General features: G+C 34.9%; 58 protein-coding genes, 1 pseudogene and 3 riboswitches. Of the genes and pseudogenes, 13 read left to right on the forward strand and 46 right to left on the reverse strand.

All coding sequences use genetic code 11. The features are described 5' to 3' along the window. Nucleotides 1–169: 169 nt before the first annotated feature. The 13 genes from H9636_RS13360 to H9636_RS13420 form a co-directional block, all read right to left on the reverse strand. Nucleotides 170–595, reverse strand: a complete 426-nt coding sequence (locus H9636_RS13360) for a Ger(x)C family spore germination C-terminal domain-containing protein (RefSeq protein ID WP_191708076.1) — start codon at nt 593–595, stop codon at nt 170–172. A gap of 23 nt (nt 596–618) precedes the next feature. Further along, entirely contained in the window at nt 619–2253 is a 1635-nt protein-coding gene (gene abc-f / locus H9636_RS13365; protein ID WP_191708077.1) for a ribosomal protection-like ABC-F family protein, read from the reverse strand. A gap of 351 nt (nt 2254–2604) precedes the next feature. Then, nucleotides 2605–3045, reverse strand: a complete 441-nt coding sequence (locus tag H9636_RS13370) for a VOC family protein (RefSeq protein ID WP_191708078.1) — start codon at nt 3043–3045, stop codon at nt 2605–2607. After that, nucleotides 3042–3470: a VOC family protein gene (locus tag H9636_RS13375; RefSeq protein ID WP_191708079.1), complete on the reverse strand. Its 429-nt coding sequence runs from the start codon at nt 3468–3470 to the stop codon at nt 3042–3044. Before H9636_RS13375 ends, H9636_RS13370 begins: the two co-directional genes overlap by 4 nt. A gap of 67 nt (nt 3471–3537) precedes the next feature. Next, on the reverse strand, nt 3538–4056 hold the full coding sequence (locus H9636_RS13380; protein WP_191708080.1) for a YfiT family bacillithiol transferase: 519 nt from the start codon (nt 4054–4056) through the stop codon (nt 3538–3540). Nucleotides 4057–4230: 174 nt separating this feature from the next. Then, a complete protein-coding gene (locus H9636_RS13385; RefSeq protein ID WP_191708081.1) occupies nt 4231–4701 on the reverse strand; it encodes a DinB family protein in 471 nt (156 codons plus the stop codon). Nucleotides 4702–4766: 65 nt separating this feature from the next. Then, on the reverse strand, nt 4767–5201 hold the full coding sequence (locus H9636_RS13390) for a hypothetical protein (protein WP_191708082.1): 435 nt from the start codon (nt 5199–5201) through the stop codon (nt 4767–4769). A gap of 111 nt (nt 5202–5312) precedes the next feature. Further along, nucleotides 5313–6569, reverse strand: coding sequence for a cytochrome P450 (locus H9636_RS13395; protein WP_225230225.1), 1257 nt, complete (start codon nt 6567–6569; stop codon nt 5313–5315). 155 nt (nt 6570–6724) lie between these two features. After that, on the reverse strand, nt 6725–7285 hold the full coding sequence (locus tag H9636_RS13400; protein ID WP_191708084.1) for a hypothetical protein: 561 nt from the start codon (nt 7283–7285) through the stop codon (nt 6725–6727). Nucleotides 7286–7529: 244 nt separating this feature from the next. Continuing rightward, on the reverse strand, nt 7530–9803 hold the full coding sequence (locus tag H9636_RS13405; RefSeq protein ID WP_191708085.1) for a carbohydrate-binding domain-containing protein: 2274 nt from the start codon (nt 9801–9803) through the stop codon (nt 7530–7532). A 78-nt stretch (nt 9804–9881) separates the two neighbouring features. Next, nucleotides 9882–10565, reverse strand: coding sequence for a DUF4956 domain-containing protein (locus tag H9636_RS13410; protein WP_191708086.1), 684 nt, complete (start codon nt 10563–10565; stop codon nt 9882–9884). A gap of 25 nt (nt 10566–10590) precedes the next feature. Further along, on the reverse strand, nt 10591–11292 hold the full coding sequence (locus tag H9636_RS13415) for a polyphosphate polymerase domain-containing protein (protein ID WP_191708087.1): 702 nt from the start codon (nt 11290–11292) through the stop codon (nt 10591–10593). A 509-nt stretch (nt 11293–11801) separates the two neighbouring features. Beyond that, nucleotides 11802–11954, reverse strand: a complete 153-nt coding sequence (locus tag H9636_RS13420; RefSeq protein WP_191708088.1) for a YpzG family protein — start codon at nt 11952–11954, stop codon at nt 11802–11804. 173 nt (nt 11955–12127) lie between these two features. Between H9636_RS13420 and H9636_RS13425 the strand changes: the two genes are divergently transcribed. After that, nucleotides 12128–12430, forward strand: a complete 303-nt coding sequence (locus tag H9636_RS13425; RefSeq protein WP_191708089.1) for a YunC family protein — start codon at nt 12128–12130, stop codon at nt 12428–12430. A gap of 31 nt (nt 12431–12461) precedes the next feature. On the opposite strand, the gene H9636_RS13430 is transcribed toward H9636_RS13425, so the two are convergent. Together H9636_RS13430 and H9636_RS13435 are read right to left on the reverse strand one after the other, a co-directional pair. Then, entirely contained in the window at nt 12462–13706 is a 1245-nt protein-coding gene (locus tag H9636_RS13430) for an MDR family MFS transporter (protein ID WP_191708090.1), read from the reverse strand. 229 nt (nt 13707–13935) lie between these two features. Further along, entirely contained in the window at nt 13936–14376 is a 441-nt protein-coding gene (locus tag H9636_RS13435; protein WP_191708091.1) for a pyridoxamine 5'-phosphate oxidase family protein, read from the reverse strand. Between the two features lie 159 nt (nt 14377–14535). On the opposite strand from H9636_RS13435, the gene H9636_RS13440 reads away from it, so the two are divergent. Together H9636_RS13440 and H9636_RS13445 are read left to right on the forward strand one after the other, a co-directional pair. Continuing rightward, nucleotides 14536–14760 (forward strand): phosphate-starvation-inducible protein PsiE, encoded by a 225-nt coding sequence (locus H9636_RS13440; protein WP_191708092.1) that lies wholly within the window; start codon nt 14536–14538, stop codon nt 14758–14760. A gap of 109 nt (nt 14761–14869) precedes the next feature. Next, nucleotides 14870–15133, forward strand: a complete 264-nt coding sequence (locus H9636_RS13445) for a YqhV family protein (protein ID WP_404817756.1) — start codon at nt 14870–14872, stop codon at nt 15131–15133. Nucleotides 15134–15151: 18 nt separating this feature from the next. Here the strand turns inward: H9636_RS13445 and corA are convergent, their stop codons facing one another. The 3 genes from corA to H9636_RS13460 all read right to left on the reverse strand — a co-directional run bounded on the left by corA (nt 15152) and on the right by H9636_RS13460 (nt 18322). After that, nucleotides 15152–16114 (reverse strand): magnesium/cobalt transporter CorA, encoded by a 963-nt coding sequence (corA, locus tag H9636_RS13450; protein ID WP_191708093.1) that lies wholly within the window; start codon nt 16112–16114, stop codon nt 15152–15154. Between the two features lie 80 nt (nt 16115–16194). Beyond that, complete coding sequence (locus H9636_RS13455; RefSeq protein ID WP_318241026.1) at nt 16195–16875, reverse strand: alpha/beta fold hydrolase; 681 nt, start codon at nt 16873–16875, stop codon at nt 16195–16197. Nucleotides 16876–16978: 103 nt separating this feature from the next. Continuing rightward, a complete protein-coding gene (locus tag H9636_RS13460; protein ID WP_191708094.1) occupies nt 16979–18322 on the reverse strand; it encodes a hydroxysqualene dehydroxylase in 1344 nt (447 codons plus the stop codon). A gap of 183 nt (nt 18323–18505) precedes the next feature. Here H9636_RS13460 and H9636_RS13465 point away from each other — a divergent pair, with 183 nt between their 5' ends. Beyond that, nucleotides 18506–19360, forward strand: coding sequence for a manganese catalase family protein (locus H9636_RS13465; protein WP_191708095.1), 855 nt, complete (start codon nt 18506–18508; stop codon nt 19358–19360). Nucleotides 19361–19417: 57 nt separating this feature from the next. On the opposite strand, the gene H9636_RS13470 is transcribed toward H9636_RS13465, so the two are convergent. The 5 genes from H9636_RS13470 to H9636_RS13490 all read right to left on the reverse strand — a co-directional run bounded on the left by H9636_RS13470 (nt 19418) and on the right by H9636_RS13490 (nt 24029). Further along, the gene (locus tag H9636_RS13470) at nt 19418–20107 is read right to left on the reverse strand and encodes an ABC transporter permease (RefSeq protein ID WP_404817757.1); all 690 of its coding nucleotides are present in this window, start codon (nt 20105–20107) and stop codon (nt 19418–19420) included. Then, nucleotides 20107–21021: an osmoprotectant ABC transporter substrate-binding protein gene (locus H9636_RS13475; RefSeq protein ID WP_191708096.1), complete on the reverse strand. Its 915-nt coding sequence runs from the start codon at nt 21019–21021 to the stop codon at nt 20107–20109. Before H9636_RS13475 ends, H9636_RS13470 begins: the two co-directional genes overlap by 1 nt. Next, nucleotides 21018–21665 carry an ABC transporter permease gene (locus H9636_RS13480; protein WP_191708097.1) on the reverse strand — a complete coding sequence of 216 codons (648 nt, stop codon included), beginning with the start codon at nt 21663–21665 and terminating at the stop codon, nt 21018–21020. The genes H9636_RS13475 and H9636_RS13480 overlap by 4 nt, the downstream gene beginning before the upstream one ends. Continuing rightward, nucleotides 21662–22819, reverse strand: a complete 1158-nt coding sequence (locus H9636_RS13485; protein WP_191708098.1) for a betaine/proline/choline family ABC transporter ATP-binding protein — start codon at nt 22817–22819, stop codon at nt 21662–21664. The genes H9636_RS13480 and H9636_RS13485 overlap by 4 nt, the downstream gene beginning before the upstream one ends. A 373-nt stretch (nt 22820–23192) precedes the next feature. Then, nucleotides 23193–24029 carry a DUF2268 domain-containing protein gene (locus tag H9636_RS13490; RefSeq protein ID WP_191708099.1) on the reverse strand — a complete coding sequence of 279 codons (837 nt, stop codon included), beginning with the start codon at nt 24027–24029 and terminating at the stop codon, nt 23193–23195. 107 nt (nt 24030–24136) lie between these two features. On the opposite strand from H9636_RS13490, the gene H9636_RS13495 reads away from it, so the two are divergent. Further along, on the forward strand, nt 24137–24388 hold the full coding sequence (locus tag H9636_RS13495; protein ID WP_191708100.1) for a hypothetical protein: 252 nt from the start codon (nt 24137–24139) through the stop codon (nt 24386–24388). Between the two features lie 109 nt (nt 24389–24497). Here H9636_RS13495 and H9636_RS13500 read toward each other — a convergent pair whose 3' ends face one another. From H9636_RS13500 to H9636_RS13560, 13 genes and pseudogenes are all read right to left on the reverse strand, one after another. Next, nucleotides 24498–24821, reverse strand: coding sequence for an ArsR/SmtB family transcription factor (locus H9636_RS13500; RefSeq protein ID WP_191708101.1), 324 nt, complete (start codon nt 24819–24821; stop codon nt 24498–24500). Beyond that, nucleotides 24821–25240 carry an SRPBCC family protein gene (locus H9636_RS13505; protein ID WP_191708102.1) on the reverse strand — a complete coding sequence of 140 codons (420 nt, stop codon included), beginning with the start codon at nt 25238–25240 and terminating at the stop codon, nt 24821–24823. The genes H9636_RS13500 and H9636_RS13505 overlap by 1 nt, the downstream gene beginning before the upstream one ends. Before the next feature lie 81 nt (nt 25241–25321). Further along, the gene (locus H9636_RS13510) at nt 25322–25555 is read right to left on the reverse strand and encodes a hypothetical protein (protein WP_191708103.1); all 234 of its coding nucleotides are present in this window, start codon (nt 25553–25555) and stop codon (nt 25322–25324) included. 155 nt (nt 25556–25710) lie between these two features. After that, a complete protein-coding gene (locus H9636_RS13515) occupies nt 25711–26235 on the reverse strand; it encodes a YfiT family bacillithiol transferase (RefSeq protein ID WP_191708104.1) in 525 nt (174 codons plus the stop codon). 24 nt (nt 26236–26259) lie between these two features. After that, nucleotides 26260–27432 carry an MDR family MFS transporter gene (locus H9636_RS13520; RefSeq protein ID WP_225230226.1) on the reverse strand — a complete coding sequence of 391 codons (1173 nt, stop codon included), beginning with the start codon at nt 27430–27432 and terminating at the stop codon, nt 26260–26262. Nucleotides 27433–27542: 110 nt separating this feature from the next. Beyond that, nucleotides 27543–28000: pseudogene (locus tag H9636_RS13525) on the reverse strand (GNAT family N-acetyltransferase). 31 nt (nt 28001–28031) lie between these two features. Then, nucleotides 28032–28985 (reverse strand): bile acid:sodium symporter family protein, encoded by a 954-nt coding sequence (locus H9636_RS13530; protein WP_191708106.1) that lies wholly within the window; start codon nt 28983–28985, stop codon nt 28032–28034. Between the two features lie 88 nt (nt 28986–29073). Then, nucleotides 29074–30039 (reverse strand): quinone oxidoreductase family protein, encoded by a 966-nt coding sequence (locus H9636_RS13535; RefSeq protein ID WP_191708107.1) that lies wholly within the window; start codon nt 30037–30039, stop codon nt 29074–29076. A 334-nt stretch (nt 30040–30373) separates the two neighbouring features. Further along, nucleotides 30374–30667: a VOC family protein gene (locus H9636_RS13540; protein ID WP_225230227.1), complete on the reverse strand. Its 294-nt coding sequence runs from the start codon at nt 30665–30667 to the stop codon at nt 30374–30376. A gap of 97 nt (nt 30668–30764) precedes the next feature. After that, nucleotides 30765–31739 carry a class 1b ribonucleoside-diphosphate reductase subunit beta gene (gene nrdF / locus H9636_RS13545; protein ID WP_191708108.1) on the reverse strand — a complete coding sequence of 325 codons (975 nt, stop codon included), beginning with the start codon at nt 31737–31739 and terminating at the stop codon, nt 30765–30767. Next, a complete protein-coding gene (nrdE, locus tag H9636_RS13550) occupies nt 31727–33820 on the reverse strand; it encodes a class 1b ribonucleoside-diphosphate reductase subunit alpha (protein ID WP_191708109.1) in 2094 nt (697 codons plus the stop codon). The genes nrdF and nrdE overlap by 13 nt, the downstream gene beginning before the upstream one ends. Continuing rightward, on the reverse strand, nt 33817–34176 hold the full coding sequence (gene nrdI / locus H9636_RS13555; RefSeq protein ID WP_191708110.1) for a class Ib ribonucleoside-diphosphate reductase assembly flavoprotein NrdI: 360 nt from the start codon (nt 34174–34176) through the stop codon (nt 33817–33819). Before nrdI ends, nrdE begins: the two co-directional genes overlap by 4 nt. Continuing rightward, on the reverse strand, nt 34173–34400 hold the full coding sequence (locus H9636_RS13560) for a glutaredoxin family protein (RefSeq protein ID WP_225230228.1): 228 nt from the start codon (nt 34398–34400) through the stop codon (nt 34173–34175). Before H9636_RS13560 ends, nrdI begins: the two co-directional genes overlap by 4 nt. 206 nt (nt 34401–34606) lie before the next feature. Then, nucleotides 34607–34789, reverse strand: a riboswitch (cobalamin riboswitch). Between the two features lie 186 nt (nt 34790–34975). Here H9636_RS13560 and H9636_RS13565 point away from each other — a divergent pair. After that, on the forward strand, nt 34976–36415 hold the full coding sequence (locus tag H9636_RS13565) for a bifunctional metallophosphatase/5'-nucleotidase (protein ID WP_191708111.1): 1440 nt from the start codon (nt 34976–34978) through the stop codon (nt 36413–36415). 41 nt (nt 36416–36456) lie between these two features. Here the strand turns inward: H9636_RS13565 and H9636_RS13570 are convergent, their stop codons facing one another. Further along, a complete protein-coding gene (locus H9636_RS13570) occupies nt 36457–36600 on the reverse strand; it encodes a YjcZ family sporulation protein (RefSeq protein WP_191708112.1) in 144 nt (47 codons plus the stop codon). 589 nt (nt 36601–37189) lie between these two features. Between H9636_RS13570 and H9636_RS13575 the strand changes: the two genes are divergently transcribed. Then, on the forward strand, nt 37190–39181 hold the full coding sequence (locus H9636_RS13575) for a catalase (RefSeq protein ID WP_404817758.1): 1992 nt from the start codon (nt 37190–37192) through the stop codon (nt 39179–39181). A gap of 290 nt (nt 39182–39471) precedes the next feature. On the opposite strand, the gene H9636_RS13580 is transcribed toward H9636_RS13575, so the two are convergent. The 5 genes from H9636_RS13580 to H9636_RS13600 form a co-directional block, all read right to left on the reverse strand. After that, complete coding sequence (locus tag H9636_RS13580; RefSeq protein WP_191708114.1) at nt 39472–40785, reverse strand: M14 family zinc carboxypeptidase; 1314 nt, start codon at nt 40783–40785, stop codon at nt 39472–39474. Nucleotides 40786–41099: 314 nt separating this feature from the next. After that, a complete protein-coding gene (locus tag H9636_RS13585) occupies nt 41100–42143 on the reverse strand; it encodes a M14 family zinc carboxypeptidase (RefSeq protein WP_191708115.1) in 1044 nt (347 codons plus the stop codon). A 148-nt stretch (nt 42144–42291) separates the two neighbouring features. After that, a complete protein-coding gene (locus H9636_RS13590; RefSeq protein ID WP_191708116.1) occupies nt 42292–42492 on the reverse strand; it encodes a hypothetical protein in 201 nt (66 codons plus the stop codon). A 247-nt stretch (nt 42493–42739) separates the two neighbouring features. Continuing rightward, a complete protein-coding gene (gene metE, locus H9636_RS13595; RefSeq protein WP_191708117.1) occupies nt 42740–45037 on the reverse strand; it encodes a 5-methyltetrahydropteroyltriglutamate--homocysteine S-methyltransferase in 2298 nt (765 codons plus the stop codon). Between the two features lie 161 nt (nt 45038–45198). Further along, nucleotides 45199–45378, reverse strand: a riboswitch (cobalamin riboswitch). 178 nt (nt 45379–45556) lie between these two features. Then, nucleotides 45557–46075 (reverse strand): FIVAR domain-containing protein, encoded by a 519-nt coding sequence (locus H9636_RS13600; RefSeq protein WP_191708118.1) that lies wholly within the window; start codon nt 46073–46075, stop codon nt 45557–45559. 432 nt (nt 46076–46507) lie between these two features. Here H9636_RS13600 and H9636_RS13605 point away from each other — a divergent pair, with 432 nt between their 5' ends. Further along, nucleotides 46508–46831, forward strand: coding sequence for a MazG nucleotide pyrophosphohydrolase domain-containing protein (locus tag H9636_RS13605; protein WP_191708119.1), 324 nt, complete (start codon nt 46508–46510; stop codon nt 46829–46831). Nucleotides 46832–46945: 114 nt separating this feature from the next. Here the strand turns inward: H9636_RS13605 and H9636_RS13610 are convergent, their stop codons facing one another. After that, nucleotides 46946–47407, reverse strand: coding sequence for a DUF523 domain-containing protein (locus H9636_RS13610; protein ID WP_191708120.1), 462 nt, complete (start codon nt 47405–47407; stop codon nt 46946–46948). A gap of 261 nt (nt 47408–47668) precedes the next feature. Between H9636_RS13610 and H9636_RS13615 the strand changes: the two genes are divergently transcribed. From H9636_RS13615 to H9636_RS13635, 5 genes are all read left to right on the forward strand, one after another. Then, nucleotides 47669–48172: a DinB family protein gene (locus H9636_RS13615; RefSeq protein WP_191708121.1), complete on the forward strand. Its 504-nt coding sequence runs from the start codon at nt 47669–47671 to the stop codon at nt 48170–48172. Nucleotides 48173–48623: 451 nt separating this feature from the next. After that, nucleotides 48624–48710: riboswitch (cyclic di-GMP riboswitch) on the forward strand. A 128-nt stretch (nt 48711–48838) separates the two neighbouring features. Beyond that, nucleotides 48839–49207: a hypothetical protein gene (locus H9636_RS13620; protein ID WP_191708122.1), complete on the forward strand. Its 369-nt coding sequence runs from the start codon at nt 48839–48841 to the stop codon at nt 49205–49207. A 54-nt stretch (nt 49208–49261) separates the two neighbouring features. Beyond that, the gene (locus H9636_RS13625) at nt 49262–49972 is read left to right on the forward strand and encodes a hypothetical protein (protein ID WP_191708123.1); all 711 of its coding nucleotides are present in this window, start codon (nt 49262–49264) and stop codon (nt 49970–49972) included. 45 nt (nt 49973–50017) lie between these two features. After that, nucleotides 50018–51184, forward strand: coding sequence for a methyl-accepting chemotaxis protein (locus tag H9636_RS13630; RefSeq protein WP_191708124.1), 1167 nt, complete (start codon nt 50018–50020; stop codon nt 51182–51184). Nucleotides 51185–51403: 219 nt separating this feature from the next. Further along, nucleotides 51404–53047 carry a pyridoxal phosphate-dependent decarboxylase family protein gene (locus H9636_RS13635; protein WP_191708125.1) on the forward strand — a complete coding sequence of 548 codons (1644 nt, stop codon included), beginning with the start codon at nt 51404–51406 and terminating at the stop codon, nt 53045–53047. Nucleotides 53048–53153: 106 nt separating this feature from the next. Here the strand turns inward: H9636_RS13635 and H9636_RS13640 are convergent, their stop codons facing one another. The 3 genes from H9636_RS13640 to H9636_RS13650 all read right to left on the reverse strand — a co-directional run bounded on the left by H9636_RS13640 (nt 53154) and on the right by H9636_RS13650 (nt 55232). Beyond that, a complete protein-coding gene (locus H9636_RS13640; protein ID WP_174232716.1) occupies nt 53154–53330 on the reverse strand; it encodes a hypothetical protein in 177 nt (58 codons plus the stop codon). A gap of 175 nt (nt 53331–53505) precedes the next feature. Next, complete coding sequence (locus tag H9636_RS13645) at nt 53506–54222, reverse strand: class I SAM-dependent methyltransferase (RefSeq protein WP_122973537.1); 717 nt, start codon at nt 54220–54222, stop codon at nt 53506–53508. Between the two features lie 374 nt (nt 54223–54596). Next, nucleotides 54597–55232 carry an ABC transporter ATP-binding protein gene (locus H9636_RS13650; RefSeq protein WP_191708126.1) on the reverse strand — a complete coding sequence of 212 codons (636 nt, stop codon included), beginning with the start codon at nt 55230–55232 and terminating at the stop codon, nt 54597–54599. Nucleotides 55233–55822: the final 590 nt, after the last annotated feature.

Below are 55822 nucleotides of genomic sequence, written 5' to 3' on the forward strand. Positions count from 1 at the left end.
CAGAAACTATTACTTTTATTTTAAAAGAAAAAAGACTGTAGGCAAACTCGAAATTTCGAGTTTGTCTACAGTCTGAATCGAGATGCCCTAAAGCAATCTCGATTTTTTAATTTTTCCCTTTTCGCTAAAAGACGAACAGTTTACTTGTTCGTAAATACTCCTCATATGGTTATTTCCATTGCATCCCTGTATGTTTAATATGATATTGGACATTCACTTTAATGGTCATTTCTTTATAAAGTTCTGCCCATTTCTCATCTGTTTTCACATTTTCATCCCAATACTTAGGATAAAAAGCTCTTACCCTTGCACCTAAACCAAGAATGTCCGATTCCTTTTCTTGCCACTTCTCAACAGTTTCTTTGAATTTTTCATTGGCAATTCGTGAAGCTTCCTTTTCAAGCTCTTTAATTTTCTGTTCACCTAAATCTTTCGTGTTGACTTCCTCATCAATATTAGAGTCAATGTCGACTTCGATTAAGGCTGTTGGATATCCATTTTTTACATTGACTTTAATTTTCGAATCCCTTTTTAATGACTCTATTAAATAAAAGCCACCATCCTCAGACGATACTGCAATTGGGGTGCAGTTCACTTTCGCTTTAGGACTTTCTTTAATTAGTTCCGTTTCAATTCGTTAATTTGTTTCGTAAGTTCATTAAATTTTCGATCCAGTTCAGCATAATCGCTGTCTTTTGACGTCATAAAACTGAGTCTACCAAGAACTTCTTGCCGTTCGGTTTCCAATTTCAGCAGCAATTCCTTTTTTGTATCTTTTTTACTCGGTAATTCTTTTTCCTCTTTAAAAATCCCACCTTCCCTAATCACTAATTGTTGGTCAGTAATTTTCTCAAGAAAATAGCGGTCATGGGAGACGACTAAAAGCGTTCCATCGTATTTTTGTAGAGTATCTTCGAGCTGTTCCCTAGACGGAAGATCTAAATGATTAGTTGGTTCATCCAAAATAAGTACATCTTTATTTTCTAATATATATTTCATCAACTTACATTTTACCCGTTCCCCCATACTCATATGTTGAATAGGCTCTTTCCATGATGCTGCCATGAATCCTAAATGTTTCATTAAATTTTGCACTTTACCTCTTTCCTCAAAGGATTCTTGATGGAATAATTGTTCAGGCGTTTTGTCCAAAGGCAAATCGAATACTTCTTGGGTTAGGTAACCGATATTTGCAGAAGGAGAAATCCAAATGTCTCCTTCTGCTTGTTCCTCCCCCATTATCATCTTTATTAAAGTTGATTTCCCACTTCCATTAGGACCAATTAAAGCTATTTTTTCTCCATGTAGAATTGTAAAATGAACATTTTGAAATAAAACTCTATCGTTAAATGTCTTTTTTAAATGGTTTACTTCTAAAAAACGTTTCCCATTTTTCCCTTGTGCCTTTAAGGAGAACTTCACTTCATACTCAGGTTTAACTTTTTCTACATTCGATTTTTCCAATTCCTTTTCAAGTCTTTTCCGTTTGGATTTTACTTGAGCATCTGTTCGTTTAGCTTTAACTCGGTGATACTCTTTAAATCCTTCTTGTTTTGTCGATTGGGCATGGGCCTTTTGTGACCATGAGGATAGTTCATTTAATTGACCTTCGATTTTCCGAATCATTTGTTGCTGTTTTTCATACTCGCGCTGCTGAGAAGCCCTTCTTTTTTTCCGTTCTTCTGTATAACTCGTATAGTTCCCCTTATGCTCGATTAATCGATTGTCTTCAATAGCCCATATTTTCGTTGTCACTTTATCTAAAAAATAACGATCGTGGGAAACTAAAATAATCGTTCCTTTAAATTGCTTTATTTGATCAATGAGTAGTTGAGTGCTCTCTTCATCTAGATGATTGGTTGGCTCATCTAACAGTAATAGTTGGGCATTTTTTGAAAAGCCTTTAGCAAGTCTTGCCTTCAACCTTTCCCCGCCACTCAGGTAATGATAATCATTAGACGGTACATTCCACTTGGATAATAATAATGCTTCCTCTTTTTCAAAAAGGTTTGATGTAAATGATGCTGTTTCTTGTTCTACCGACTCAATCGTTAAATTTTGTAATTGATCAACCTCACCACTACTAGGTGTTATATCACCAGATATTATGCGAAGTAGCGTTGATTTCCCTGCTCCATTTTTCCCTATAATCCCTATAATATCTCCTTGATGAACCGTAGCACTTACTGTCTCAAAAATAACCATATCCATTATTTCATATTGGATATTTTGTAATTTTAAAATCTCTTGCATAAAAACTCATCCCTTCTGCAAGGGAGGACTCTATCTGACATTATCAAACAACTTACCTACTTAGGAATTCGTTCCAAGATATAAGCCAAATAATAAAGAAAAAATCCTCCCAAATAATGTTGGAAGGATTAGTCGCATTTTTACAATGTTAAATAAACTATTGATATCAATAGCTAATACACGTATTTTAGAAAAATGGGCAGACTAATCCTATTTTAATTTCTTGAAATATAAAATGTACTTCAAAAATAAAAATAAGATTATTGAATCATCGGCCACCCATCTTCCCTTCTTTTTCAATTTAATTTATTATATCATAAATCAAATCATTTCATGAATTCCATCTCTAATTTATTCAACAATTAGCATATCATTGGAATCAAACTTCCACATTTCTCCGTATGCCACTTCCCAGTAATAACCGTTAGGATCTTGAAAATAGCCACTATATCCACCCCAAAAGACTGTTTCTGGTTTTTTAACAATTTTAGCTCCTGCTTTTTCAGCTAATTGAAAGACTTCATCAACTTCGTTTTTTGATTTCCCATTATAAGCTAAAGTCATTCCACCGAATCCTTGTCCAATAGTTGGCGGATTATCTTCATTAATATCTTTTGCTAAATTTTCGAGAGGGAATAATGAAATTTTTGTCCCATTATTATTAAAGAAAATAACTTCAGGATTCGATTCGTCTCCATAGATTTTAACTTCAAAGCCTAAACCATCACGATAAAAATGAAGAGATTCATTCATGTCCTTTACACCTAATGTAATTAAATTTAAACGGTTCATTGTTTATCCCTCCAATTTTCCCCAAAAGTTTCTTTAAATTTTGCACTCAGTTCACTCCATACATCAAACTTGTTCCCGTCTATGTCAGCAAATACAAAGTTTTTTCCTGCATGGCCCCGATCTTCAATGTCCCCAACTTGAATATCATTGTTTTTAAAATCACTATGTAGATTATGAAGAGCATTTAATCCGTCGACTTCAAAAGTAATAGAAAAGCGTTCAATCCCATTACTATCTACAAAGTTTGCACTCTCGTCTTTAGATTTCACTAAAAAGAAACTTAGATTGGCAAAGTTAATAATCGCTTTATCCGAATCGATATAAGATACTACAGCACCTATCTTTTCCTTATACCACTTAGCAGCAACTTCAACTTTTTTTACCGGAATGTAAATTGTCCCAACCCTTACTAACCCTGTTAACAATGTTTTCCCTCCTAAAAAAACCTCATTTTTTTATACTTTAGAAAAGTATTCAAAATGAGGTTTTATATTAATTATTCTTCGTTGCTAATGCATTTTCAATATGGGCAAGATGATGATTTACATGCCATACACAAAATTCTAAAGTCCCTTGTACTGTTTGATTGCCCGTTTCAGGATGCTGATACGTTCTTTTAAATTGCTCATCTGATAAATTTTCCAATAAATAAGCTAATCGATTATGTAACCCTTCAATAAGTTGTAAGGATGATGATAACGGAAGATTCACATCAGCTAACTGTGCCCATTCATTTTCTTCAAAAGGTTTAATCGTTGGATGATCCTCTGTTAATGCTAATTTAATGCGTGTATAAACGTTCACTTGTGCATCTGCAATATGGTGGACAAGTTGTTTAACTGTCCATGACCCATGGCGATACGTAAGCGATTGATCTTCTTCATTTAACGATGCAACGATTTCTTTTAACCGAGTTGGATATGAAGAAATGTCTGTAATCCATTCATGTATTAATTCCTTAGTAATTTCACGAGTACTTGTAAATTTTCCAATTGGATATCGCTCATCCATTAACCTTCTCCTCCAATTTCTATTAAAATTTAATGTTATTTAAAAGCTGAATATGTTGTTATAGAATATTTGCATGTTGTATTGGTGGAGTATTGCTAATATTCCAAGTAATGATAAGGGGGACATGTTGAATAACATATGTAGTCAATCTAATATTCCCTTAAAAAACAGCCATTACTTTAAAGTAGTTCGTAATGCTTCAACATGTTTAAAATGATGCAAATCATGTTTTATAAAACCATGGAAATAATCCGAAATGGTTAGGGATGTTTCTCCAACTTGTATTTGCTGATCCCACAATTCGTCTTCAATATTATTAATAGCAATAACCAACCTTCTTCTTTCAGCTACAAATGCTGCAATCACTTCTTCTTTTGTCATTTCTTTACTCTCTTTAGATGACTGATCGTTTAATTGATTTTCGTTTGGAGCTTTCGGTAATTCTTGATGTGTAAAAAAATAAGGAATGCGCTTTTTTAAAACAAACTGATCCCACGCTGGAAAATGACCAATAATTTCTGCAATTGTCCATTTGTCCTTTGCAATAGGTGTTCTCCATTCCGTATCAGTTAATTGAAGTAATGTTTTTGCCCACTCAATCGAATTTTCATAATGCATTAATAATTGTTCTTTATTTTTATGCAAGAATTTCAGCTCCTACAATGTTCTCTATTTCATTTAATGTTCTAGAGAATATTTGAAAGTCCTTCTTATTGATTAAAAAATAATTGTTTCACTAGAACAGCGATCCAATATAAAAGGAAAATCGTATAAACAGCTTTGATTGATAATTTTGTATTGCTTAGAAATGACTGTTTACTATAATTGACCATTACTTTATTATCGAATCCTAAATAGTCTTCAATAATATCTCCAGTTTGTTCTAAATCTTTGTAATATAAAGTAATTCTCGTCTCAATTGTCCAAAATACATACGTCACTAACAATCCACACATTGGCATAATATATTCTGCAAATAATAGAACATCCGACGATTTTTTTACAGCAAGCTGTACTAATCCGAACTGAACGACAAAGTATACCGGAAAGAGGGCAAATCTTAAATTACTATAATGTCTACGGGATGCTTTAATTTCTTTGTATTGTTCTAGTGCCAATGCTTTTTTATAGTCTAACTCATTCATACAATTACTCCTTCAAAAATCTGTGATGTAAATTTCATTTTAGCGAACAACAACCGAATAATAAATACAATTCTTTTTCCAAACTTACATAAATAAAAAAGTCGAAATCACTTAGTGACTTCGACTTCTAACTATTTTTTCGAGGATAATTTTACTCTCTGGAATACTCGGTATGTCATCTAAATTAAAGTTTAAATTTTGTTCGGGTAATTCATATTCCATTCGATTTACTAAAAAGTCTAAACTAATTTTCATCAGTTCAATCGTAATTTGTTCCCCTGCACAACGGTGCCCTAAGTAGTAATCTCCACCACCTTGAGGAATAAAACTAAAGGGACTTCCTTGCCACTGGGCAAATCGTTCAGGGTAAAATTCTCCTGGTTTTTCCCATTTATTTGGATCATGGTTTGTACCATACAAATCTAATAAGGTTAACGTTCCTTCTTTAAACTGATAACCATTCCATGTGAAATCTTGTTTTACTTTTGCTGCCACAAACGGGAAGAATGGATAATATCTTCTTACTTCTTGCACGAACATTTTAGGATAGTCTTTAAAGGCTTTTAATTTTTCCTTTTGTTTAGGAAATTGATGAAGTGCTAAAAGGGAAAAATTAATATAGATTGAAATGGCAACAATTGGCCTTAACATATTTAATACTTCGACCGTTACTGTTTCTACATCTAATAAATTTCCTTCCTTATCTTTATGGAAAGCAAATTGATGCAAAACTGTATTGATTGGAAATTTCACTTTATGCTCTCTCATGTTTTGTATCAATTCTTGAATCTTTTTTTCAGCCAAGTTGCGATAAGTTCTTCCTATCCAATGAGAAGGTCCAATGGCAGCAGGTGTTTCAAACATGGATGCTAATTCTTTTGTCATTTTCTTAACATCATTTTCATGTAAAGGATAGCCAACCCACTTAAATGCCACTTTACAAAGCAACTCTTTTACTTCTTCATAAAACACAATGTTATCCATTTGTGACCATTTATCGAGAGATTGTTCCCATTGCAGTTTTGTCATCTCCATCAATGAATCTAACTGTTCAGGTGTCATGACAGACATAATCATTTCTTTTCTTTGTTTATGGTCATCATCATCTAATGTTTGAACACTATTTTTCCCAAATAAAGTTTGGACGATTCGATTAGGTGCTGCACCTTGTCTTTGAAATTTAGCTGGATCATAAAAAACGGCTGCCGCCTCTTCGCCAATCATACATATCGCTTTTTTACCTAAAATTCGCGTCTCAAAAATGTTCGATTGAAATTTTCTACTTCTGTTTAATATAAAATGATAACCTTCTTTTAATAAACTAATACTATGATCAATACCTTCTTCTCGGGGCATTTGGTTTTCCAACTTTATCACCTCTTTTAATTTCACTAGCATTAGTCTTTCTTAACAAAAATAGTTTATACTTCATCCGTTCCCTTTCAGACGGTCTTTTAAACAAAATAAAACACCATCAACTGTTCTGTATTTAAAACAATTGTGGTGTATAGTGATAAATAATTTTAATAAATAATCGGATACGCATTTTTTACCATATCCTTTGCAAGTAAATGTTCCAGCTGACCTTCAAATTCTAATTGTATATTTTCAATTGATTGCAAATCATGTGGAGAAACAAGGGAAATCGGTTTATTAAAATGAATAATTTCACCTTCATTTAAAGCCTTTGCAACAAATTCGGAACAAAAATACGCTCTCTTTCTTTGATATGGTTTGTTAATAATAAAAGTAATTAATCCTAAAAGGTTATATCTATATAAATGTTTTTCCATTTCTATATTTTTAATAAAATTACGCATTTTTTGAATTTGCGCATCCGTTGCATCAAAACTATAAATGGCACATCTTGCATTTTTAAATAATCCTTGCCTGACGTCTTCATTTACAAACCCACCAATGAAAGGATTACGAGGTCTTTTACGGCCGAAACTATATACTTCTTTAAAGTCATCATCAAATACAATCGATGCATGATTATATGGCTTTTTTGTATAAAGCTTAATCATTCTCGTGAACATTGTTCCTGTATCAGTCAATAATAAGTAAATTTTCTTCCTTTCCATTAATGTACCCCTTCATGTGTTTTATTACTACTATAATAGTTGATTCCCTATCTATTGTGAACCGACTGTAGAAATATTTCAGTATCAGACTTAAGACGTAGATGATTTTCTTTATTCATATTTTGGTTATTGTAGGATATATGCTAAAAATATTTTTTTATGAATAAGAAATTGGAATATATTACTATACCTATTAAAAATAGGCTAGCACGGATGGCTAGCCTACTTCAATTACTATTTTTCTTTAATTATCGACGTCTGTATTATTTCCGAATTGTTTGCCCCCACCAAAACCACCCATCATACCGCTAGATGCTTCTGTAACTCCGGATTCGTTTAAATAGGTCATGACCGTTGAAAGGGAAAAGTCAACCGAAAGTTCCCCCTCTTTATAAATCGCTTCTTCATATACCCCATCTAACCTTTCACCAGTTATTACACCACCAGAACGGAGTTTGTATGTTTTATCTGTTTTTAATTCCGGCGAACTAATAACAACAGTTTGGAATTCTTTCTCTGGTTCCAATGCGATAATTTGTTGCCCGTCACTATTTTCAACATAAACTGTTGTACCAGCTTCTTTCATTTCATCGAACGTCATCATAATGGCATTTTGTAAGGAGCTATCTGAAATACCTTGTGCCATACCACTACTTCCTACAGCAATTAACATACCACCTTCGATATTAAAGGAATTTGCATAATCTAATGCACCGTTGCCCGAGTTTGTCGGACCATAAACGATTACTGTACCATCTGTCATTCGCATCGTATTATTGGAATCTAAACCATCTCCATCGGCATTAACATAAAGATAACCGCCTTCAATTAATAAATTCCCCTCTTCTTCTGTTGTCGTTTCAATGGATTCGGCTGTTTCATCTGTTGTAGCATCTTCTGTTGAATTTCCGCGCATCATACCAAACCCTACTTCTTCACTATTAATGTTTACGCCATCATCTGCCGCAACGATGTGAATCATACCGTCGGAAATCGTGACATTTTTGCCTTCTAAACCTTCCCGACTTTTCTCAATAGTAATGTTGCCTCCCGAAATGACTGCCTCAGTATCGGCATGAATCCCATCATCACCACTATTGACAGTAACTTCGCCTCCGGAAATCATTACGCTTCCATCACTATGAACGGCATCTTCTAACGAATCGATATGAACTGTACCACCTACTACGATTAGTTCAGTACCAGCCTTTATACCTTTTGTACTAACTGTATTAGCGTCTGTTGTCGCTTCTTCACCTTCAACCGTTTGATTCTTTGAATTTTCTTCTTGATCATTATTCATTTCAGGTGCATCTTCAGGAGGTTGAATGCCAGCTGGTCGTTCTTGAGGCATTGTTTCGGTACCGTCCGTTGATTCTGCAGCATCTCCTGTTGTACTACCTGACATCGGACCCCCTTGCCCCATATTTTGAAGTCCATCCATCCTTGATTTCATCAGTTGTTGCTGAATTTCTGGATAATCTTCTAAAATTGCTTGTAAATCTTCCATGCTTTCTACGCTCTCTAACTGCTCTTTTACCTCATCCGAAACATCAACGCCTTCTAACATAGAGTCAATCATTGTCGACAAATCTAGTTCGTTCATATTACCTGGGCGGTCCATACCTCCACCCATTCCAAACTCATCAGTATTTTCAATCGTTTCAGGACTTCCGCCTCCCGTTACAATGTCATAGTTACCATCTGCAACGACTACTGTTTTTTCAGCCTGAATGCCATCTTCCTCCGATTGAATAGTGACTGAACCACTTTCTAAAACAATATTCCCTTTCTTCTCATCTTCCGCATTCGTCGATTTTAAGCCATCTCCTGCTGACTCTACTGTAATGTTTGCTTCTTTCACAGCTAAAAGATCTTTGCCTACAATGCCTTCGTCAGCAGAGATGACATTTATTTGACCGCCTGTAAACAGTATACTATCGTCACTTTTTATACCGTCTTCATAATTTGCTTGAACGGTTAATGAACCCGACCCGTTAATCGTTAAATCATCATTACTAAAGATAGCTGCGTCGGGCTCCGTTTCTTGTCCTTCGTAAAGATACTCTTTAGCATCCGTTAACGTATTCACCGTATTTTCCTCTAGTGAAATGACCGCCTTATCAGCCTGCTTAATATAAATAGGTGCACTCGTCGAAGAGTTGATTGTCACTCCATTTAAAATGAGGCGAACAGTACCTGCATCTTCTGCATCAACGACAATTTGTCCGTCGTCTAATGTTCCTTCAAATACATATGTACCTGTTGTACGAATGAGTATTTGATTTCCTTCTAATATAACTCCACCGTTACCGCTAAAGTCTATTGAAGTGCCGTTTAAATTTACTAATGTAACACTTTCCTCTTCCCAATCAGAATACTCGTCTTCACTTTCGTAGGAAACATATTCACTGGTGATTTTTTGGATAGAGGCATTTGGAGTAGATTCATTACATCCACTAATAAATAAAGCGGATCCTAATAGAATGGGAAAGAGTGCTTTGAATGTTCTTCTCATATCATCATCCCTTTTATTGTATGAAAGGGGATCCCCTTTTCAGATCCCCTCCCTTTTTATTCATTTTCAATTCCTTTATTAAGCTGTAAAATTACCATCGTAACTTAACATAACGGCCGAGCGTACCCCGGGAATATTAGAAACTTCGGAAACGATTTTTGCATCATTCTCTTTTACACGTACTTCATATGTCGCTTCTATTTCATAATCTTGAACAATCGATTTAGATTTTAAAGCAAATTTTTTCGTTTTTGATTTTATTAATTTTTCTACTTCTTCACCCGCAAATTCTTCTTCCCATTTCACAACTAATAAATAAGGATTCTCGACAACAATTTTGTTGGCAAATAAGACAATTACAGCCCCAATGACAACAGAACCAATCACAACTAATGGAATGAAACCTGCTCCACATAAAATTCCCGCTACAATAGACCAAAATAAATACATTAAATCCATTGGATCTTTGATAGGTGTTCTGAATCGAACGATGGATAATGCTCCGACCATACCTAACGATAACAATACGTTTTGACTAATCCCCATAATGACAAGGGCAGTTGCTAGCGTCATAATCATTAATGAAATATTAAATGAGTGAGAATAAATAACCCCATTAAATGTTTTTTTATAAATATAGTAAATAAATAAACCTATTAAAAAAGCTATGCCTAATCCGATTAATGAATCAGTTAATGAGAACGAAGATGTCTTTTCTATAAAACTTGATTTAAAAATATCTGAAAAATTTGTTGTATCCAATTTTCTTTCCTCCTAATCATATGAATTAAATATACATTCGACTTAATTGATATTTTGAATAACTTTCAGCTTGTGTATCAGATAGTTGAAGTAAATGTTTAATGACTTCCGGTAAATAATCATCATATTTCACTTCCAAAATAACTAAATTTGGCTCGAGTACATCTACCATTGGCAAATACTGATTGAACATATCTGTATTTCGTATACTCGATTGAACTTTCATATCGAAAGTAATACGCACATTTCCATAAGGATACATCCAAGCTTCCCGTTCATAATCAACTACTACCATCGGTTTTAGTTGGTGGTATTTCATGTTGAAAAATAAATCCCGTATTAATTCCCGTTCATCTGTTTCCATCCATTCAATTTCACCTACACGTATTTGTTCGAATTCCTTTTGAGTTAGTTTACATTTTGATTTGAACGTTAAATAATTGCGTTTACTTTTGCGTTCAAGATGAATGACGGAAGAACTTTTCCCATATATACGTACACGGTATTTGTCCCTGTTTATATAACCTTCCTTTTTTTCATTCAGCACTTTGTTGTCAAAATTATCGAAGTAAGTGGAACGAATAAGGTATGTGCCATTTGGTCCAGCATTTGGATCAAGCTTCAAAAAATGTTGAAGTTTACGACGCAACACATAATATTCAGCTTTCGAAATGGCATGTTTCAATTCTTTCCGACCATTCGGATTGAATGAAGTTTGAATAGGCATCTCTTTTTCTCCTTTCTTAAATATAGAGCTTTGTTTATTTGTGAACCATTACTACTCTTTTAACATTTCCTATATTAAATCCCGAATGTGTCGGCAATATGTCAAAGTAAAATTTTTATGAAGAATGTTAACTTTTCAATTGGCAGCATTAGGAGCTTTCGTTAAAGGCAATAAAAAAACCCGGAAAAATTAATTTCCGGGCATAATTTCACTGATCCACATGATATAACATCTTAAGGTAACATTGAATTTCAATATTCAGTTGTGAAAAACTAAATAGAGAAGATATGCTTTTCCTTAATGAGTTTCGGCGGATTATTAGACGTTGAGTTGTCTTCTGCGTTAATCATAACGGAAATCCCTCCTGTAAATCATGTCGGATTGTTTAGTGAAATCATTTATAGTATTGTTCATTTCATTTAATTTATACGCTTTGATATTTATATTTTAAAAAGAAAAAAACCCGGATTTTCTCCGGGCTTTCGTTTCACAAAACCTTACATGATGATCTAAAACTGTCTAGCTTTTGCTTCAGTTCTCAATATTTGGTTGTGGAGAGAAATCTCCGTTTGACCATTCATTTGAGATTTTTGAATCTTCGGCTTTTCCCAGTTTCGGTGATTCTTCTGAGAATTAGGATTTAGTAATCCCTTCTTATCCATCGGTCACACCCCTGTTCACCATGTTAGATTTCTTATGTGAAATCGTAATTAGTATGCTTTTCTTTTTCAATGTTATCCGTATTTTTTTAAAATAAAATCCTTTTTTCCAAAGATAATAAATTTGAACACTTTTTTACCTTTCCCATATTTTATAAAGGAAAGGGGCGATAAATATGGTTTCGATTGAACCAATTGAATTAAACGGACACATGTTTACTGCTGTTACTGTACGGTTACCAAAAACCACTTTATTAACTGTTTCCAACGAGAACGGTTATATCATGTGTGGTGCATTAGATGTAGGGTTATTAAATAGTAAATTAGCTGATCGTAAAATTATTGCTGGTCGGGCTGTCGGTGTAAAAACAATAGATGAATTGTTAAGAGCACCACTAGAATCCGTTACGTATGAAGCGGAAAAACTCGGCATTGTAAAAGGAACAATTGGCGAGGATGCCTTAATGATGATGATTTAATTTTAACAAAGCCCAAAATAGCTGGGTTCCATTAAAAAGAGGAATTCATTTTAACCTTTACTGTTTTCCTCCTATATATTCCGGTGTAAATGAAAATAATACCAAGCATAATTATTATTCCTATATAAACGGACATCATAGATGGTATTAAAAACGTTCCTACAATAATACTTGAGCGGGAAATTAAATCCGCACCGGAATATCCTACAATGGCAAAAGCTGCATAAGACCCCCTCTTATCAGCTGGCATCATATTTGCTTGTTCTGCATTGAAAATTGGTGAATAAATTAATTCTCCAATCGTTGCAATAAACGCAAAGAGAATTAATACATACCAAATATTTGCTGACATCACAACGGAATATCCTATTCCATAAATAATTAACCCAATAACGATCACTTTTGGCTTACTAAACCGATCCGTAAAACGACTAATAAAAAATGTAAGCAATACGACAAGTAACATATTCTCTATATTAAGAATACTAAGCATTCGGATTCCACTAATCTCAAATCCACCTATATAAAGGGAATCAAAGGACTCGGCCAATCGCACAGCAATATAACTATTTAACGATAATTCCGCTGCGATAATAAACATGGAGCCGACAACTACTTTTACAAACGGTCGGTCTTGTAAGGCTACCTTATAACTATGGAGTACATCCATGACTAAATTCGTATGTTTTTGCTCCAGTAACTCTCTTTTCGTGTCTTCTAGCCAAATTCCGTAAACGATTGTAATACAAATGGCTACGAAAGTTAAAATACTAAATAATTCAATTTGATGTTTTACATATAGTAATCCACCTAATGCTGTACCAATGGCCATCGACAAATTGGATAACCAGTAATCCGCTGTGTATATTGCTTTCCGATTTTCAGAAGTCGTTGAATCAATAATGAGCGCATCCATCGTCGGATATTCCATACTACTGGAAATCGTAAACAATACAAAAGCAATGGCAAATAGGGTAATGATATTTTGTTCAGGTAAAAGGCTGATCGTCATAAGTAATAACATACTCGCACTGACAGCTGAACTAATGATTAATATTTTCTTTCGTTGAAATCGATCTGATACATAGCCTCCAACTAAATTCGATAAAAACCCTACAATAACCGCTATTACTAGAAAGACTCCTGCCCATAATTTATTCATTTCTTGGGCAAAAAATAAAGCCATAAACGGTAATACCGCTGAAGAAAGGGCTCGAATAAAGAAGGAAGTTAATAATCGAACCTTTACATTTTGGGGATAATCTCTCCATTTCATGATGCTTCCCTCCTATCTATTCCATTTATAGCAAACTACTTCAGGAAAAGATAGAAAAATTGGATAATTTTGTTTAATCAATAATAAAACGGCATTGAAAGTATTTAACAATGCCGTTTTATTATTTACCTCTACTGATGATTTCTAAAGAGAATTTATTTCAGTCGCTTTAATGACTTAATGCCTCACTATACTTCCCTGTTATTTTTTCAATCTCCACTTCAAACAATTATGTTTTTGGTAATGCTGGATAACCGCCCTTTTCGAAAGTCCAATCCGGATCCCCATATTTTTTCCATAAACGGTCATAAAACCATTCTTTTTTTGTATCATTGTCAATATGTTTAATCGTTCCAAATAACACGACACTTGTATATCCTAAAGCAGATTGACATGCGTATTTTTTTCCTGGAACGATTTCTCCCATTTCGCATACTTCAACACTTACTTTTGAGTTCACCTTTACATTTTCCCAAAAATGACTCTCTCGTAAGTTCCCTATATGTAAATAAAGTTTTTTCCCTTCCTCATAAACATAAACAAAAGGAATCACATATGGATACCCATCTTCCCCCACTGTCGCCACATGAGCCACTTGCGCATGTTTTAAAAAGTGATAGGCCATATCTTCAGTAACTTCTCTTTTTTTATTATGGATTGTTCCCCTCAAGATTTCTCTCTCCCTTCTATTAATATATATTCTAAATACATCTTTTAATTCCTTTTCATACTTAAAAATATTTCAACTTGCCAACTAATTTTCTACGATATTTATAAATCGACGATAGTATGATAAAATCAAAACGATAAATACTAGGGGGGAAATATCATGGGTAAATCATTAAAAACAGATGCTAAAATTACTCCAGAGCGTGTTGATGAAGCATTAGCTATTCGTAATAATTTAATTATTGAGTTATTAGTTAACGTATTAGATGAGAAACTAGTAATTGAGCGCCATATTTTACGTGAACGTCTAGCAAACCTTATCGAACTAGCAAATTATGATGATGAATTAACTGAAACTCTTCACGGAGTAATTAATAAACTTTAATTTCTTTAAAAAAGTCGTCCATGTGACGACTTTTTTTACGTTTAACCTGTTTAATATTTTATAACGGACAAGCATACATTCTTTTAACATTATATAAAGGAATGATTAAGTGGAATCAGCACTCATTTATATGGTTTTACTCCGAATAATCTCTGGAAGTATTGAAGTTACCGCTGCCGGATTCATGTATAAGTCCCATGATATCGAAAAAGCTCTCGCTATTAATTCCATGCTCGCTTTAGTTGGCCCTACAATCCTTATCATCACTACTGGACTTGGTATTGCGGGAATAGGGGATAAAATTTCTTATCAAAAAATGATTTGTCTATTTGCTGGTGTTTTACTCATTTTATTTAGTTTAAGAATGAAATAATCAGTTAAATAAAGAGTACTATTTAAACCACCCTTTCCTTCGAAACCAAAGCAGCATAAACAAACCGATTAAAGCCATTAATATTAAAGAAAAAAAGTACCCATATTTCCAAGTTAATTCTGGAATATAACTGAAATTCATACCGTAAATTCCTGCAATAAACGTTAAAGGCGCAAAAATGGACGTAATAATCGTTAATAATTTCATCACATTATTTGTTTGGTGTGAATTTAACGATAAATAGCTATCCCTTATATCTGCCGTGACTTCCCGATTTGTCATGACCATATCAGATAGTTTAAGCAAATGGTCATAAATATCGGAGAAATATTCTTTTCTTTCCCCTATACGATTTAAATTTAAATGGTGGGAGTTCAACATTCGGTATAATAAATCCCGCATCGGATTTACTGAATGCAACAAATTTAATAACATATTTCTCGTTTCAAATAGTTCATTCATAAGGTGGTTCATCGATTTTTTATTGATGCTATCATTCATTTTTTCTAATTCATCTTCAATTTTATAAATAAGAGGGAAATAATTATCGACGATTTTATCTAATATTTCATAAAAAATATAGTACGGGTCCCAACCAGCTAACGACTCTTGCGCTAATAAACGGTTCCAAACAATTAGTACCTCATCTGAAGGTACTTTATGAAAAGTAACAATACAACTTTCCCCAACAAAAAAGTCCAATTGGTCTTTTATAATCACTTCATCTTCTTCCTTGAGCAAGTGGGTAACGAAAAAAGTATAATTTTTATAATAGTCTAATTTTGGTCGTTGAAATTCCTGTACACAGTCTTCAATGGCAAGAGGATGAAAATGAAATGTGTCGGAAAGATGTTTCACCTCTTCATCTGTCGGTTCACTAAAATCCACCCAAAACCATTTGTAGTCAGATAAAACGGCGTTATCAATCGAAATATTTTTCTCTAAATGATTATCATTTGTTATTCCTATGAAGTTGATCATCGCATATGCCCTTTCATAATCAAACATTAGATTATAATTGCTTTTCCCTTTTATAAGTTTGAATAAACCCATGTATTGCATCATGTAACTTTTTCGGTTCTTTCGTTGGAATTTGAATGTTTTGCCTTGTCAATAAAAACTAATTTGTTGTGGGGCAAATTCTCATGAAGTATTTGTGCATATTGGTGAAATGTTTTATTTTTAGCACCATACAATAGTAAAACAGGGTGCTGAATTTGTTGTAAGTAATTTGTACAATTGTATTTTCTACTATAAAGGTAATATTGCTTTATGTTTATGACATGACCTTCCTTCGCACCCTTTTGGAGACTTTTGAAGGTATGAGATGAATTGGCATTTCCCTTTGTCACCATATAGGTGAGAAAGGGTATTGTTTTTTCATTGGAGAGATTTATGGCTGCACTTAAACGAAATTTTAAGTACCTATCTTTCACTTCCGACAACCCACTTATAACGATTCCGCCAAAAGCCCGTTCTGGATGCTTCAATAAAAACTCTAATACGATAGATCCTCCTGTAGAATAGCCACAGATAAATGCCTTTTTAATTTTTAATTCGTCTAAAAGAGCAATCATATCTTCCACAATTAGTGGATAAGTAACCGGCTCTTCGAAGTAACTACTTTTTCCATGTCCCCGAATATCAAAAGTAATAATCTTATACTTTTTCGAAAAATGCTCAAGTTGGAATTTAAATGTAGTACTTGTTAATAGAGGTGGATGAATAAATATAATGGGGATTCCATCACTTTTATGTCATAATGAATATTTATTTCTTTCGTAGTTAATATCGGCAAAATCAGGACCTCCACTTTTGTACATAAATAGAAACGGAAAATACTCATTATTTTTTAACGTTATTTAAAATTAGACTAGCTGCCTTTAATCCTGAAACAACTGCTCCTTCCATCGTTGCGTAATAAGGTTGCTTTGTATAGTCGCCGGCTAAAATCAAGCCGTCAATATCTGTTTTTTGATTTGGTCTTAATCGATCATGATTCGGCTCTAAACTATAAAAATCCTCTGGTCTGCTTACAATACGATATTTCGTTAAATTCGTTTCTAGATCCAGACCTAATTCCCTTGCTTCCTTTTGCACTTGCTTTAAAATTTCTTCTTTCTCCATTGCTAAAAACTTTTCAGGTGGTGTCAAGATAATCGAAAGCCTACCAGGGACATGGGTAAAGGTTGAACGGGATTGTTCTGCAAAGCTAGCTAACGATGTTAAAGGTCCAAAAGTAGTACGATCATAAGGTAAAACAGGCTTTAAAAACTCCATTTGAATCGTGACTGCGGGCATTGTTGGTAATTGAAAAAGCGATTTCAATGAAGGATGATTCAAAAAATTTTCTTTTAAAATTTTCTTTGCTCCACCTAAATCCGTAGCTAGTATGACATGTTTTGCATGGAAACGGGAGCCATCCTCTAACTCAACTCCTTGAACATTTCCCTCATCTACAATTAAGTTTTGCACTTTTGCATTCGTTTGAATTGTCCCTTTTTTCCCTTCAATGTAGTTAGCTATAGGTTGAGCTAAAAGTTCTGTCATTCCTCCTAAATAAGCACCTATCCTCATCCGATAAAACCTTGGAATTGCTGGGAAAAACAATCCAAAAAAGACTTTTGCAGAATATCTTTCAGGTGGTAAAAAGAAAATTCCAGCGCTAAGGGGAATGACAGCATAATGTAGAGCATCTTCATTCACTTGATGTTTTTTAGCATAATCTCTTACATTCCATCGATCGAGTGAATCAGGATTTCGTAAATAATCAATAAAACCATTTATAAAAAAGCCCATTAATGAGAACTTATCTTTTAACGAAAGAATATCATTATTCCCCAATATCCCCTTTAACAAATCGATTGGCCCAAAAATGGGTGAGACCCCGAAGGTTGCCACATCCTTTTTCCCTTTAATACGAACATCTACGTTTTCTTCCCATTGAACAATGGAGTCGACATTAACTCCTACTTTTTTTAATATGTAGGGCAATGCTTTATAGTACCCTATATGACGGTGAAAACCCGATTCAACAAGCATTCCGTCTTCATCCCACGATGACGTCCTTCCCCCAATTACCTTTTCCTTCTCAAGGACCAACACCTTCGCACCTTGATCACATAACTCGACAGCAGACGTTAATCCAGCCAATCCAGAGCCTACAATAATTACATCGTATTGTTCCATTTATCATCATTCCTACCTATTTAAATTAACTTTATCTTTATGAAGTTTTCTCATTTCCCTTCTTTTTTAAGCAATGATTCATGAAGTCATGCATCCAACAAAACTAAAATCATCGATTAATTGAATAAAAAAATTAGTCAAACCAATACTTCTATTGAAAACTTACTAAAGGGAGGAAATTTCATGTATTTTTATAAGGAAGATTTGATCAACATTATTGTTCCGGATAAACCAGATCCATCAGCGGCTAAAGTACTGCAAGAAACATTAGGTGGACGCTTTGGAGAAATGCGTACAATGATGCAATTTATGTTTCAAAGTGCCAATTTTCGTGGAAAAGCCAAACAATATCGTGATTTGATTCGTGGAATCTTTTTAGAAGAAATTAGTCACGTGGAGCTTGTACAAACGACGATTAACCAATTATTAAACGGAGCTGGGGATTCTGGAGTAGGTAATGCGGGAGTTGACCAAGCACCGTTAGATGAAGCAATTAAACATGCAAATCCCCACCACTTTATTATGGGTGCACAAAGTTCATTGCCAGTAGATGCGGCAGGAAACCCTTGGATGGGGAACTACGTTTATTCCCACGGAAATTTAGTTGCTGACTTACTTGATAACCTCGTACTAGAGTCCACAGGTGTACTCCAAAAAACTAGGATTTATGAAATGAGCTCGAACAAAACTTTCAGAGAAACATTAGCATTTTTAATCGTTCGAGATAACGCACATCAAAATGCATTTGCTAAAGCGCTCGAAACCCTTGGAGTTGATTGGGCAAAATTATTCCCTGTTCCGAACTACGACATTACAAAATATCCTGAATGTCAAAAATATGTTGATATGGGCTTCCATAATGCATTCTTTAACTTTAGGTTAGATGATCATCGAGCGGGCGAAATCTTTAAAGGTGAATCTCCAAGCCGTAATAGCGGTGAATTACTTGTTGTGGACCCTCCAACACCTTATCCTGTACCAGAATTACCGGACATGCCAAATGAACATAGCCCAGGTTTATGGGATTTAAATAATTAAAAAAAGAAAAGTGCTAGCCTCTTTTACGAAAGAGACGAGCACTTTTTTGATTAACGATTAAATGACTTGATTGATTCGTTTTTGTTGACGTTTTACTGGGTCTAGTTTTCGTTCGATTAAACCTAATAAAACATCGGATAAAATGGCCATTAAAGCAGTTGGTAAGGCGCCCGCAATTATAATTGCCGTTCCATCTGTTGCGTTCGTTCCACGGATAATGATATCACCTAAACCGCCAGCGCCAATAAATGCACCAATTGCCGTAATTCCAATTGCAACTACAAGGGCAATCCGAATACCTGTAATGATAACGGATAAAGATAATGGCAACTCCACCATGTATAAAACTTGAGCCTTTGTCATCCCCATTCCTCGTCCTGCATCAGTAATACTTTTATTAATATTTTTAATGCCAACATAGGTATTTTTAATAATTGGAAGTAAGGAATAGAAGAAAACTGTAACGATAACCGTTGTTTTACCTAAGCCTAGTACTAGCATTAAAATGGCCATTAAAGCTAATGCTGGTATTGTTTGAATAATATTGGCAAGAGTAATAACAACACCAGACAATTTACTATATTTTGAAATGAGAATACCGAGTGGAATACCGATGAGCGCTGCAAGTAATACCCCATAAATCGAAATGAGAAAATGATCTAAAAATTGACTAAATACATATAACCCGTTTTCTTGCATGTAATAGAAAAATTGTTCGGTTGTAGACATTTGTGACATATCTTGCATTACTCATCACCCCCTTCAAAATAGTTATGTTCGATTAAGAACTCTTCTGCTACAACAGCAGGTTCCATCAAATTATTGTCCGCCTGGTAATTGAGCTTTTGCATCGTTTCTGTATAGATTTTCCCTACTAAACGTTCAACAGCCTTTTTGACTTCAGGTTTTTCTTTTAATAGTTCCGTATCTGCAAAAGGACTTGCATCGTAAGGAGGGAAGAAATTCAAGTCGTCCTCTAAAACGACTAAGTCATAAGACGCTATACGGCCGTCAGTCGTATAACCTAACACAACATCCAACTCACCTGTATCAACGGCGTCATAAACTAAACCAATTTGCATTGGGTATGTTCGAGCAAAATCGAAACCATATGTTTCAACGAAAGCTTTATAGCCATCCCCTTCTCGGTTCATCCAAGACGTATCAACACCCGCCTGTAAGTTACTCGCAACAGAAGCTAAATCACTTACCGTTTTTAAGTTATATTTTTCTGCTGTTTCCTTTGTAACCATGAAGGCATACGTATTTTCAAACCCATAGGAATCAAAGAATGTTTGATTAAACTGTTCTGCAAATTCCTTTTGTACAAAATCCAAAGCTCTTTCAGGATCTTTAATCGGTTCTCCTTGTAAAGCACCCGTTAAATCCGTACCAGTATAACGAACAGATGACATATTCGCATCCCCGTTTACCATCGCTTGGTGCAATACAGTACTTGAACCTAAATTATTAATAAGTTCCACTTCTTCATCCGTATAATGCTCAATCATATATTTCATCATATATGCTAATATTTGCCCTTCCGTTGTGACAACAGAAGCGATTTTAATTGAATCATCCTTTTTATTGCTCGACAATGAGCAACCACTAATAATTAAAGTTAAAACTAAAATCATTGTCAGTAGGAGTCTATTTCTCATGAAGTACGACCCCCTTCAATTTTTAACCCTTTTGGTGTTACCCATTTCTCTAACTTACCTAACAAGAAATCTGCAAGCAGCGCTAATAGCGTTACAATAATTGCGCCTCCTACAATTAACTCCGTTTGGTAAAGATTCAATCCATTAAAGATAAAGTCACCTAGACCGCCTGCACCGATATAAGATGCTAATGTTGCCCAAGAGATTACATATACTGCTGATAGACGTATTCCGGACATAATGACTGGAATAGCTAATGGTAATTCGACAAGTATGATGGACTGCATCGTTGTCATCCCCATGGCAATTCCTGCACCTTTTGTATTTTCATTCACCGAATTCATCCCAATAAAAGTATTATTTAAAATTGGTAATAATGAATAAATACATAGTGCAACGATTGCTGGTACTTTCCCAACTCCTAATAGAGGAATCATAATAGCTAATAAGGCAAGGGATGGTACCGTTTGAAGAACACTTGTAATACTTAAAACAACCTTTGCGACATATTTTGTTTTTGATAATAAAATGCCGATGGGAACTGCAATAAGTACTCCTAATAACAGAGCAATCATTGATATATAAAAATGCTCCCAAGTTTTTAGTAAAATATCAGAGCTGTTTTCAGTGAAGAAGGTAATCATTCACTCATCAACTCCTTTTTATTTTGAACCGTTTCCTCTTCCTCTCCCCAAATTGTGTCATAAACGATATCAACGATGTTAGCCCGTGTAACTAAACCGACTAAACGGTGCTCCTCATCGACAACAGGGATATTTTTTAAGTTACGCTTTAAAATTCTACGAACAGAATCTTGTAGTTTTGAACCAGTTTTTACGTAAAAGATGTCTTTTTCATAACATTCCGAAACACTTTTCTTCGTCTTACGTGCACCTGTAAAGCTTTCTACATCTAAATATCCTTGCAGTCGATTGTCGCCATCTGTTACAAATAGTGTGTCTACCCGTTTCTCCACCATTAAACGAATTGCTTCATCGAGACTTTTTTCAATTGTAATAGAAATTGGTTTTATCATTACTTCGTCAACCGTTTTAATGTTTGGCTTTTGCTGAATGAGGCGATGGGAACCGATAAACTCTTTTACAAAGTCATTTGCTGGGTTTGCTAAAATATTATCGGGTGTATCAAATTGAATTAGTTTTCCTTCATGCATAATCGCAATGCGGTCAGCAAGTTTTATCGCTTCATCCATATCATGGGTAACGAAAATAACTGTTTTATTTAAACGTTGCTGAATATCTTTGATAAGATCTTGAAGTGTATCACGTGTAATTGGGTCAAGGGCTCCAAATGGTTCATCCATTAAAATAATGTCTTGATTTGCAGCGAGAGCACGCAAAACACCAATTCGTTGTTGTTGACCCCCAGATAATTGTGCTGGGTAGTAGTCTAAATAGGAAGGTGGTAAATTCACAAGTTCGATTAATCGTCGAGCTGTTTCATCTTTTTTCTCTTTTGACCATTTTAATAAGTGGGGAACAAGCGTTATATTATCACGGATTGTCATATGTGGCATTAAACCGATTTGTTGAATTACATAACCGATGCTCCTCCTTAACGTAACGGGATTCATTTTCGTAATGTCCTTATCATTTAAGGTCATTTTGCCACTTGTAGGTTCTACCATTCTATTAATCATTCTGAGGGCGGTTGTCTTCCCACTTCCACTTGTACCAATGAAGGCGATAAATTCACCTTGGTTAATATCAAGGTTTAATTGATCGACAGCGACCTTGCCACCTCGATACACTTTTGTTAAGTTTTCAATTTTTAACATGTCTATAAAACTCCTCCTCTCAACTATATGTTACATGGAATCCAATAAAAAATTAAGGAAATACCTATAATGCAATAGCTAATTGTGACAATTTTATGAACTTTTTATATATTTTGTGTGACAGTAAATAGGCATTATTTTCAGAAAAATTATGGATTTATCCCTTTTATATCAAGGTTTTTCGTAGGATTTAAAAATTTAGGATACAAGTAAGTTAAAGGTAAAATATCTGAATATTAAAACTTATGACAGGTTGACAGAAAAAAACGTATTTTTATAGAGAAATTCGACACAAATTGAACATATAGCAGGGACATAAAAGAACAAAAAAACAACCTCAACCGTTTTGCGAAGGGATGAGATTGTTTACATCTTATATTTTAAAATCCGATCTTTGGATAATTTCGGTTGAAGGGATTTGGTAGAGCAAAAATTGTTGAATTGGACCGTTATTTTTTAAGTACGATTCAACGATTCGGTAACCAACACAATAACCAATCCATCTTGGTAACCCTAAACTATCATCCCCATATAAAAAAGGGTGGTGTAGTTGTACTCCCTTTAAATTTAAAAAAGGAACAAAGTTTTTTTTCCACAACTTTCTCACATCATTAGGAACATACCTTTTTGTCCAGGGGGAGAGCCACTTTTCCCCATACAATTCTTCCACAGCCGCTTCTGCCATACCTTCAATGATTAATGAATCGATTAATTCTATTTCTTCCGATTGTTTATTCAAAAAGGCAAGCCTACAACTATGATGATATTCATGGGCAAGTAATGTCTTTAATTCTTCTTCTTCCATCTCGGTTGAGACAAACAAAAATAAAACACCATTATATGTGACACCATTCTTTTTCGCTTCTTCTCCATCAATGATTGGTCGATGTTTTGTTAAAGGGAAAATATAGATAGGTACATCTGGACCTTTCCATACATTTTTTAACCTTTCAAATTCCTTTTGAAGTATTTGCCATACGTTTTGTTCTTTCAATCTTTTCACTGTTTTATCTATTTCTAACCCTTCCATAGGATCAAATATTCCATTTCTTAGAAGTTCAAATTGAATTTCCTCTACTGTTCTTAAAGGAAAGAAGGATTGGAGTGGTTCGCATAGTAATCTACGATGAATTTCTACTATTTTTTCTTCATTTTTCCTAGACATTTCACACAGATTATAGAGCTCGGGCAGCAAGTTTACTACTGACATCTATTCCCTCCTTTTGAAATTAGTATATGTTTTAGACTATTAACTCGTGTCGACTATTAAAAAAAACATATATTAGTTAGCAGTCTATATTAAAAGGAGGGTTAAAGATGCATCCTAGACAAATCTACGAACTATGTTGTCGTCACAAGGGCAAAAAAGTTTGTATTATTGAAAAAAGTGGTCGAAGACATGTAGGAAGAATTACTCGAGTAGAACGGGATATGGTATGGATTATGCCCGAAGGTGGTTTCGGTGGCTATGGTATTGGTTATTGGGGCTGGGGCGGAAGTGGATTAGGTGTCGGTATTGCTATTGGTGCAATTGCGGGCATCGTTCTTGCTAATGCTTTTTGGTGGTAATTTAAGACTCTATATCTAAACAGAAAGAATCTATTTTGAGAAGTTTCTTTTCAAAATAGATTCTTTTTAAATTTAAAAATAAAAAAGCTACCTTAAAGGTAGCAAATTTTTACTGATCATTTTCCACTACAAACTTCAGCTTTGTTAATTTGTTATGCCAGAATTGCTCGTAGTAAGCTAACCAATCTTTTAATTCTTTTAATGGTTCAAACTGCAAATAATATATTTTTTCTCGACCATTTTTTTCCCCTCGAACTAACCCTGCCTCAGTTAAAACATTTAAATGCTTTACAACCGCTGTACGACTAATATCGAAGTGGGAAGAGATTTCAGCAATCGATTGATTTCTTTCTGATAATAGGTGAAGCACGTCTCTCCTCGTCGGATCAGCTATTGCCTGAAATACATCAACTTTTTGGACTGCTTGGCTCATTAAACTTCCACCAGCTGTTTTAATTTTTGAACAATGCCTTCCCAACCTTTGTTCATCGTATCGCGAATGACCGATTGAGGACGTTGTGCTTTTGCAACGATTGCATCTTTTTCTTTCCAGCCACCATGGACGACCGTAAATTCGGTATCATTTCCAATTTCTTTTAATAAAAAAGTTAATACCCATCCATCTGTATCCCATTGAATCGAAATTTTCTTTCGCTCTTCAATTTCAAGTACTTTACATGGAGATGGACCAAAGGGAGACTGAATGGTAAATTCAAATCCTTCTTCCAATTTAAAATCACTTGGCATAAACCATTTTGAAATCCCTTCAGCAGTAGAAACATAGCTCCACACTTTTTCAATTGGTGCCTGAATTAAAACCTTTTGTGTAATATCTGGTAAATATTCCGTCATGGCATGATACTCCTTCTTCTAATATAAAACCTATAGGTGTTATTTAGATTATATATAACCAGAAGGTGTTATGTCAAAAGATTATATAATAAAAATGACAATGGCATATAGTAATGGCATTAATGTTAATATAAAGCCAATTTTCGTTAATTTCTTAATAAATAGGAAGATAACTCCTAAAATCCAAAGCAAGACAAATAAAGCATCCACATAAACCGCCTTTTCTAAGCTTCCATTTTCCAAGATTGGAATCGAAACGTAAAAAGCAAAAATTGCTGTCCATATAATATGTACGATTCTATAAACCTTAAACATTATCGCAACCTCCTTTTCCCATTTTAATAATGACGTTCTATTACAAGAAAAAGATTCGTCCCTTTTAGTATAAACTATTATCAAAAGGAAAAAGCTCTCATACACAAAGTTCCCTTTGCCAAATATAGGTGTTATAAGAAAAAAACGTCGACCCTTTAAACGGATCGACTTTCTTCTTTTAATGCCAGTTGGATATGAGCTAAATGATGATTTCCATGCCAAGCATAGACACCAATGTTCTCTTTTAACGGAATCGCACCTGAGTCTGGATGTATAAATGTTCTGTTTAACTGTTCTTCCGTTAAACTTTCTAATAAATATCCCCATCGTTCATGTAAAGCTTCAATAAGTATTAATGATACATGAATCGGTAATTGGGAATCTGCAAGAGCAGCCCATTTTTGTTCCACATAAGGCTTGATGGTCGGGTTTTCTTCCGTCAATGCCAATTTAAATCGCATGTACGAATTCAAGTGACTATCTGCAATATGGTGAACGAGCTGACGAACGGTCCAACTACCTTCTCGGTACGTTTTTGCAAGCTGTTCTTCCGTAAGTTCCTTTACTGTTTCAATCAGTCTAGTTGGAAATGTTTTGATGTCATGAATCCATTGTTCCAATACCTGATTTGAAATAGTTTCATTACAACTAAACTGTCCGATAGGATATTTTGCATCCATTTTTCTAACCCCCAATTTTTGATTTCAGCTACTTTTTGCTAATGCCTTCTTGTAAAAAATTAAGCTTGCTAACATAAGGACCGCAATAACAAAATAAATCTCGCCCTGGAAATGAATAAGAAGCCATCCACCAAAGACTGGTCCAATAAAACCACCAATATTTTTCAATTGCGATGCTCCTAAGTAAGTGGCCTTTTGTGTGTCTGGCGCTATCTCCTCGATCATGGCGTTCATCATTGGAAAAGCAAATATCTCACCTATGGTAAAAATCACCATGGCGCCAATGAAAAATGGCCAATTCGTAGCCATATTAAATAAAACAAAACCTGCTGCAAAGAAACACATTCCGATTACTAGACACTTTAACATTGAAATTTTTTCACTATATATACTAATTGGCAGCTGTAACAATAAAACAACGGCAGCGTTCGTAACAAGTAAAACAGAGAATAATTCAACTCCGTCTTCAATAGACAAATTAACAAATTGGGGCAGAGTGGAATCATATTGGGAGTAACCGAGATTGATTAACATCCCTCCTGCTATCAATAAAAGTAGCTTTGTATCGGTACCAACCACTTTGAACATTTGGAACAAAGTTTGCCTTTCCCTTGCCAGCTGTTGACGCATTTCGAAGTGATTTAACAGGAAAATAAGAATGATTCCGTAAGTAGCATAGATACTACCGGTTATAATAAAAGGCATGGATGGACTTGATAGATTTGAAATCCAAACACCTAACACAGGACCAATGACACCTGCAACATTTATAGCTGTATATCGGACCGAAAATAACCTTCTCCTTTTCTCCTTTTCTGTAAAATCAATCATTAAAGCCTGGCTAGCAGGTTCGAAAAACGATCTACATAAACCGTTTAAAGAACTAAGCACGATAAATACCGGTATGCTATTGAATAGGGCAAAACCAAAAAACACACCACTCCAAACAAAAATGGTAAATAGAATGACAAGTTTTCTCCCCACTTTATCTGTTAAAAATCCGCCAAAAAGACCACCAAAGGTTGCAAAAAGTTGTGCCACTCCAAGGGTTATCCCAATCATTAACGGGGAAGCATGTAATTCCCGCTGCAAGTACAAAGCTAAAAAGGGCAACGTCATGAAACTAGCGGCTCTTGTAAAAATCGTTCCAAATAAAATACTCCAAACTAACGGGTGAAAGTAAGTTAGTTTTTTCAAAATACCACCCCTATCGTCCATTAATACAAAAGAGGAATTGATAATGCTAAATGGACATTACAAAATTTATGAACTCTATAAAATTTACATTGGAAAAAGAGCTACACTCTTCAATGGGAGGTATCTAACTTCCATTCATAAAGAATATCAGGTAAACCTTCTTCATTTTCATGTCCTCTACCAATTATTCGAAACCCATGTTTTTCATAAAAAGCTTGTGCCTGTTTATTTACTTCAAATGTGTATAAAGTTAATTTTCCAGAAGACCGTTCTTTTGCCCTCGCTAATAAAACGGAACCAATGCCTAGACCTTGATAATCTAAATGAATATAAAGCTGGCTAATTCATGCTCATTGTAAGCAATCATTCCAACTACATGGTAATCAATTAGGGCCAGTTCAACTTTATACTCTTTAGGTAATAAATCATTTAAGAAATAAAGATGGTCATCAAAACTATGCCCTTCTTTTTGTCCGATGGCGTTCTCTTTACTATTCCTCCACATTTCCACAGTCTGTGTTGCATATGTACTGCTATATGGGATTATAGAAATTCTCGGCTTCCCCATCTGTTCACTCCCTTTCTTAATAGTTATTACTTTAATAGCTATTCGGGTAATATTTCACTTTATATTTTTCAGTGATTCTACTAAACTGGGATGCAAGTATTTGTTGAAATAACATCCCAAATACAACAGGCATCATCACTTTCGGTGGAAAGTATGTACTTGCAATGACGACCCCTACAGCAATATTACGCATTCCCCCTGTAAAAACAACAGTCGTTATAACTTCGGGATTTTTAAATAGGAAGTGTCCTAACCATAAGCACATTACATAACCAGAAATGGCCAGTAGCATCACAACTACAATAATTCCGAATATTCCCCAAGTAATGTTTTTCAAAAAAGGCGCAATAGCACTACTATTAATCATGACAATTAAAAAGAGACTAATTTTTTGAAAAGGGGCAAGGGGTTTGCCTACAGTAGTGTTGATTTTCCCTTTAGTCCACTCATTCAGTAAAACCGCTACGATTGATGGGATCACAATCATCCAAAGTAAATCAAGCATAATCGACATCGTTTCAATTTCAATGCTTTGACCGACTACAAAATGAACTAATAGCGGTATAACGACAGGTGAAAGAATTGTATCGATTAAAATAATAGATAAACAAAGAGCCAGGTGACCTCTACAAATACTCACCCATATAAAACTTGTAATGCCCGTTGGGACTGCGACAGATAAGACAAATCCAATCGTTAAGTAATGATCGTTAAAAAAAGTCTCCGCTATAAAATACGCCCATATTGGCATAAGAATATGTAAAAAAGCGATAGTGATTAAAATCACCTTCGGGTATTTCATAAAACTACGTAATCCTTGGAAATTCATACTTAAACTGCCTGCAAAGGTCATAAAGGCAAATAACCATGGAACTAAAAATAATAAATGTCCACCTATATCCTCAAGTAAAACACCTATTACCAAACTAAGCGGTGTTAATATCGGCATTAATTTTTGGAGGTGTTTATTTATAGCTGTTAACATTGCATAAAGCCTTCTTCCTCTTAAAATATTATTCTCACGTGGTCCTCCCTATTTAACGGAACTATTTTACTGAAGAAGACAAGCTGTTCTATATTTTGATTAATATTTTCCCTTCATATTGGCGACCTTCCATGAATTGATGTGCTTCCTGTACCTTTTCCAGAGGAAAAACTTTCGCAATCGGTAGTTGAATTTCTCCCTTTGCAAATAGTTCGATTACTTTTTCTGCTACAGGTTTTAAACGATTTGGATCATATTGTCTTGTTGTTCCTAAACTAAATCCTCTTACATTCCGACAACTACTATGCACATCGCTCGTTTGAAAAATACCTGCCTTACCGCTGCTATTTCCAAATTGAACAAGGGTGCCATATAAAGCTAAACACTCCATACTTTTCGTTGTTACTTCCCCTGCCATTGAGTCAAATATTATATTTGCTCCCTTTTGATTTGTTAAAGTTAAAACTTCTTCGGTAAACGTTTCATATGTATAAACAACGTCCGCACCTAAATTTAAACAATAATCCTTTTTTCTAATATTCCCTACTGTAGCGATAATTTTTGAGACTTGTGCTAGTTTTGCCAGTTGTATCAACATCGATCCAACTCCACCTGCCGCGCTATGGATCACAATTGTATCGGTTGCCTTCACCTGACCGATCTCATGCAATAACATATAAGACAATATCGATACAGTTGGCATAGCCGCTGCCTGTTCAAAGGAAAGGCTATCTGGAATTTTATAAACAAGGTCTTCATTGGCAATGACATATTCCGCATAAGACCCTGACTTTGGAAAGGCGATAACCCGATCTCCTTTAGAAAAGGAAGAATCTCCAGCCACTTCCTCGATCACCCCAGCACAATCGAGTCCTAACATCATCGGAAAGTTCCCTTTCCCCTTGTTCCCTACACGTTTTTTTATATCTGCGTAATTGACGCTCGTATAAGCAACCTTTATTAACACTTCTCCTTCTTGAATAGATGGTTTTTCGACTTCTGAATATTGTAGAACTTCTGTATCCCCAAACCGATTTTGAATAACAGCTCTCATTATTTACACCCCTTGTTCTTCTATCAACAGATGCTATGCATTAAAATATTCCCGTAACAATTACCACAATTATACATTAACTAAATAGTAAAAACAGCTTACATTTTGAACTAGCAAACTGTCTTTCATAAACAAAAAAGAATCCATTTCAAATAAAATGGATTCTTTTCATGTCTTTATAAATTTCACTTCATAGGAAGCTACTCGTTGTATAGATAGAAGTTAAAAATTCAACTCACAGTCATGGTGTTCCCATATATCATATAAATTACCATCTAAATCTTCTAAGGTGAAAAAACTACCGTTATCACTTCATAGCTTATTTTTCCTACAGTCAATTTCTTTGATAATAATTTTTTATGGAGACTTTCAATATCATTCGTAAAAAAGGTAGTAACCCTTTTTTTCTACCCGCTACTTCAAATACTGCTCTTGAATCATGATCACTTTTAAGCAGGTAAAGAATCGGTCTATTTCCAATAAATAAACTGATGGACTCCTCTGTTTTATGCCTTATATTAAAGCCAAGATTTTCTACAAACCAATTCGCAGATTTCTCTATGTCCTTAACCGGAATTACATTATAGGCAATCCCTAATACTTTACCTTCCTCTTCATGAGTTTTCATGTTCTCCCCCTTCAGTGAGTGCAAAATTCGATTATTTTATACTTCTACGAATTTAGGATAAATTCCTTTTAAAGCAATTCCATTTTTAAAAGCTAATTTACTTTCTTTCACCAAAATTGAATGTATCATCTGTAATCGGGGCTACTTTTGCTTTCGCGTAAGTTGACCCTTTTTGTGAGAAGAAGTCGTATGTCGATCCTTCGTTGCGAATGCCGTTCATTACGATTGGATTCACTTCTTCTTCTGGGAACATTGGGTCAAAACCAACATTCATAAGGGCTTTATTTGCATTGTATCGAACATATGACTTCACTTCAGGTGATAATCCCGTTTCTGCATAGACATCATCTGTATAAGCCATTTCATTATGGTATAAATCTAGTAGTAACTCATATCCCCAAACCTTTAGCTCATCCTGTTTTTCAGTAGAAAATTGTTTAAATAAATTTTGAGCGAAAAAGCCTACCGCAACCCCATGGATTGACTCGTCACGTAAAATTAAGGAAATCACTTCTGCCGAGTTGCGCAGAATCCCTTGTCCACCTAAATATAAAGGATAGAAAAATCCTGAGTAAAATAGGAAAGATTCTAGCATAACGGAAGAGAACATCGCTTTCCATAAAGATTCGGCGTTACCTTCTTCTATGCTGTTATAAATATCGCTAATTTTACTTGCTTTATATTGAAGATATTCATTCTTTTTTACCCATTCGAATAACTCATCAATCTCTGAATTCGTACAAAGAGTTGTGAAAATATAAGAGTAAGATTTAGCATGAATCGCTTCAAAAGCACCAAACACTGTAAATACCGCTTTCTCTTGTAAATCCGTTGCATAAGTAGCGATTTGATTCATACCAATATTCGTTTGCACCGTATCAAGTAAAGTAAGACCTGCAAAAACCTTCTTATAAGTTTCTTGATGCTCGAAACTTTGCCATTGTTTAATATCTTTACTTACAGCTATTTCTTCGGGAAACCAAATTTGCTTCCATTGCTGATCCCAAAAAATTTGAGCTAATTCACTCGTTGGTTTATTCCAATTGACTGCCTCATAAACTAGATTTGACATGCGACACACTCCTCTAATGTTTGTAAACGTTGACGGACATAGTAAACGGACTTAATTCCGCGCGACCATGCGTAAATATAAATTTTCGCTAGTTGCTCCGTTGTCCAAGCATCTGTTACGTATAGGGTCATAGAGATTCCTTGATCGACATGTTTTTGGGCAGCTGCATATAAATCGATTAGGTCATAGGCATTTACATCATAAGCTTCCACATAAAGGTGTGCATTATCATTATTTAAATGCGGCATCGGGTAAATTGTACGACTATCTGCGTAATCCCGAACCTCCACTCTTTCAGTACAAGGTGCGATCGACGCTGTACAGCTACGAATATAAGAAATGCTTCCTGTTGGTGCGATAGCTAATCGATAAGAATGGAACAGGCCATGTTTCATTACTTCTTCTTTTAAATTTTGCCACATCTGTTTTGTAATAACAGGCACCTTACCAAGGGCGTTTAATACTACCGGAGAAAGCTCTTTTTCTTCCTTCTCCACATATTGTTTAAAGTAAGCACCTGATGCATATTCGCTTTCTTCAAATCGATGGAATGTTTCTCCTCGCTCTTTCGCAATTTCCATAGATGTTTTTAAGGAATAATAGTTCATTGCTTCCATAAAGCAATCCATGAAGTCAATCGAATCCTTCGAACCATAAAGAATTCCTTGCGTCACTAGATGACCGTGTAGATTCATTGCACCAAGCCCAACAGAATGCATAATTTGGTTCGCTTTCGCAATAGACGGCACATTTTGAATATACGTCATCTGTGATACGTTCGTTAGTAAACGCATTGCCGTATCAACTAGTTGACCAAAGTCATCCGCCTTACTTGCGGCATGGATGTCGATGGAACCTAAATTACAAGAGACATCTAACCCGTATTCATTTGGCTCTCCTTGGTCAGTAATGACGCTTGTCTCTTGTACTTGAAGTATTTCTGTACAAAGATTAGACATTTTAACTCGTCCAATGTTTTTCAATGGATGAACATCATTTACATTGTCATCAAAAATTTCAAAAGGATAACCCGATTCAAATTGGGCTTTTTTCACTTCTGTATAAAGTCTGCGCGCATTTAATCGTTTAATTTTTCTGATATTTGGGTTATCTAATAATTCATAATACATTTCGGAGATGGATATTTCCGACATACGTTTCCCATATTCTCTATAAATATCATAAGGGCTAAATAATACGATATCTTTATCACGTTTCATTAGTTCAAAGAAAATACTTGGAATAATAATACCCGTTGATAAAGTTGCTAATCGGATTTTATCGTCCGCATTTGGCTTCTTGGAAGAAATAAAGTTTTCTATATCACCATGGAAAATATTTAAATATACAACACCAGAACCATTTCGTTGTCCTAATTGGTTGGAATAACTAAAAGCATTTTCTAACAGCTTTGCCACTGGAATAACACCACTTGCACGGTTTAATATTCCTTTAATCGGATCGCCAAGGGGACGTAAATCCGTTAAGTTAACCCCAACTCCTCCACCTAAACGGGATAGTTCTAAACAGTACCCAATATTTTCAGCAATACTATTCATCGAGTCATCCATCGATAATTTAAAACAGCTTACTAACTCACCACGAGCTCTTTTCCCACTGTTTAATGCTGTTGGCGTAGCAGGTTGATAAGCTTCCATCATCGCTTCCACCGCTCGTTCAGCAAGGGATTTGTCACCTTGAGCTAAATACAAAGCAATAATGACAATTCGATCTTCATATTTTTCTAGAATTTCTTCTCCGTCACGGCTTTTCAAAGCGTAGCTATCATAAAACTTACTTGCACTCATAAAAGATGGGAACCGGAAGTTGTAATCATATGCCTTTTTATACAATTTTTTAATAAAATCCATATCATAAAGCTCGATAAATTCTTTCTCATAGTACCCTTCATCTACTAAGTAACGAATTTTTTCTTCTACGTCGATAAAGTAACGTAGTCGAACGTTTACATACTCTAAAAAGTAACGACGTGTCGCCTCTCGATCCTTTTCTAATTCCAATTGCCCCGTAGAGCTGTAACGATTTAACACATCATTATTTAACTTTAAATATGTCTTCATACAAGTACCCTCGTTTCATAAAACTGTTGAATTGCTTCATAATCTGCTTGGTAACCACGTAAATCTAATTTCCTTACTAAAGGAATTTGATACTTGGCAGCTATTTTTTCCCCGGCACCACCGAAATTGCGAGGTCCAAAATTGCTATTACCACTTACCACTACTCCTTTACAATGGGCTTCATTTTGTTCTAAAAAGCGAGAAACCTTCGTTGGAATATCTCCGAAGCCATCCGTATAAGTAACTAATAGATAGGGCTTGTCTATCTGTAAATCTTCGCAAATTTCAATAGATTCCGCTTCTATTTTAGAAACGATATATCGTACGTTTCCAGTTCGACTTGCATAAGCAATCATTGATGAACCAACTCGATGTGGGAGATGATTTCATTTACATCTCCAATAAACTTCCCTTCATGTTCTAAAACAGGGACTGTTAAAAAGCCCGCATCGATTAACCGTTGTTTTTCAGTTTCATTATGATCAATATTAATAATCTCTACGTCTAATCCTGCTTGTTGTATTTCTGTTTTTACCCACATACATTTTGGGCAAATTGTTTTCGTAAATAGTTTCATCATACTAATCCCTCTTTCTTAAATCTATTAAACTTATATTAATTGCTGATGTTAGACAAAGTTTTGTATTTGCGCTAATCAGCTTTTACAAACGTAATTCGAACGTTAAAATAATAAAAGGCTATCTCTTCGAAAAGAAATAGCCTTAATGGAAACGTTCGTAAAATTGAAAAATAGTAACGTCTCCATTTCTCAATCCCCGAAGAAATGTCATCGCATTTTTATAGGCAGGTCTCCTGGCTTAGCTTCATTCTCCGATTCCCTTCCCATGCAAATGCACAGTGGCATTAAAAATCTTCGTCAGCTTCACAGTTGCGGGGGCAGCGTCGGGATTCTGACCGAACTTCCCTTTTAAACTACATATAGTAGTACCTAACAAAAATGAACACAATATATAGTTTTTATCTTCTGGAATTAGTTTAGCATACTCCCCAGGATTATGTAAATGAATAAAATCGCCTTTTCCAATTCATACCCTTTTAAACCCTTATTCTACTTTGTTTTACATATGAAAAATAAAAAATCTACTGATTCAAAATTCAAATTATGCTATAACAAAAAATACAGAGGTGAGGTTTATGACGATAACCATTTTAATTACGAGTGACTTACATGGTAGATTAGATCGTTTTGAGCAACTATTTCATCAAATGAAAAGTTTAAAAGCCGATTTAGTCATCGATAATGGAGACTTTTTAGACGGTAGCCCAGCCACATTTTATTACAAGCATATAAATTACAAGGAAATCCATCCTATGATTACCCTTGCAAACGAATTGTATGATGTGGCAGTTTACGGTAACCACGAATTGAATGACCATCTTCCGAAAATCAAAAAGTTACACTCCCAATTTCAATTTCCTTGGATTAGTTGTAATATTGGGAACTTTTCCAAACCCTATTTCACCAAAATCATTGAAGGAAAAAAATTTATTGTCATTGGTGCTACAACCCAATTCACCCCACTATGGGATGAACACGGATATTTAACTGAACTTCCATTCCAATCCGCTCTAAAGTCGATTCAACATTGGGTTACTTTTGTAAAGACTTATGAAAAACCCGATTATTTAATCGTTTCCTATCATGGTGGATTCTCAGAAGACCCTTTAACAGGAGATGTTTTTCAAGAACGTATAGGTGAAAATGAAGCAAATGAAATTTTAGAGTTAACGGAAGATATCGACCTCCTTATAACAGGACATCAACATTTATATTTCAATAAGAGGATTCGCCAAACATTAACGGTTCAGCCGGCTTCCCACGGAAAAGGCTTTATCGAAATTCAAGTAAACTTCCACGGTGAAATGAAACAAAGTCTCGCTAAATTCCACCAGTTAAAAGCTATCCAGCCATCCTATCCTTCAGAGGTAGAGCAATGGTTAGATGAAGAAATTACTTACATAGTACAAGATTATACATACCAAGGATTATTAAATGCTCGTTTATCGAGCCACCCTTATATACAGCTGCTTCATGACATGCAGATGAAGGCAACAGGTGCCCAAATTTCCGTATGTGATTTATCTTTCTTAGAAAAGGGAGGATTTAAAGGAAGCATTACGAACCGAGATATCGTATTAAATACGAGAGAACATACCCTTAAAGTTATTTCCTTATCAGGATTTGAAATAAAGCAGTTGATGGAAAGTAGTGCTGCGATTTTTGATTTGAACAAAAATGGAGAAATCGATTTTCGGACGAATGTCTATCCTGGAACGCCCCAACCTTATCAGTATGATTTTTGGGGAGGTCTCTCTTATACAATCGATATAAGGAATCCTATTGGAAATCGAGTAAAGGATATTTCCTTTAAAGGTGAGCCGATAAAAGAAGAAATAAATTATATGGTTGTCCTAAACAGTTATCGATTAACTGGCTATGATTTCCCATTATTAAAAGATCGGGATATTCTTTACGAAACAGCTAGTACAGTTCCCTTCCTACTAAAAGATTATTTAAAAAAGGATATGCCTATTGATGTACCGCATCACGGGTCATTTAAAGTAATTTATTAAAAGAAAAAGCCCTCCAAAATTGGAGGGCCCTCACTGGTTAATTAGTAGCCACCGTAGCCACCGTTCCAGAAATAAGCACCAACAATAATTAATAGGATGAATAAAACAACTAGTAATGCAAAGCCTGAGCCATTGCCATAGTCGTTACCGCCGTAACCGTAATCACCACCAACGTTTTTACCCAAATCGAACACCTCCTCATATTCATTTCAATACATCATATGTAATCTTGATGGCGAGAACTAGACGAATGTATTGGTCGTGAATTTTTTAAATTTTCTTCATTCCTTACTCCAGTTAAATAGTAATATGAGAGAAATACGATGAAAGTATAAAAATAGATGAAAGTGAAGGATTTCAGTTATTCCAGAACTAAATATTACTGTCTTTCGCGACAAGTCTAAGTAAAAATAACTTCAAACTTTCTAATGAAAATATACTAATCCTCTAAAGACTAACCAACACCCACTCCACAACAACTTTAAATATATTAATACTTTAAAAATTCTAGAAGCTCCTTAGTTCTTTTTGAATGAAGGAGTTTTTTAAGTAAACGACTTCATTCAAAAACTTAGAATTTGCGTAGAATTTCCCACTAACCATTAGGTAATTTATACTTTTTTCTATTTACCTTAAATTCTTCTAAAACCCTTCTACTCCAAACAATTCTAACTATTATTCTAGCAATTGATTACGCAAATTAGAGGTTTCATCTATTTGATTCGAGGAATACATTAAATAGTTACAACATTTAGATAAATGGAGGAATTTTACATGAGTAATAAAAAACTACGTCAATTGGAAGCGTATAAGGTGGATGACAATAATAAACCCCTTTCAACAAATCAAGGTCTACTCGTGTCTGAAGATGAACATTCATTGAAAATTGGTTCACGTGGTCCGACGATTATGGAGGATTTCCATTTCCGAGAAAAGATGACTCACTTTGACCATGAACGTATTCCAGAACGTGTGGTCCATGCAAGAGGAACAGCTGCTCACGGTGTTTTCGAATGTTATGAAGATGCGAGTGACATCACAAAAGCTAACTTCTTATCAGCTAAAGGGAAACAAACACCCGTTTTCGTTCGTTTCTCTACAGTAGCAGGATCTCGTGGTTCTGCGGATACTGTACGTGATGTTCGTGGATTTGCTACAAAATTTTATACGGAGGAAGGAAATTATGATCTAGTGGGCAATAATATTCCCGTTTTCTTTGTACAGGATGCCATTAAATTTCCAGATTTTGTACATGCAGTAAAACCCGAACCTCATAATGAAATTCCACAAGCGCAAAGTGCCCATGACACTTTCTGGGATTTTATCGCGAACAATCAAGAAAGCGCCCATATGGTAATGTGGCATCTGTCTGACCGTGCTATTCCTCGCAGTTATCGTATGATGGAAGGTTTTGGCGTAAACACGTATCGTTTTGTCAATGCAGCGGGCAAATCCCATTTTGTAAAATTCCATTGGAAACCGAAATTAGGCGTACATTCACTCGTTTGGGATGAAGCCCAAAAAATTGCCGGAAAAGATCCTGACTTCCATCGTCGTGATTTATATGAAAACATCGAACAAGGGAATTTCCCAGAATACGAACTAGGTGTCCAACTAATAGCTGAAGAAGATGAATTCAAATTCGACTTCGATATACTAGATCCGACGAAAATTTGGCCTGAGGAAGAAGTACCTGTTCGTATCTTAGGCAAAATGATACTGAATAAAAATGTAGATAATTTCTTTGCTGAAACAGAACAAGTTGCTTTCCATGTAGGACATGTTGTACCTGGCATTGATTTTTCAAACGATCCTTTACTACAAGGACGTTTATTCTCTTATACAGATACACAGTTGATTCGGTTAGGTGGTCCTAACTTCCATGAGCTACCTATCAATCGCCCAGTATGTCCATTCCATAATAATCAGCGAGATGGATATGGACGTCAAACCATTAACGTCGGACCTGTAAGCTATCATAAAAATTCAATTCAACAAAATACACCTAGTCCAGTTTCTCCTAATGATGGAGGATATGAACATTATCAAGAGAAAGTTGAAGGTGTAAAGATACGGGCAAGAAGCAAATCATTCGAGGATCATTTTTCTCAAGCTCGTATGTTTTGGTTAAGTATGACAGATATTGAAAAGGAACATATTCTTAAAGCCTTTAGTTTTGAGGTAGGAAAAGTAACTCGTGTGGATATTCGTCAGCAAGTAGTCGATATGTTTGCGAACGTTGATGTAGATTTAGCTACACAACTTGCTATGAATGTAGGAGTTCAACCGCCAAAAATCAAACAACATGTTCAAATAAACAAAACTTCTCCTGCTGTTAGCATGTATGCCAACCCTATATTCTCAACAGAAACAAAAAAGGTAGCAATGATTATTAATGAGACAACCGAAGACTTAGCCCAAATTATGAATGCATTAAAAGCTCAAAAAATAACAGTTGAATTAGTTAGTGATAAACAACAAACCATTCTTGGATTTACGGTAGACCATACGATGGATACAACTTCTCCCGTTCTTTACGACGGAGTCATCATTGCAGGGAAGTTTAATAATCCAAAAACTAAAAATAAATTAAACCACTTCATTGATGAGACATACAATCATTACAAACCACTTGCCCTTTTAGTGCAACCAAATTCTACTCAACAAGTACAACCTGGTGACGAAGGAATTGTCCAAACCGTGGAATCTTTCATTGAAGCCCTACGTATTGGACGTCATTGGAATCGTGCAACAGCCATTGGCTAATAAATAATGAGATTAACTTATTTCACTTTCGTTTAGTTGCATCTTTAGATAGAAACAATAAAAAGAGCATGTTTTGATTCGCTTTCAAAACATGCTCTCAAATTTGTACACTTCTTAACTAATACCACTCAAACTCACGAAAAGTCTTTTAGAAGGTTGTCATTTACTATGTCAAATAAAGAAATGATGTAAATTAAACAAAACAAGAATCGAAGAACTGGGACAACAATAGAAAGAGATTGTCCCCAATAAATTTAAGAAGATAGCCAAAAAAAACTATCACTTAATTATTATTCGTTTCTTGATGTTGGATCACTTATGGAATTTGAAGCCTCAGGAATATCATCATAAACTTTCGTATCAACTTCATAAACGGAACCATCTGCAAGTCCTTTAAACACTGCGAAGAGTGGTTGAGTAACCGTTTCTTTCAGCATACCAGCCTGCTTTTGTCCTAACGTTTGGCTTTGACCTTTAATTTCAATTAACATAATGGAAGTATCATTTAGCGCAAACGCCCCTAAAGCTGTACCAGGTAAGTTTACATCAGGATATTTCTGAACAGCTCCAAAATGGGATTGACCTTTTTGTAATGTTAATGCAGATAAAGCATTGACTTGTTTCGCAAGTGTCAATACGTCTTCATCCACTTCATACTGCTCACCTGTAAATGGATCTGTATATGGATCAGCAACAGCTGCAGCGAATTGGACAGGTACAGATCGATTATCCTCATCAGAAACTGTATTGAAACCACGGTGGTGTACATCTACATATACATCCGGTTGGAACTCTTTGAATACACTTGTTACAGTACGTGCTTCTGCAGTGACATAGAAACCTCCGTATCTGCTATTATTTGTTGATTTAGAGTTTAAGAACGAAGCGACCTCACTAAGGTCTTGGTTTTCTACTCTAAAGTCTAAATTTGGATTATAGTCTCGGTTTTGATCATAGCCAGGAATACCGTAAACGACACGCCCTTCATTATTTTGAGCCCTTTCACTACCATCACTATTGTAGTACCATGGTGCTAATGTATCTGCTGGAAGACCGATATTTTCAGGTAACCATGTTTGATGTGTATAACGTGTAGGGTACCATTTCCCTTCATATTGGTTATCAGCTCCTTCAGGATTAATACGAGGCATTATCCAGATGGATACGTTTTCTAAAATTTCTTTAACTTCCTTTCCGCTGGAGGAAAGCTTTTGAATAATATCAATAGCCGCTTCGGCTCCGATTTGCTCATTTCCATGAATCTGAGCAGTAATTAAAATACGTTTTTTATTTGGATCATTGTCCCCAAATTTCGCTACATAAATTGGTTCCCCTTTATCCGCTTCAGTTTGATAACCATCGGGAGCAAGGTTGGAATATCCAGCAACCTCTAGCTTCATCTTACCATTGGAAGAAGCTTCGAGCTTTTGCAATTTAGTTGCTAATTCTGCATTTGACATATAACTTGATAGAGAAATATTCTGGTTGTCTTCAATGTAAGGTCCGTTCGGTGTAGATTGCGGATTTGCGTAGGCTGCAGATGATACACTTACAGTTAGCGCCAACGCTGTTGGTAAGATTACTTTTGAAAACTTCTTTTTCATAAAATCCCTCCTAAGTTTACTTGTCCCAATTTCCAATTTATTTTGGGGCTCGAAATAGATTGTACATGATTGGGACGGAAAACAAAACGGAATATTTTATCTTTTCAGAAAATTAAGTCTTTGTTAATGTAATTTTATTTTGATTAGGGATTACAAGACTAGTAGACAATGCAAACTTTAATATTATTCTCCCCCACCTAGGTAAAATAGAATATTTATTCTCAAAATCTTTCATATAAAGATTAATATTTCACATAAAAAAGGAGCCATTTGAAACATTTCATTAAATGGCTCCTTTCTATTCAATTTTACAGTTATTCTTCAGAAGGACGTTGAGTTTGTGTGTCCAATGTGTCCCAGAAACTAATATCTGCATTGTCAATTGAGCCATCTGCAATTGCTCGAACAGTGGCATCAAGAGTCGTAACCGTTTGTTTAATTAAATAACCATTACTTTTTTGACCGATTACCCGAGATGGATCTTCATGGTCGGACATTCCGCGCATTTCAAATAATAGTGTCGCGATATCGTATTGAACCGCTGCACCGTTACGGCCAATATTTTCCCCACTTCCACCATTATATTTTCCAATATGGCCCCAACCTGTTGAATCAACAGCATTAAATACGACTGCACCAAGTTTTTTTGACTTCTCTAAAACTTCCGGTTTTACATTTGCATTTGTCGGATAGAGCATCGAACCGGATACTAATTTCCCATCTCGTTCATAATCCGTACCTTGATGATGAAGATCAATCATATAATCAATATCATACTTTTGAAGAACGTTCTCATGAAGTGCTTGTGTTTCAGGTTGTAATTTATCTACATGATCACGATTCAAGTCAGTTCCAACTGCATTATAACGTGTTAAATGACGTCCTCCATCCGCTACATAATCTTCAAGGGAAAAGTCTACATCCCCCATTGCACCGTCTGCATTTAACATCGGTACAATTAGGACATTGACATTTTCAAGAACACCTTTTGTTTTATTTGTCCCTAGATGCTTAATAAACTCTAATGCACCTTCTGTAGTTAATTGTTCATTTCCATGTTGTTGCGTTAAAAATAGGACAGTTGGATTATTTGGGTTCGTAATATATTTTGCCAAATAAATATCTCTATTTTTTACCGTTTGTCCAATTACTTCAAGCTCCATCGCTCCTTGTTTTGCATCTTGTTTTTTGAGGTACTGTACCATTTCTTCGTAAGTATATAGATTGGACGTTTGAATTGATTCATTTCCATTATAACTTGGACCTTCACCGACCGCATAAACTGGTAAAGCAGCCGGAGCCACAGCCCCTAATGTCATGATTCCCGTTAACGATAGCGCAAATAATTTCTTTTTCATGTTATCCCTCCACATTCAAAAGTCTGAATATTTTTATTATTCATAAATTAATATAATCTATTAAACCTTCGAATGTATATAGAAGAAAACTATCATTATTATTAACTAAATATAGTTCATATATCATAAATTACCATTAATGGGTATGTTAATTAAATTTATTATTATGTCCTAATAGTTCCCTTTTTACCTTTAAATAGGCATAATTAATCTCTTTATAATCATTTTCATGTTCATCGATTAACTGAAGGAGAAATTCATTTAACGTTTCGGTTTTCTCACCGAGTATTTTTTCCATAATATATACTTTAAATTGCTCTTCATAAAAAGCGATCGAATGCGATGCCATCTCTTTCCACTCCTTTTCATTCCATAAAAAAAGCATCTTTCCTACTGTGAAAGATGCAGCTATGACAGGTATACATCCTACTCATGAAACAAACTGAACGAGTCCTTCTTCTCGAAAAATATTTCGCTTATTCATTACATATTGAAGGAGATTGTTTGTCACATTCTACACCCTTTGAATAAATAAAGCAGGCGGGTCTATTTACCTTTACCTACTTTATTTGTTATATTCAGATGTTTTTTATTGTTCAATTGGATTTTCCACTTACTACTTGTTCGCGTAATAGCGTTGCGGCCTTTACCATATTTTTGAGGGCTGCGATTGTTTCAGACTCCTGTCTCGTTTTTAATCCACAGTCCGGATTAATCCAAAATTGCTCTTTTGAAATGACTTGTAAACTTTCTTCTAATATTTTCATCATTTCCGATACATCAGGTACCCGCGGGCTATGGATATCATAAACACCCAAACCAATCCCTAATTCATATGGATACTCTTTAAGTGAAGAAATTAACTCGCCATGACTTCTAGACGTTTCTAATGAAATGACATCGGCATCTAATGCACGAATCGGGTCAATAAAGTCATTAAATTCGCAATAACACATATGTGTATGAATTTGCGTCTCATTTTTCACACTCGAAGTAGCTAATTTAAATGCATTGACCGCCCACGTTAAATAATTAGACCAATTTTCTTGGCGAAGAGGTAAGCCTTCTCTTAAGGCTGGTTCATCGACTTGGATAATGGCGATACCAGCTTCTTCTAAGGCTTGAATTTCTTGTCGTAGCGCTAAAGCGAGTTGTTTTGCAACGACTTCTTTTGGAACATCATTTCTAACAAATGACCAATTTAAAATGGTAACAGGACCCGTTAACATTCCTTTTACATGTTTGTCAGTTAGCTTCTGTGCAAATACCACTTCTTTAACGGTCATCGGGTTTGTCCACTCAACATCTCCATAAATGATTGGTGGTTTCACACAACGGGAACCATAAGAAACAACCCACGCATTTTCAGTAATCGCAAATCCCGTTAATTTTTCTCCAAAAAACTCTACCATGTCTGTCCGTTCGAATTCACCATGCACCAATATATCTAATCCGATTTCTTCTTGAATCCTAACCCAACGTGCCATTTCTTTTTCAATAAAGTGGGCATATAATTCATCAGTTAATTGTTTTTTACGCCACGCAGCTCGGGTCTTTTTCAATTCAACGGTCTGTGGGAAACTACCGATTGTTGTTGTAGGGAAATCTGGTAACTCCAATGCTTGTTTTTGAATATCCCTACGTTGTTCATATGGAAGAGCCCTCATATAATCCTGATCTGTCACCGATTTTAACAAACTTTGCACATTCCGATTTTGTCTTACCGGATGAGCTGCAAGGTTTCCTATGGCTACCATACTTTCTGAAACGACCTTTTCTTTCATCCATTGTTGCTTTTTTATAAAGTGAGTTATATGGACAAGTTCACTAATTTTTTCATCTGCAAAGGCGAGGGCATTTAATAGAACTGGTTCTAGCTTTTGTTCATTAACAGTAGTAACCGGAACATGTTGTAAACTGCAAGAAGATCCAATCCAAACAGATTGAACATTACTTAACTGCAATACACTCTGTATGTCAGCTACAACTTCCGCTATATTAGCAGCCCAAATATCACGCCCATTAATGCAGCCAATTCCTAATACTTTATCATTAGGGAATCCATGTTGACGTATGGCATTAATATTTTCTCTTTTCCCATGAACAAAATCTAAACCGATTCCCGCCACTGGTAGTTTTGATAATCTTTCATAAGATGTTAATGCTTCAAAGTAAGTTTGTACCATGATGTTCGCCGTTGGAACACTTTCTACTAGCTGTTTGTATAGTTCCTCTACAAGTTTTACCTCATCCTCTGATAATGATTTTGTCAAGGATGGTTCCTCCAACTGAATCCACTCCGCTCCAGCGTCTACCAATTGTTGGATTACTTCTGCATAAAGTGGTAGTAACTGTAAAATAAAGCTAGCTCGTGATTGATGATCATAACCTTTCGTTAAATCAATAAACGTATAAGGACCTATGAAAGTCGGTTTCGTCATGATATCCAGTTCGTTTTTTGCTTCTAAAAAATATTCTAATATTTTATTTTGCGATAGCTCTAGTCTAGCACCTTCATATTCCGGAACAATATAGTGATAATTCGTATTAAACCATTTGGTCATTTCACATGCTACGACGTTCTTTGCACCCCGTGCCATTGCATAATAACGTGTTAATGCTGTCTCATTTTCCATCGTTTGATAACGGGAAGGAACAAGACCAAACATAACAGCTAAATCTAACATACGATCATATAAAGTAAAGTCACCAACTGTAATATAGTCGATTCCTAATGCTCGTTGACGTTGAATATTTTGTAAACGGAGTTCCTTTAACTGTTCTTGAAACTGCTCCTCAGAAATCTCCCTTTTCCAAAAACTTTCTACAACCCTTTTCCATTGTCGGTTTTCACCAATATACGGATAACCCACTACTGTACTAATAACATCCATTTTGATAAGCCTCCTTTATTTTTTACATAACCCAAATAAAAAAGCTATTCCTGAATTCAGAAATAGCTTTGGACTTATCTATGCATAGTTAAAAAAGCGTAAAAAGTTCACTTTTTACGTTCATTTCGCACAGAACACCACCTATTTCCACGTAGGTATTTGGTGTGTACTAGAATTAGGCAGGTCTCCTGACTTTTCATCAACACAAGTCAATGCCTTCCCATTTACACAGTGGCATCTATTGACTTGCTCCGAATTCACAGTTGCGGGACAGTGTTGGATTTTCACCAAGCTTCCCTTTTAAGCTTATTCTCATAAGCACCTATTCTTACACGTTATGTAATTATTATGTATTATACCTAAAAAACAAAGGGATTGAAATATTCAAACTATTATTTTAGAAAAGAATTCCATTTTCAACAGCCCTTGTCAAAGAGCTATTTGTACATATATGGTTTACCTAACACCATAAAAACCAAAGCCATATTAACTCTTCTAACGACCTTTCTTTTCATTTTGTTAACTTACTTTTCTTCTACGTTTTTGCATCGTTATTAAAGCAAAGCCAACTAATAATAAAACAAGATCTACCATTATATAAGTAAAGGTATTTGTAGCTGTCTTAGGTAACATAAATCCTTTACTATCAAGAGCTTTACGAGCTTCTTTTAATGTATCTAACGCTTCGTCAACTTCTGACTGAGTAGCATGTGGGTCTGCTAAAACTTTTTTAGCATGCTCTAATGCTTCTGCGTACTTCTTCCAACTTGCTTCTGTATAATCGGATGCTTTTAATTTATTTGACTTACTTACTTCTTCCACAGGAAGTGCTTTATTAACCGTTAATGCTTCACGAGCTTTTACTAGTGATGCTAAAGCTTCTTCTACTTCCGATTGAGTAGCATTTGGATCTGCTAGTACTTTTTTAGCATGTTCTAATGCTTCCTCGTATTTCTTCCAGCTTTCTTTTGTATAATCCGATGCTTTTAATTGATCGGATTTACTTACCTCTTCTTCAAGGGGTGCTTTATTGACCACCAGTAGCCCCTTCTTCAAAATTACTATTCGGTAGTGGAGCTGATAAATCAATTTGAAGTGCTTTACCTTCTCCGTTGTCTTCATTATTTACAAAGGTAGTATTTTAATAGGAGATAACCTTAAAAATAAAAGTGGTTTTTTATTTGATGTTCTAAAATTTACAAACTATCATTTTATTAAAGTCAATATATATAAGGAGATGTCAAAGATGAGATTTGTTGTCGTCGATTTTCTATCATAAACTTAAACACTTATAGAACTCTTTTATTTTCTTAAAGTATTCTTAATCAACGTCAAAATATTTAAGATCTATAACAAAAGAATCATTTAAAATTGGACTACTAATTTAGGAGATAACCAACTACCCTCACCGAGCATTCCTGTTTTTTGATAAGCTAAATAGGAAGTGATGAATTGAGGGAGGTATTATTTGTGAATGTAAATGAATTTCAAGAATGGGTGAAAGCTTATTATGAGAAAAGAGGTTGGTCAGAATTAGATATATTTATTCGAATCGGCTTTTTAACTGAAGAAACTGGAGAAGTTGCCCGCGCAATTCGAACACTTGAAATTGGTAGGGATCGACCAGATGAAAGTAAGGGAACTTTAGAACAACAAAAACAAGAATTAACAGAAGAACTCGGGGATGTATTAGGTAATCTTATTGTAATTGCTAACAAATATGATATTTCTTTAGAAGAAATTTTTCATTCACATCGTGATAAATTAGATAAGCGATATCAACTACAAGAATAACTTTTGTTTTAATCACATAATTGAATTGAAATTTTTACATAAAAAAATCTCTTTAGAAAAGCAAATTTCTAAAGAGGTTTTTCTTTTATAAACTTTAATATATAATGCTTCTTATTATTCATCTACTAATTTTTCTAACTCTCGCTCAGAAATAACATTAATACCATGAGATTCTAATAACGCCGTCGTTACACCGACTCCGTTTATTTGTTCTCCTATAAACTTGCCGTTATATATTTTTTGACTACCACAAGATGGGCTAAATTCTTTCAACACTACATATGTAGCTTTCATTTCTTTTGCTATTTCTAGTGTTTTTTTAGCACCCTTTAAATATAATTCTGTCACGTCATTTCCAGAACGTTCAATTACTTTTGCTTTTCCTGCCAAAACATCAAATCCATCACCATTCATAATCTCAGCTGGTTCTCTAGGTGTGACAAAACCACCTAATAATTCCGGACAAATCGGGATAGCTTTCTGATCATCAATTAATTTTTGGATGGTACTATCCAAACATGACGTACCGTTGTATCTCACTGGGTTTCCAGCTAAACAAGAGCTCACTAAAATCATACGACTTCCACATCCTATTTAAACAACACTATCGCCTATTTCACGATTAGTATCTAGTTTCTTTTCATTATACTACAAACTAACGGTGCCCCAAATTTGTTTGAAGTTTATTGATAATCCAAAAAATAATCTCTCGTGGCTAAATCAAAAAAATATACTAGATTCCTGATTGTAATGGGATTTAGTCTTTTTCTATTTTAAGAAGAATATAATTAGTTTATAGAAGCATACAATTGAAAACCATTTTTTAGGAGGATATTTATGTTCCAAACATTAGACCATTTTATACGATCTTGGGAATTTGAAGCAGATGCTACACAAAGAATACTAAATCATTTAACAGATGAATCACTAAAACAGGAAATAACATCAGAGAATTGGACATTAGGGCGTATTGCTTGGCATACGGTTACTGCTATTCGAATTATTACTTCAAATACTAACTTATCGTTCGAAGCTCCCAATCAAGACTATCCCGTTCCTACTTCAGCTAAATTTATAGCAGATCGTTATCATCAAGCAAGTAGCACATTTTTGGAGGCTATAAAAAGCCAATGGACTGACAATACAATGAATGAAGTGATTGATTTTATAGGTCAACAAATCCCCATTGGTTCTCTGCTATTGTTTTTACTCCAACACCAAAGCCATCATCGAGGACAAATGACCGTTCTAATGCGGCAGGCAGGATTAGTTGTTCCAGGCATTTATGGTCCCTCAAAAGAGGAGTGGGCAAAATTTGGTATGGAAGCCCCCAAAATGTAGTGCATTACATTTTACAGAAATTGAAACCAGTAATTTTATTCAAGATTGCTAATTTATCAATCCTCTTAGTTTTTTAGTAAACGTACTAAGGGAAAGAATAGATAGACCCATAAAATATCTGCCATCTACATTAAGTAGATGGCCTTTTTAATTCCATTGCTCATTTGAATAACCTCTTGATTCTTTACTACAATTAATCGTTTTTTCATAGAATCCTTTTAAACCCTCTTTTTCTACGGACTGCTTCTGCCTTCTCTGAAGTGAATTTTAAGAATTCTTTTATCATGACATATCTTTTATCTTTTCTCACAGCATACGAATCTATAGTATAAAGGATGTATTCTTATATAAATGAAGAAAAAGACTATAATCCCAGTTCGACAAATTTTTTCAAGTAATTTATAATGTAATAGTAATACAATGACATATGATATTAGTGCTATTTCTTAAAAACTGAAAAAGGCAAACTTATCGAAAGGTAGGGACGCAAAGCTACGAGTCTAAAATCCTATTGGATAAAGATAGTCGGGTTGCCAATCTTAATTAATCCTTATTTGGCTATCCTTATCGACATCTAGGATAGTTTTTTGTTGCACTTTTAAGAAGGGAATGTGCAAAAATTGACAATGATAAGTAGTAGATTATAACAAAAAAGGAGTTTGTAAGATGATAGTGGTTGACAAAAAGAAATACAAAATGGCCATTAATGAAGTGGCGAAGGAAGTTCATGTGCAGGTAATCGGATTAATGAGGGAAGAAGATGCAGAAGGTTATATGGTTGATTTACAAGATACGATTAATAAAGTACCAAGACATGAATATACGTTTGTTGTCGATGGAACTCACCAAACACCTGTCCCGTCAAAGGTTGTTCCCCAGTTAGAACAAACGATGCAATTTTATTCTAGCCTAGGCTTTAAAAATGTCCTTGTAGTAAAACCTAAATCTAAAATTGCTCAAGTACAAATTCGAAATGCTCTTGAAAGAATTGATTTCACAGGTACGTTTATCGATAAAGTACAACACTCTCTATAATAGGTCCAATTGAAAGGAATTTTTTTAATTTTCAATTTGAAAGGAAGATCCTTAATGCAAACAACACAAGAGTTATATACATACGAAATTATAACGAAGGAACAACCTGACTTAATTCAGAAAGCAGCTGAGTGTCTAGCTCGTACCTTCATCGGCGTAGATGTTTCAGGGAAATGGGTTCAAGAACCAATGGTAGGTCAATTAAATATCGATTATGAAGATTTTTATCAATTTACAAAGGACTATTTAGACTCCACTGTAGAACAAGGATATTGCGCAATCGCACAAGATATTCATCAGAATGTGGTAGGTGTTCTTGCTGGAGATACAAATGCACCAGAGATTATCGGTGAAGATATATTTGAAGGTTCTTTTTATGATATGAATGTCATTCTTCGAGTTCTTGAAGATGTAGATAAACGTTTCATGGAAGATTACAAAAAACGAAACGGGAAAGACATTGAAGACGGAGAGTTATTACACCTCTTCATGTTAGGAGTTATCGCTGAACATGACCGTCATGAGATTATTCAGCAATTAGGAGAAAAATTGATAGCAAGGGCGCAATCACAAGGGGTGAAGGCGGTTTTAGGTGAAGCGACAAACCCGAAGTCGCTACGAGTAATGGAAAAATATCATAATATGAAAAAATATATTGATTTACAAGGCAATTATATTGTTCATAAATATCAGGACAATAGCAAGTTAAATGGAATTCCTACAAGTGTTGCAGATGGTACATATATCATTATAAGAGAACTATAAATATTGCTAATTCAATAATAATAGGCGTTAGGAGATTTGTTTATTATGGAAGCTATTATGCTAGGTATAATTGTGGTCTTATTGGGGGTATCGGTATATTTTGCTTATAAATACTATTCGCTAAAACATCACCCTCAAGTTAATAAAGAATTACTAAATGCAATGAAAGAAATCTCAGCAGGTAATATGATTCCTGTTGATGAAAAAAGTTCTAATCATACAGCCTTCAATCAACTAATTGAATTTTTCAGCAGTGTAAGAGAAAAGTTTTTTTCCTTTTCAAAAGATGTACAGGATAAAGGGAAAAATCTCGCAGAAATTGGTGAATATGCTTCTGAAAAAGCGGATATTGTTCGAGCGGCAATTGATGAGGTAGGTAGAGGATTAGAGAAACAATTAATCGCTACAGAGGAAAGCGCCGCATCTATGGAAGAAATCTCACAAGCGATTGATGATTTATCGGTACGATCAAACCAAATTTCGGAACAATCGAACGCTACATTAGAATTGACTCAAGAAGGAAACGAGAAGTTAAAGGATTCTTTAGTAAAAATGGAGCAGTTTAATCAAACTGTAAATACAACATTTGATGCCATAAATAAACTTGGAGAAAAATCTCGGGAAATCGGCCTTATTGTAAAGGTAATTACGGAGATTTCAGAACAGATTAATTTATTGGCATTGAATGCGGCCATAGAAGCTGCCCGCGCGGGTGAACACGGTAAAGGATTTGCAGTTGTTGCAGATGAGGTTCGTAAATTAGCAGAACAAACACGACAATCTTCTTCTGAAGTATCGAATATTGTGAAGAATATACAGGTAGAAACGGAAGTAGTTGTTAAGTCCATGAAGCAAGGAACGGAAGAATTTAAAGAGACAAATAATACGATTGTAGAGGTTGGAACAATGTTCGAAAAGATTCTATCTACTACAAAAATTATTGCTGAGAATAACGAAAATTCTTCTGCAAGTACAGAAGAATTATCTTCTGCTACTCAACAAATCATGGCAACAATTGTTGAGATAGCTTCTATTTCTCGTGAATCTGTTGAAATGTTTGAAGAGTTAATCGAAATTAGTGATGATGAATTGGATACAATGCAAAAACTTGTTCAAGAAGCAAAAAATCTTATCGAGTTAAAAGATCATGTAAACAAATTACTATTTGCCTCGGATCATGTTGGTGAAACTGTAGAAGCTAAAGTGAGTTAATATATAAGCTCAATATAGCAATATCAAGATAATCACCTTGCTGGCTTATATAAATAAAAGCGCTTCTCATAGGTTAATGCAACTTGTGGGAAGCTTTATTTTTGTGCAAGGCAAAACTATAACAAACTACCTTTCCGACGTAAGGAGTTAATCGATAGAATTCTATGTTCCATGAAATATAACAACAACTTCTAGTATAAACAGCAAGGAGGTAACTGCATGAAGGAAATACAAAAATTGTTCCCTAGTATGGATGGGAACGACTTTCAAAGAGAAGAAATATTATCCTACTTTAACACCGTTTTAACGAAAATTGATGAATTAAAAGATCCGAACAAACTAACGTTAGGTGAAATGCCTGAGTACACGGAAGATTACTATAATCGCGTCATTCAAAAAGCGACAATTCCGAAATTCGGTGTGTCGATGGATAATGTCGTACAAGAACTTCTAAAATTGGTGGAAGGACATCGGTTCGTCAATCGGAACTATGTAGCCAATGCAGCACCACTTCCGACCATTGCGAGTATCATTGGAAATTTAGTAATGGTCCTCGTTAATGGGAATAATCTATGGGATGTGGAGGGGCCAGCAGCGGCTACAGCAGAAGTCGAAGTAACTGCAATGTTATCTAAACTGGTTGGCTACGATGAAAACATGAGCGCAGGATATACAACTTGGGGAGGACAAGGGGCTGTCTTTAACTCTTTACGTCTTGCCATTGCCCGTTACGCACCATCTTCTAATCAAAAAGGTATACCGCAAAACCTTTATTGCTTCTGTTCTGAACTATCCCATTACAGTCTCTATAAATCTGTAGAGGCAACAGGGATTGGTGTAGAAAACATGATTCGCGTGAAAGCCAATGCGGATCATTCTATGAATCTAGAAGATTTAAAAGAAAAAATCGAGCAGGTTATTGCAAAAGGCGGCGTTCCGCTTTATATCCTTGCCACAATGGGAACGACGGATACATTTGGGATTGATGACATTGAAGGCATTAAGTATATAGCGGAAGAAATGGAACGTACATATAACATCGATCCAATTTATATCCATGCAGACTCTGCTATGGGGGGCATGTATACGTTCTTTAATCAATACGATTTTGAAGGCAATCCCTTACAATTGGAAGATAAAGTGAATGAAGTTTTAACATCCTATCAACAAAAATTTAAACAGATCAAGCTTGCAGATAGTATGGTCTTTGATTTCCATAAATTAGGGCAAACGCCATATACAACGAGTTTATTTTTAATTAAAAATAGAGAAAATCTAAAATATGTTGATTTAGATGCAGAGGAAACGCCGTATGTTGGAAATCGGGGCTATGGTAGTTATCATACAGGCTATACGCTTGAATGCTCGCGAATGGGAAGTGCTTTGTCCATTTATGCTTCGTTATTAGCATTTGGAATCGAAGGCTATCAAGAACTTTTAGCCAACTATATTCGTGTTAATATTGCATTTAGAGAGACTTTAACAAAAGAAATTTCGAATGTGGTGGTCACGAATGGGATTTCTCCGATTACAACATTCCGTTTTTATCCTGAGGAGAAAAAATGGAATGACGAATTGAACGGACTTTTAACCGTAGAAGAAATGATGGAAATCAATCAATTTAATGACGAGTTTGCAGAGATAATTGGTACCGACCGAGATACTATTTTCTTTGGGAATACAAGGAAGCAGCGCCTTGTGAAAGCAAAAAACTCAAACAATCCGATATCCATATATGCGCACAAATTTTTTGCGATTTCTCCATACACAACCATCGAAGAGGTCGATCGCTATGTTGCATTTTTAAAAGAACACTTAGAATTTTTTCTGAAAACAAAACGTAGTATGTTAACAAAAATCTAACAGAATTAAGATTGGTGCAAACGACTTTACTGTTACTTTAACCCCGTCCTAAAATTAGAACGGGGTTATGCTTGTCTACACTTTTCATTTATACGAAATTCTAGAATTAAATATTTTGAAAAAGTGAGATGGTTAGTATTAGTGTCGATAAGGAACCTGCAGACATTAAAGTTATTATTCTTCTTCCGTTCTTTTCTTTTGAAGATTTTGTAAGCTCCCGGGACACGGCAATCCATAAAACAATAGAAACGATAGCTACTATGGTAATAACATTTGTAGACATATTTGTTTCCTCCTTAAGTTATATTTTTTCCGAACCTGGATTAAAACCCTGTTACTTTATATACGAATTAGAAATATCAAAGTTTCATCATTGACCATTTTAAAGCAAATAAAAAAGAATCCTTTTGAAATCAAGATGGATTCCTCTCTTAATAAATTTTATAAAAACTCATTATTTATTTTACGCTGTGAAAAATAAACGATTTCGTTTCTGCAGATGCTTGCTGAAACTCCCAATCTCCATAGGCTTGAATTCGTGAAAAACCTACTTGTTGTAATGATTCATGGATGTTTTCTTGTGTTCGAAATTTTAATTGCATTTTTTCATGAACAACTATTTCACCTGTACGTGCAATTTTTACCGTTTCATAAAATGTAAAAACATCGTCTATGAACCCTTCATATTCTGTCCAAATTTCAAGTAATTCACCGCTCACCTGATCCGTTGCAACATCAGGTGTTTCATCTTTTTCCCACTCTTCCCACGCTTTTGCTAATGGATTACGAGTGTCAAAAATAAAGTGTCCTCCCGATTTTAAAGCACGATGCACATCTGAAATGACGTTCTGCCAACTTTCCTCTGTAAGAAACACTTGTGCAACATTCGCTGTCATAATAACGACATCATATGCATTGGTTTCTAAATTCGTACTATCCCCAACAATCCAAGTCACTTTGTCTGAATTCTCTTTTCTTTTCGCATATTCAATCGCTTCTTCATTCGGGTCAATGGCTGTAATATGATAGCCTGCTTTCGCAAAATGAGTTGTCAATCTTCCAGTTCCACAACCTAAATCAGCTAATTTTTTCGCATTTATCTTTTTTAACAGAGCTAAAAAGAATTCGTCGTCTTTGCCCCATCTATTAATTTGGTCATACACTAATGGAATCATTAAGCTATCCTCCTTCTAGTAAAACAGAACTTTACCAAAAAATATCACAAATTAATTTCTTTTATTAGATTTAAAACATAGTTTATTTCATATACCCTTTGATACAGTTTCCAACTTTATTATTTAGTTCCCGACTTTTTTGTCTTTCAACAAGTACTATTGGCTTGAAATAAAGTCTGATCAAAAGTTATCTAAAAATGTTAATATTAGAAACCCACATATATTGAAAAAAGTTTAATCAAAATACGTGGATTTAATATTTAAATGGATTTAGTTTTATAAAAAAGATTGATAATAAACAAAAGTCTCACCTATTAAAGTAATTCCTAAATAATGTGAAATTCATATACACTTTTTAAATGAATTAATTGAACTTATGATACTATGCTTAGCTCACCATTTTCGATTTTATAAACTGAATCGCAAAGTAGTTGAATATCTTCAGAATTATGACTAGCTAATAAAATAGTTACACCCTTAGCTTTTAAATCGAGTAAAAGGTTTCGAATGTCTTCAACACCACTCTCATCTAAAGCATTCATCGGTTCATCCAGAATTAATAATTTGGGGTTTTCCATAATCGCCTGTGCAATCCCTAATCTTTGTTTCATCCCTAATGAATATTTGCTAACAGGTCGAGTATCATTCGAATCTAGCCCTACTAGTTCCAAAATATTTTTAATTTCCACATCGTCTATTTTATTTAAAATTGATGCAAGAATTTTTAAATTTCTATAACCTGAATATTGCTTTAAAAATCCACTCGTATCCAGTAATGCACCTAAATCTTTTGGGAATTTTCCTTTTTCGATTGCATCACCAAAAATATTGATAGAACCTGCGGAAGGAACGATAAGACCTACTAAAGTTTTAAAAAAAACACTTTTCCCAGATCCATTTCTTCCAATAAAACCATAAATTCCTGGTTCATCAATTTCTAAGTTTATCCCCTTTAGTATTTCGTGATTTTTCACCTTTTTAGATAAATTCGCGATTTTTATTATTTGCATACAAATATACCTCCTTCACTTATGAAAAGAAATCTTTTCTTCCTCGATAGATAAAATAAGATATTGCATATAGTACGATGCTACTAAAAAATAAAATAATCGCAACCTGACGTAGTGCATTTCTTGTAGCAATACCTTGTTCTATCGTCCACACTTCACCAATCATTGCACTCGCGCATAGCGTCCTGCAAACGCAATACTATTTGGAGATCCACCAGAGTGAAAGATGACCGGTTGTCCTTGTGAAGGTAGGAATTGGCAAGGCTCCATTAGCATCCGATGAATCTCGTTTTGTGACAGGTACGGAATTAGTTATAGACGGTGGCTATACTGCAAAATAATAAAAGTTTATGAACGTATCTAACTCTCCTTTTTAAAATTTTTAGTTTTTTATTGTTGTTAAGTTCCTTCTTCAACTAACCTGCCTCGTTAGGTTAAGTACATTGTTTCACAATCTTACATAAAGTTTTAACATAAATATCCAGATGCCTTTTAAGAAGTTATTCAACAATATGGCCCGATCGTAATATGAGGTTAGCCAGATTTTTCTGGTTGACCTTTTTCGTTTAGGTCTTATTATAACGGTAGTC

Source organism: Ureibacillus galli (genome assembly GCF_014836845.1).
In the GTDB taxonomy this organism is placed as follows: domain Bacteria; phylum Bacillota; class Bacilli; order Bacillales_A; family Planococcaceae; genus Ureibacillus; species Ureibacillus galli.

Excerpts from the sequence above, each read along its gene's own strand:
- H9636_RS13425 (WP_191708089.1), top strand. The coding sequence starts at position 12,128 with ATGGTTTCGATTGAACCAATTGAATTAAACGGACACATGTTTACTGCT.
- H9636_RS13585 (WP_191708115.1), bottom strand. The coding sequence starts at position 42,143 with ATGAAAAAGAAATTATTTGCGCTATCGTTAACGGGAATCATGACATTA.
- H9636_RS13470 (WP_404817757.1), bottom strand. The coding sequence starts at position 20,107 with ATGCAAGATATGTCACAAATGTCTACAACCGAACAATTTTTCTATTAC.
- nrdE (WP_191708109.1), bottom strand. The coding sequence starts at position 33,820 with ATGAAGACATATTTAAAGTTAAATAATGATGTGTTAAATCGTTACAGC.
- H9636_RS13565 (WP_191708111.1), top strand. The coding sequence starts at position 34,976 with ATGACGATAACCATTTTAATTACGAGTGACTTACATGGTAGATTAGAT.
- nrdF (WP_191708108.1), bottom strand. The coding sequence starts at position 31,739 with ATGTCAAATCTAGTTTATGAGGCAGTCAATTGGAATAAACCAACGAGT.
- H9636_RS13485 (WP_191708098.1), bottom strand. The coding sequence starts at position 22,819 with ATGTTAAAAATTGAAAACTTAACAAAAGTGTATCGAGGTGGCAAGGTC.
- H9636_RS13575 (WP_404817758.1), top strand. The coding sequence starts at position 37,190 with ATGAGTAATAAAAAACTACGTCAATTGGAAGCGTATAAGGTGGATGAC.
- H9636_RS13460 (WP_191708094.1), bottom strand. The coding sequence starts at position 18,322 with ATGGAACAATACGATGTAATTATTGTAGGCTCTGGATTGGCTGGATTA.
- H9636_RS13440 (WP_191708092.1), top strand. The coding sequence starts at position 14,536 with ATGGGTAAATCATTAAAAACAGATGCTAAAATTACTCCAGAGCGTGTT.
- H9636_RS13380 (WP_191708080.1), bottom strand. The coding sequence starts at position 4,056 with ATGGATGAGCGATATCCAATTGGAAAATTTACAAGTACTCGTGAAATT.
- H9636_RS13510 (WP_191708103.1), bottom strand. The coding sequence starts at position 25,555 with ATGTTTAAGGTTTATAGAATCGTACATATTATATGGACAGCAATTTTT.
- H9636_RS13475 (WP_191708096.1), bottom strand. The coding sequence starts at position 21,021 with ATGAGAAATAGACTCCTACTGACAATGATTTTAGTTTTAACTTTAATT.
- H9636_RS13490 (WP_191708099.1), bottom strand. The coding sequence starts at position 24,029 with ATGTCAGTAGTAAACTTGCTGCCCGAGCTCTATAATCTGTGTGAAATG.
- H9636_RS13390 (WP_191708082.1), bottom strand. The coding sequence starts at position 5,201 with ATGAATGAGTTAGACTATAAAAAAGCATTGGCACTAGAACAATACAAA.
- H9636_RS13505 (WP_191708102.1), bottom strand. The coding sequence starts at position 25,240 with ATGACGGAATATTTACCAGATATTACACAAAAGGTTTTAATTCAGGCA.
- H9636_RS13615 (WP_191708121.1), top strand. The coding sequence starts at position 47,669 with ATGTTCCAAACATTAGACCATTTTATACGATCTTGGGAATTTGAAGCA.
- H9636_RS13405 (WP_191708085.1), bottom strand. The coding sequence starts at position 9,803 with ATGAGAAGAACATTCAAAGCACTCTTTCCCATTCTATTAGGATCCGCT.
- H9636_RS13590 (WP_191708116.1), bottom strand. The coding sequence starts at position 42,492 with ATGGCATCGCATTCGATCGCTTTTTATGAAGAGCAATTTAAAGTATAT.
- nrdI (WP_191708110.1), bottom strand. The coding sequence starts at position 34,176 with ATGATTGCTTATGCAAGTCGAACTGGAAACGTACGATATATCGTTTCT.
- abc-f (WP_191708077.1), bottom strand. The coding sequence starts at position 2,253 with ATGCAAGAGATTTTAAAATTACAAAATATCCAATATGAAATAATGGAT.
- H9636_RS13635 (WP_191708125.1), top strand. The coding sequence starts at position 51,404 with ATGAAGGAAATACAAAAATTGTTCCCTAGTATGGATGGGAACGACTTT.
- H9636_RS13530 (WP_191708106.1), bottom strand. The coding sequence starts at position 28,985 with ATGTTAACAGCTATAAATAAACACCTCCAAAAATTAATGCCGATATTA.
- H9636_RS13560 (WP_225230228.1), bottom strand. The coding sequence starts at position 34,400 with ATGATGAAACTATTTACGAAAACAATTTGCCCAAAATGTATGTGGGTA.
- H9636_RS13430 (WP_191708090.1), bottom strand. The coding sequence starts at position 13,706 with ATGAAATGGAGAGATTATCCCCAAAATGTAAAGGTTCGATTATTAACT.
- H9636_RS13400 (WP_191708084.1), bottom strand. The coding sequence starts at position 7,285 with ATGGAAAGGAAGAAAATTTACTTATTATTGACTGATACAGGAACAATG.
- H9636_RS13630 (WP_191708124.1), top strand. The coding sequence starts at position 50,018 with ATGGAAGCTATTATGCTAGGTATAATTGTGGTCTTATTGGGGGTATCG.
- H9636_RS13480 (WP_191708097.1), bottom strand. The coding sequence starts at position 21,665 with ATGATTACCTTCTTCACTGAAAACAGCTCTGATATTTTACTAAAAACT.
- H9636_RS13495 (WP_191708100.1), top strand. The coding sequence starts at position 24,137 with ATGCATCCTAGACAAATCTACGAACTATGTTGTCGTCACAAGGGCAAA.
- H9636_RS13540 (WP_225230227.1), bottom strand. The coding sequence starts at position 30,667 with ATGAAAACTCATGAAGAGGAAGGTAAAGTATTAGGGATTGCCTATAAT.
- H9636_RS13415 (WP_191708087.1), bottom strand. The coding sequence starts at position 11,292 with ATGCCTATTCAAACTTCATTCAATCCGAATGGTCGGAAAGAATTGAAA.
- H9636_RS13650 (WP_191708126.1), bottom strand. The coding sequence starts at position 55,232 with ATGCAAATAATAAAAATCGCGAATTTATCTAAAAAGGTGAAAAATCAC.
- H9636_RS13620 (WP_191708122.1), top strand. The coding sequence starts at position 48,839 with ATGATAGTGGTTGACAAAAAGAAATACAAAATGGCCATTAATGAAGTG.
- H9636_RS13610 (WP_191708120.1), bottom strand. The coding sequence starts at position 47,407 with ATGATTTTAGTGAGCTCTTGTTTAGCTGGAAACCCAGTGAGATACAAC.
- H9636_RS13625 (WP_191708123.1), top strand. The coding sequence starts at position 49,262 with ATGCAAACAACACAAGAGTTATATACATACGAAATTATAACGAAGGAA.
- H9636_RS13370 (WP_191708078.1), bottom strand. The coding sequence starts at position 3,045 with ATGAACCGTTTAAATTTAATTACATTAGGTGTAAAGGACATGAATGAA.
- H9636_RS13420 (WP_191708088.1), bottom strand. The coding sequence starts at position 11,954 with ATGGATAAGAAGGGATTACTAAATCCTAATTCTCAGAAGAATCACCGA.
- H9636_RS13465 (WP_191708095.1), top strand. The coding sequence starts at position 18,506 with ATGTATTTTTATAAGGAAGATTTGATCAACATTATTGTTCCGGATAAA.
- metE (WP_191708117.1), bottom strand. The coding sequence starts at position 45,037 with ATGGATGTTATTAGTACAGTAGTGGGTTATCCGTATATTGGTGAAAAC.
- H9636_RS13515 (WP_191708104.1), bottom strand. The coding sequence starts at position 26,235 with ATGGATGCAAAATATCCTATCGGACAGTTTAGTTGTAATGAAACTATT.
- H9636_RS13535 (WP_191708107.1), bottom strand. The coding sequence starts at position 30,039 with ATGAGAGCTGTTATTCAAAATCGGTTTGGGGATACAGAAGTTCTACAA.
- H9636_RS13640 (WP_174232716.1), bottom strand. The coding sequence starts at position 53,330 with ATGTCTACAAATGTTATTACCATAGTAGCTATCGTTTCTATTGTTTTA.
- corA (WP_191708093.1), bottom strand. The coding sequence starts at position 16,114 with ATGATCAACTTCATAGGAATAACAAATGATAATCATTTAGAGAAAAAT.
- H9636_RS13500 (WP_191708101.1), bottom strand. The coding sequence starts at position 24,821 with ATGAGCCAAGCAGTCCAAAAAGTTGATGTATTTCAGGCAATAGCTGAT.
- H9636_RS13580 (WP_191708114.1), bottom strand. The coding sequence starts at position 40,785 with ATGAAAAAGAAGTTTTCAAAAGTAATCTTACCAACAGCGTTGGCGCTA.
- H9636_RS13645 (WP_122973537.1), bottom strand. The coding sequence starts at position 54,222 with ATGATTCCATTAGTGTATGACCAAATTAATAGATGGGGCAAAGACGAC.